The sequence below is a fragment of the Dyella silvatica genome, from assembly GCF_026283955.1.
In the GTDB taxonomy this organism is placed as follows: domain Bacteria; phylum Pseudomonadota; class Gammaproteobacteria; order Xanthomonadales; family Rhodanobacteraceae; genus Dyella_C; species Dyella_C silvatica.
Genome location: NZ_JAPDPE010000019.1, coordinates 1 through 51,454 on the forward strand (window position 1 = coordinate 1; position 51,454 = coordinate 51,454).

The window sequence follows — 51,454 nt, forward strand, 5'->3', positions numbered from 1 at the left end:
GCATGCGGAACTGCTCGTCGCGCGGGTTGGGCAAATCCGAAAGAAACAGTGTGTCTGTGACTGCCGCCGTTTTTACTCGCTTGCCCGAAGCTGCCGGCTTACTCATGAATGGTCCACTTCTTCAACGCTGTCTGCCGTCTCACCGTCGTTAACAACCACGCCTTCGCGCAACTCGCGATATACCTGCCCCAGCGCTTGCACGTCTTCGGCGGAAAACAGCAGCTTCAGCACCGGGGATATTTCGTAACGCCCTTCGCTGCCGCGCAGCACCGTCAAAATGTGACTGTCGCGCATTTTCACGATGGCCGCCGCCACTCGCTTCATAAAACCGGCGCGGTCGGTGGAGAGGTTTTTCTCATATACGGACAACTCATCACTCAGCGCCTCTTCTTCCACCACCGCACGGCGACCCTGCGCGTCGGCCTCGGCCAGATGCTGGCGCAGGTGCAAGAGCAAGACCGAATCGATAAAGGTCAGCGACTGCGTGCGCAGCAGCGTGGGCGTATCCAGCTCGCCGGTATCGGCCTGCCGGGTAAATGCGACGCTGGCATCGCGGTCAATCACCAGTTCCAGGAACAGCTCCGCGAGGCGCATACGAATCGCGGCCTCGTTGCGCACCAGGGCCGGCCATAGCTGAGTGTGACGCTGCGCATCGATACTCGGGCCGGCCAGGAGCTGGCACAGCGCACGGCGTGCATCGAGCGGCAGCGTACCGCTGTCACCGGAAAACAATTCGGTAGCTGAATCGATGGACGATTCCATCGCCCCGGTCGCAAACGCCTGCTCTTCCATGCCCTCGTCTTCGTCGGCGCAGCCGTCGGTATCTGGCACGTGATCAGACCAGTTCATGGCTTTTTTCCTTTACGAACCACACCAAGGGAATGCGTGCGTGACGTTGTACGCCATCGCCGCCCCGCCACTGCACAGTTTCCAGACGATCATCGGCGATGACGCCGTGACGCACACCTAATGAGAGATAGCCAATCACGCTGCCCAGGCCCTGCATCGCCGGTCGCTGCATCAGCACTTCGCCGATGGACCATTGCGCCCGCTCTGCCAGCAGGTCGCGCAGATCGCGCTTCAAGCCGCGAAAATCGATTTCCGACTGCGCCACCAGATCGCCGACGCTTTCCAGCGAAATGGTGGCGGCATCGCCACGCAACACACGCCCATCGACCCGGCTGTGGCGCGGATCATGCAGCCGCCACTGCGACAGCGAACGCGCCCGGCTGCTGGTCAAGGCCAGCGTATAACCCACCGGTTGGGTCGCGCGCACGGCATCGCGCAGCTGCAAGGCCTCGCCTTGCGCCTGCTTCAGCAACTGATTCAGGCGTCGCTGTTCGAGATAGCCACGGCTTTGCACAAAGCCGCGCAAGCTGCGGGCAAAACTCTGCAACACGTCGTGCACCTGGCCGCCCCGGTCCAGCATCACACGGGTGAAGCTGCGCAGAAAGGCGCGCTCCTGCCGACTCAGCTTGCGGGCGAAGCCGCGCGCAAGTACGGCATCGAGTGCCGTATCCAGTTGGGCGCTTTGCTCGGCATCGTTGAGTAGATTCCAGAAGGCGGTAAAACTGCGCCCGGCATCGCTTTCGCCGATGACATCGACGCCCTGGAACAACGCATCCAATACGTCGCCACGCTGGCCTTCGTCATCGATGATGCGCTCGCGGAAATCGCGATTGAGGCGTTCGAAGTCGTCACGAACGCGGCGAAAGTCCTCGGCCAGGTCGTCGGCCAAGCCAATGATTTCGCGCGTGCGCTCCAGCGCGCGCTTCGACGCCAGGGTGACCACCTTGCCAGTGCTGAGCCGGGTGATTTCCTCGTCGATACGCTCACGCTCCAGCTGCAACGCAGCGATCCGCGCGGCGGGATTGGATTCGGTCTGCTCGGCCAGTTGCATCAATTGCTGGATCACCAGCGATAGCCGGCTCTCGGTAGCGGCATGGCGCTGGGCTTCCAGGCCAGCGACAAAGCGGATCGCCTGGGCGGCCTGGGTCGATAGCTCGTATTCCTCTTCGCTGGCGCCCTCGGGCAGGCGGCGCTCCAGATACCCTTGCGACAACCATTCGGCCACATAGGCCTGGGCCTGTCGCAGCAAGCGCGCGGGCTGCGCGGCATTGAGCAGATCCAGTTCGTGCTGCAGCCGCTCATGCAGGACCGACGCCGGCAATCGCCGCGTCTCATCCATCAGCAAGGTCTGCAAGACACCGATCATCTCGGGCGCGTGGTCTGCCGCGAGCAGTCTCCACAAGGCCTGCTCGCGCAGGCGCGCATACGTAGCAATACGAACAGCTGCCTTCATGGCGCGATCAATCAGTCCTGCCGACTCTAGGGGGCGCGATTGTAACGGGTCGGCCTGACCCGCGTACGTTATTGCGCCCGGCGCGGCGGGCGTGGCTGTCGTTTTCGGCCTAGGAGCTTCAGTGACGAGTGTTTGTGTCCCCGAACACAAATGACGTGACTCGGATCAGATCGCTCAGGTGGCGTTAATAATTCGGCGATCCGCGACGATAGAAAGTTACGAAGTTCATCGCAATTAACCTCCCGCGCCGCCGTTGAATCGCAATTAATCCGTTTGCAATCACTTATATCTCACATATATCGCAATTAATTACGATATATGTGACTAAGCAAAAACCGCGCCGAAGATTTTCCCATCATTATTTCTTACCGCCCCGATAACCATTGTGTAACATTTCTGTGTGCCGTAACGTCGATATCTCAGTTTCATCGGCAACAATCTGCCGACGACTAGTAAGTTCATTCGTCAGTACTGGGGAGTATTTGCGGTGATACAAGCGCCTTCCGTCGTTACGGAGCCGTAACGGCGCGGTGAACTGGGGATTAGGTCTTTTAAACACAGATGCAGCTTTTGCTGCGCGTCGGTCATGGATGGCGACCCCCTCCATGCACGATCCATTTGAGGGAGGGCTGGGTTAATGACGTTTCAAAATCGCAAGTCTCAAAATCGCATGCCGATGAACCATCGCAAGATGGCATTTGCCATCACCTTTGCACTTGGCATGGGATGCGGCGGCGTGGCCATGGCGCAAAGCACTGTAGGTACGGTTTACGGTACGGCCGACGCAGGCGCGCAGGTCGAAGTGCTTAACCTGGGTAGCGGCCAGACCCGTACGATTCCTGTCGGCAGCGACGGCAAGTTCAATGTAAACGCGCTGCAACCCGGCAACTACCGCATTAACGTCACCGCCAAGGGCCAGACCACCAGCCGCGAAGTCCGCGTCGTCGCCGGCCAGGGCTTTAACCTCGACCTTGCCACTGCCACCGCCGCCAACGCTGCCGCCGCCAAAGAGCTAGGCACGATCAACGTCGCGGCCAATGCGCTACCGGCGATCGATATTTCTTCGGTGCAGTCCACCACGGTGCTGACCTCCGAGCAGATGAAAAGTCTGCCGATTGCCCGTAACCAGACCTCGGTCGCCTTGCTCGCACCCGGCGCCTCCAAGGGCGACAGCGCGTTTGGCAACCTGGCCTCGATCGGCGGCGCATCCGTCGCCGAGAACAGCTACTACGTCAACGGCTTCAACGTCACCAACCTCTATCAAAGCTTGACCTACGCCCAGGTGCCGTTCGAGGCGATCGATCAGCAGGAAGTACAAAGCGGCGGCTACGGTGCCGAATACGGCAACTCCACCGGCGGCGTGATCTCGGTACTGACCAAGCGCGGTACCAATGAGTGGAAGGGTGGCGTCGACTACACCTGGAACCCGGCCTCGCTGCAAGCCAGCCAGCCGAACGTTTATCTCAAGAACGGCACGCTGTATCAAAACAACACCGGCAATCGCAATTGGAGCGTCGGTAACATCGCCAACGCCGGCCCTGCCGGCGGTGGCGGCGGTAATGCCACCGACTTCGGCACCCGCTGGAACGCCTGGTTGGGCGGCCCGCTGATCAAAGATAAATTGTTTATCTTCATGTTGGCAGGCGGCACTCGCACCACCGATCAAAATTACGGGCTAGTGCAGAACGCGGGCACGGGTGGCTATAACCACGACAAGAGCACCCAGCCGAACTACATGGTGAAGCTGGACTGGAACATCAACGACAGCAATATCCTTGAATTCACGGGCTTCAATGATTCCCGTAAAAACACCACGACCGTTTCCGACTTCAATTACGACGCGCACGGCAATCCGTACCACTACAATTATCTCGGCCAGGTCTACACCAAGAATGGCGGCAATACCGACATCCTGAAGTACACCAACTACGTCACCGATAATTTCACCATCACGGCGCAGTACGGCAAAAGCGTCAATAACCGCAATTTCGTGGCGACCACAGCCAATGGCACGGTCGAGACGTATAACGGTGATATCCATAACGCAGCGAACAGCCCTGGCTGTCCAGCGATTGCCGACAATCGTTCGGTGGTAACCAGCGGCCAGGTGGTCTCATATCCATCGTGCAGCTTTGCCGGCACGCTTGGCTTGGCCAACGCGCAGGACTCCAACAAGTCCGGCCGTATCGATTTTGAATACAAGCTGGGTGATCACGACCTCACCGCCGGCTGGTCGCACACCAAGTTCACTGCGATCAATGGCCAGGCCTCTGAGGGCGGCGCACTTTATACGTACAGCTCGATCCCGAACACCACGATCGACCCCAATACGGGTGCCACCATTACCGTCCTGGGCCATAACCCGACCGCCGCACCGGCTGACAACATCGTTCAACAGCAGATTTTCGCCACCGGCGGCAAGCTTGGCGTCACGCAGAAGTCTTACTACGTGCAGGACCGCTGGCAGGTCACGCATGACTTGATGGTACGTATTGGTGTCCGCAATGACGGCTTCAACAATACCAATGCCTCGGGCCAAAGCTATATCAATCAGGTTCACAGCTGGCAGCCTCGCCTTGGCTTCTCGTGGGACGTGCACGGTGACTCCTCGCTCAAGGTCTACGGCAGTGCTGGCGACTACTCGCTGCCGCTGACCGCCGAGGTGGCCTTGCGTGGCGCATCGTCGTCGATCTTCAGCACGCAGAACTTCAGCTATACCGGCGTCAATCCCGTCACCGGCGCACCGATCGGGCTTGGTCCGCTACCGCCGGCCTTTGCGGCTGCCTTCCCATCTCAAGTCGGCCTGAACTACTTCAACGGCGAAACCGGCTCGACGCCCAACCCGCATGCCTCGGCGGCAACCAATCTGCGCCCGTTCAAGCAGCGTGAGTTCATCCTCGGCGCACAGCAGCAAGTGGCTGACTGGACCTTCGGCGTCAAAGGCACCTATCGCAAAGTCATCAACGGCACCGACGACTCTTGCGATGTGCGTCCGATCTACGCTTATGCCAATGCGACGTACGGCACCAATCTGCCAACCAATCAGTTGGGACCGGTAAGCTCGAATATTCCGGGCGGCTGCTTTATTTTCAATCCTGGCAGCGGCGTCACCTTGAACTTCCCGCTGGATGCCAGCGGCAAGACCTACCCGATCAAGCTGAGTGCGGCACAGATCGGCGAGCCGGCGTACAAGCGTGACTACGAGGCACTGGAACTCACCGCTGAGCGCGCCTTCGATAATCGCTTCTACGTCAAGGCCTCGTATGTGTGGGCGAGAGAATGGGGCAACACCGAAGGTCTGGTGAACTCCAACAATAAGCAGAGCGATACCGGCACCTCGTTCCTGTTCGACTATCCGGAACTGATGCAGGGTACCAACGGCTACCTGCCCAATGATCACCGCAACACCTTCAAGCTGTATGGCGCATGGCAGATCACGCCAGAGTGGCTGGTGGGTGCCAACGGTATCTTCCAGACCGGCGGTCCGGTGGACTGCTATGGTTTGAACCCGGTGAACAACAACATCGTCGGCGGCTACGGCAATACCTACTTGTACTGCAACGGCCGGGTCGTTACCCAGGGTTCGGCCGGCCGTACGCCGAACTATTGGAGCCTCGACTTGAACGCGGCCTACAAGCCGTCGTGGGCCAAAGGCGTGACCTTGCAGGCCAACGTGTTCAACGTGTTCAACCGACACTCCGTCACGTCGGTGAACCAGCAAGGCCAGGATCAGAACGGTGCTTCACTGGCCGGCAGCAGCTACCAGATTCCGACCAGCTTCCAGACCCCGCGTTACGTGCAGCTCAGTGCCGAGTACGATTTCTCGCTCTGATAGTTAGCTTAGCTAGACAAAAACGCCACCGCGTAACTCCGCGGTGGCGTTTTTTTGGCTTGTTGAAAAGCCTTTTTGCTAGATGCCCTCGGCTACAGAAAAAGAGGGCCTGAGGATCACGCCATCAAACAGCGCACTCCTTCTGCACCGCAGCCTGGGCAAGCATCCGTGCGATCGACGCAGCCGCCTCGCGCCCGTCATGCACCGCGCGCACCACCAGATCGGCGCCGCGCATATTGTCGCCACCGGCGAATACCTGGGGATGCTCGGTCTGGAACGGCAGGCGGCCGTTCTGCCCGGCGAGACTGCGACCGCTGCCATCCAAGGTGATCCCATATGCCGCACACCAAGCCGGTGGGCTGGGACGAAACCCGAACGCCTGGATGACCACGTCGGCGCGCAATTCGGTTTCGCTGCCTTGCACATGGCGCAGTTGCGCACGCCCATGTGCCCCTTCAACCAGCTCCGTACTCACCACGCGTACGGCACGCACCTCGCCCTCACCACCAAGGATGGCCAGTGGCTGTCGATGAAACAGAAAGCGCACGCCCTCTTCGCGGCTATAGCCGACTTCGCGGGCAGAGCCTGGCATATTGGCTTCGTCGCGGCGATAGACGCAGGTCACAGAGGCTGCGCCAAGGCGGATCGCCGTGCGATTGCAATCCATGCCGGTGTCGCCACCGCCAAGCACCACCACGTGCTTGCCGGCGAGATTGAGCGCCGACGGCACCGGCGCATCGTCGAGCAAGCGGTCGACATTGGCGATCAGGAAGGGCAATGCATCGTGCACGCCGTCCAGCTCGCGCCCAGGCAATTCACCATCGACAAAGCGATAAGCACCGGTGCCGATAAAGACCGCATCGTAGTCGTCGAGCAAGGTCTCGAAGGCGATATCGCGGCCGATCTCCACACCCAGGCGGAAGCTGACGCCCATGCCTTCGAGCACATCGCGCCGGGTGCGCACTACGCTTTTGTCCAGCTTGAACGGCGGAATGCCGAAGGTCAGCAGGCCGCCGATCTCGCGCTGGCGATCGAACACATCGACGGCGATGCCTGCACGGCGAAGCCGATCCGCGCACGACAAGCCCGCAGGGCCCGCGCCGACCACCGCGACGCGGCGACCGGTTTCGCGCACCTGGGACAGATCCGGTCGCCAGCCTTGGCGGAACGCCTCGTCGGTCACCCAGCGTTCGATGCTGCCGATGGTGACCGCGCCGAAATCGCCTTGCTCTAGCGTGCATGCGCCTTCGCACAACCGATCCTGCGGACAGACGCGGCCGCAGATTTCCGGCAGCGGATTGGTCTCGTGCATCAAGGTCGCCGCTTCAAATAGACGTCCGTCCTGCACCAGCTTCAGCCAGTTGGGGATGTAGTTGTGCACCGGGCATTCCCATTCGCAATAGGGATTGCCGCAGTCGATGCAGCGTTCAGCCTGCCCGGCCGCCGCGTCTGGCGCGAAATCGCCGGAGATTTCTCCATAGCCAAGCACACGGATCGTCACTGGCACGGCGCGTGGCGGATTGCGCGGTATTTCCAGAAAGCGAAAGTCTTTGTTGCTCATGCGGCCCTCCGCAATTCTTCGGCCAGCGCATCCAGGCTTGCCGCCTTCGGCTTGACCAGCCAGAAGCGCTGCAAAATGCCGCGGAAATCACCGATCAACTGGCGTGCCCAGGCACTGCCGGTAAGTTCGCCGTGGCGGGCAATCAAGCCGCGCAGATGTTGCATGTAATGCTCCATGCCCTCGGGTGAAATGCGCACGATGTCGACCAGTTCGTGGTTATAGCAATCGACGAAGGCGCGCTCGAGATCGAGCACATAAGCAAAGCCGCCGGTCATGCCCGCGCCAAAGTTGAGCCCGCAGGAGCCGAGTACCGCGACCACACCGCCGGTCATATATTCGCAGCAGTGATCGCCGGCCCCTTCAATCACCGCCAGCGCACCGGAGTTGCGCACCGCAAAGCGCTCGCCCGCGCGACCTGCGGCAAACAGTTCGCCACCGGTGGCGCCGTAGAGGCAGGTATTGCCGAGAATCGCCGCATCCTGGCTGGCGAACGGCGCATCGGCAGGCGGCCGCACTACGATGCGCCCACCCGCCATGCCTTTGCCGACACCATCGTTCGCCTCGCCCTCCAGCTCGATCTGCACCCCGCCGGCATTCCATGCGCCGAGACTTTGACCGGCACTGCCGCGCAACTGCAGGGTGATCGGCTCGGGCATATCGTTGTCGCCCCAGCGGCGAGCCACATCGCCAGACAGCCGCGCACCGATGGCGCGATCGGTATTGGCGATCTCATAGCGGAACGTACCACCGCAGCCCAGCTCGACCACCGGCTCGAGATCCACCGCGATACGGCCGGCGAGTTGCGCCGGATCGCGCATCGGGTTGCGCGCCATCACGCAGGCGCTATCCACCTCCACGCCCAGACCATCGCTGGCAATCAGCCGCGACAGATCGAGCCCGCGCCGCGCTGAGCTGCCGCTGTCGTGCTGGATCAACAAATCACTGCGCCCAATCAACTCACCAAGGCTGCGCATGCCCAGCCGTGCCAGATGGGCGCGCACATCTTCGGCGACGAAACGGAAGTAGTTCATCACCATCTCGGGCAGGCCGGTGAAGTGCTGTTTGCGCAGCACCTCGTGCTGGGTCGCTACCCCGGTGGCGCAATTATTGAGGTGGCAGATGCGCAGATATTTGCAGCCCAAGGCCACCATCGGACCGGTACCGAAGCCAAAGCTTTCCGCACCGAGCATGGCGGCCTTGATCACATCCAGGCCAGTCTTCAGGCCGCCATCGGTCTGCAGCCGCACGCGGCCACGCAAGCCGTTGCGGCGCAAGGTCTGCTGGGTCTCGGCCAAGCCGAGCTCCCAGGGTGCGCCAGCATATTTGATCGAGCTGAGCGGGCTGGCACCGGTGCCGCCGTCATGGCCGGAGACGGTGATCAGGTCGGCACCGGCCTTGACCACACCTGCGGCGACCGTGCCGACGCCGGCGTGCGATACCAGCTTCACCGAAACCAAGGCGGTCGGATTGACCTCTTTCAAATCGTGAATCAGCTGGGCCAGATCTTCGATGGAATAAATATCGTGATGCGGCGGTGGCGAAATCAGGCCGATGCCCGGCTTGGCATAGCGCAGGCGCGCAATGGTGGCATCGACTTTATGGCCGGGCAGCTGGCCGCCTTCGCCGGGCTTGGCGCCTTGCGCGATCTTGATCTGCAGCACTTCCGCATTGACCAGATACGCAGGCGTGACGCCGAAGCGACCTGAGGCGACCTGCTTGATCTTGGAGGCGCGCTCAGTGCCATAGCGCGCGGGATCTTCGCCACCCTCACCAGAGTTGCTGCGCGCGCCGAGCCGATTCATGGCGATCGCCAAAGCCTCGTGCGCTTCGGGCGACAAGGCGCCCAGCGACATACCGGCCGAATCGAAACGCTGGAGGATCGACGCCACCGATTCCACGTCGTCCAGCGGTATCGCGGCAGCCGCAGGCTGTGGCTGCAATAGATCGCGCAAGGCCGAGGGCGGCCGCGTGTCGACGTGTTGCGCATAGCGCTGATAGTCGGCCGTGTCGCCGGTACGCACCGCCAACTGCAAGCTGGCGATCACGTCGGGGTTGTACATGTGGTATTCGCCGCCGTAGACGAATTTGTACAGGCCACCGGCGTGCAGCGGCTGGGCCTCGTTCCATGCTTCGGCCGCCAGCAGGCGGGCATCGTGTTCGAGTTCGGCGAACCCTGCCCCGCCTACGCGCGACGGTGTACCCGGGAAACACAGCTCGACCACTTCAGGCGCGAGGCCGACGATCTCGAACAGCTGCGCGCCGCGATAGCCCGCCACGGTAGAGATGCCCATCTTGGAAAGAATCTTCAGCAGCCCTTTGCGGATGCCGCGCCGATAGCTGCGGCCGATTTCGCGGGTGGCGCCGTCGCCATGGCGCAGATGACCATCGCGGCCCAACTCGAACAGACTTTGATAGGCCAGCCAGGGATAGATGGCGGTGGCGCCAAAACCGATCAAGCAAGCGAAATGATGCGGGTCACGCGCGGTACCGGTTTCTACCAACAGGTTGCATTGACATCGCAGACCGGTGTCGATCAGGTGCGCGTGAATCGCCCCCACCGCCAGCAAGGCATGCGCCGACAAACTATCGCGGCGCGGATAACGATCGGTGATGAAAACCATCGCCGCACCGTTGCGCACGCCGACCTCGGCTTCGCGACAAAAACGACGCAAGGCCGCCTCCAGCCCTTCGTCCATGGCGTGGCACAGGTCGATCTGCACGGTGGCGTCGACGTACTGCGGCAGCGCCAGGATCTGCCGCAGTTTGCGCTGTGAGCAAATCGGAGAATTGAGCAAGATCTGCCGCGCATTCTCTGCCGACAGTTCAAACAAATTGCCTTCGCAGCCGATCTGCGTCACCAGCGACATCACCAGCCGTTCGCGCAGGGGATCGATCGGCGGATTGGTGACTTGGGCAAAGCCCTGACGGAAGCGGTCGAACAGCGGACGTAGCTGCCGTGACATCGCGGCCATCGGCGTGTCATCGCCCATCGATCCGGTGGCTTCGGCCTCGGTTTCGGCCAGCACCTTGAGCACGCTTTCGCGCTCTTCGCGGCTAAGTCCGTAGAGCTTTTGATAACGATGCAGTTCGTCTGCTGGCAATGGCTCGGCGGCAAGGCTGGGGTCGATCAGATTCGATTCCAGATAAGTCACACCGGCGCGCAGCCAATCGCGAAACGGCGCGCGGCGGCGATTGATGTCGTCGATATCGCGCGAATGCAGCAAACAGGCGTGCTGGAAATCCACGGCGATCATTTCGCCCGGCCCCAGCCGGCCTTTCGCCACCACTCGCGATGACGGCACATCCCACAGGCCTGCCTCCGAAGCGACGATTAAATGATTGTCGTCGGACAAGGCCCAGCGCGCCGGGCGCAGGCCGTTGCGATCCAGGGTGCAGGCCGCATAGCGGCCGTCGCACATGACCAGGCCGGCCGGACCATCCCATGGCTCGCTGTGCACTGCGTAGTATTCGTAGAAAGCGGCGAGATCTTCATCGATGTCTTCGCGGGCCGCGTAGGCCGGCGGCACCAGCACGCGCAGGGCTGTGAGTAGATCGAGACCACCGGCGAGCAAGACTTCTAAGGCGTTATCCAGACTTTCCGAGTCGGAGCCTTGCTGTCGTACCAGCGGACCGATGTCAGAAAGGTCAACCAGCGGCGAGCGCAACACCGCTTCGCGCGCCTGCATCCAGCGGCGATTGGCGCGAATGGTATTGATCTCGCCGTTATGCGCGAGCAGGCGAAACGGCTGCGCCAGGCGCCACTGCGGCGTGGTGTTGGTGGAGTAGCGCTGATGAAACACCACGGCATCGGCAGCCAAGGCCGGATGCTGCAAGTCGGCATAGACTTCGCGCAAACGGCCCGGCGCGGCCATCGCCTTATAAATCGTCGCGTGAACCGAAAGACTGACCACGTAGAAGTGCGAATCGCCGGCCAGCGCGGTCTCGGCGCGGCGGCGCGCGCGAAACAGCGCGCGCTCGAACAACGCATCGTCCATGTCGTTGGCGGCGTTGACGAAAATCTGCCGCACGTCGGGACAGGTGGCAGCGGCCAATGGCCCGCATGCCTGTGTGTTGACCTGCACTTCGCGCCAGCCCGCCACCTGCAGCCCGGCCTCGATCAAATGCTGCTCTAACACCTTGCTGCTGGCCTGGCCACCGGCCGGGTCGAGAAACACCAGCCCCGCAGCGAAGCGCTCGGTCAATCCAATGCCGGCCTCGGCGGCGAGTGCGCGCAACCAGGCATGCGGGCGATGAATCAAGACACCGCAGCCATCGCCGCTGATGCCATCGGCATTCACGCCGCCGCGGTGCGAAAGTTTCGCCAACGCCGCAAACGCGGTATCGACCAAGTGCGTGCTGGCGCGCCCATCGAGCTGCGCGACGAGTCCGAAACCGCAGCTGTCATGCTCGAAAGCTTCGTCGTACAGCAAGGTGTTGGCTGCTGACGTCACTGTTGGCGACATGACCACTGACGTGGTGTTGCCTGGCTTGCCCATCATGCCTCCCCGGCGGATGGTTTGCTGGGCGCGCGTAGCCGCTGACGCCAAGGCACCATCGTCACACGCGAGAGAGTGAGTGCTGACTAAAACACACTTGCTGCGTCGCGTCAAAGCGGTCTGGACGTCCAAACGCATTGGTATCGAACGCAACTATTTTTTTGCACTGACCTCCGCGGGAGGCCTGGTTGCCGGCGGCGCCGGTGCAAGCTCGGCGGGATGGGTCGGAATGCCTGACTAGCGCAAGCTTTCGACACTTCTCTGCCCTCGCATGGAAGGGGACAGAAGTGGAGATAAAAACGGCGCGCCGATCACTCGGCGCGCCGTGAGTTAACGCAACACGGACAAACTTAGAACTTGACCTTCACACCCAGGTTGTAGAACCGGCCGACGAGACCGTTCTGCGCCCAGGTCGGGTTGTAGTTGACCCCGGCGTAGTCCGCCTGATCCAGCGGCGGCTTTTTGTCGAACGCGTTCATGATCGAACCGGTAATGCTGATGTGATCGTTGATCGCATAACTGCCGGTCAGGTCAAAGTAGGTAAACGATCCGACTTTGCAGCTAAGCGGCAGCACCGACAGGCAAGCACCGTTCGACAGCTGATCCAGGGCGACGTTACGCATACCACTGGTGTAGTACAGCGTGCCGGTGACGGTTACCGGACCCCACATGATCGTGTTGGCCCATGAGCCGCGAGTACGCGGGGTACCTGCACCCGACGAAAGCGCGTAGGGGCCATGGGTACCGACAAACTGCTGCCGGGTGCCATCGGGCAGGGTCAGCGCCCAGCTGAAGATCTGGGTGCCACCTAGTTCACTGGTGTAGTGAATATTGTTGGCGAAATCGAAGCGGGCCTGGATATCCACATCGATACCGGTGGTCTTCTGCTCGGCGGCATTGACGAAGGCCGTATCGACTTCAGCCGGACGCGGCAAGGCATTCGGGAAAGCCGGGTCGGGCAGGTCAGCAATGACCTTCACCCCTGGCGGGTTCGGGATACCAGCGAAGTAGTTAGCCAAGGCCGGACCGGTCTGGCCGGGAACAATCACGTTGGTCTTCTTGATGCTGTAGTAGTCGACCGACGCGCTCAGCCAGCTGGTCGGCTGCAACACGATACCCAGGGTGAAGTTGGTCGCCTTTTCCGGCCTGATGTTGGGATTGGCTACGGTAGCCTGGGCCAACGCGTACGGCTGGGTATAGCCGTTGTTATTGTGCGCCGCCAAGAAGGCCGGATCGGTGATCTGCAACGTGGTGAAGCCGGTGCTCGAGCTGGAGCCGTTCTCCGAGAAGCTCGGTGCGCGAATGCCCTTCGAGTACGTACCGCGCAGCGCCACCCAGTCAAACGGCTTGTATTTGAAACCGACCTTGGGCGTGAAGCCATTGCCGATATCGCTGTAGTGGTCAAAGCGACCCGACAGGTCCAGTTCCAACGACTGCAGCAGCGGAGCATTGAACTCGAAGTAGGCGGCCGACACATCACGGCTACCCTTGGTGACCGCATTGCCAAAGCCCTGAGTCACATTACCCGGATTCAGGAAGGGATCGTTCTGCGCTTCATGACGGAACTGAGCACCCAAGGCCATACCCAGTGCGCCGCCCTCCAAATCCCATAGCTGGCGATTGGCGGACAGGTCCAACGAATCCAGATCCGAGGTCGAGGTCTTGCTGTAATCCGGAGCGATCGCCTTGCGCACCGCGTTGCTGTTCAGGCCCGGATAGAGAAAGTTGTAGCTGCCGGTGTTGATCGCGTTGATCAAGGCGGGGTAATTGATCGCACCATAGCGCATGGTGTCGACCCAGGTGTGGTTGATGACAGCCGTGGCATCCCAATTCCATTGGTCGAATGAACCGGTCACCCCGCCAACCATGCGGGCGTTGTGGTTATTCAAATTGGTGCCGCCCGGAATATCGCCGAACGCGTAGTTGATCAGTGCGTACTGACCCGGGAAGGGGTTGTACGGACTGTTCGGCGGCAACGCGATGTTATTCGTGTTAGTCGGGATGCCATTCTGGATTTGCGCCGGTGCCGCGACGACTCTCGTTTTGGCCTCGAAATAACTGGCCGACATATAAGCCGTGGTGGTGTCATTGAGCTTGACGGTGAAGCGGCCATACAAGCCGCCCTGCTCCATCGCCGGCTGCACTTGGCCGTATTGCGATACAAAATTTTCGGAGCAATAGCTGCCGGGATTAGCCGGATCGTTAGTGACCAGATTGCCCTTGGGACCGCAGCCACCCGGGGCCAATACTTGCGATACCCCACCAGGAACCGGCGACACACCGTTGACAAAATTACCGCTGCCACCTGGGGTCAACTGACCCGGAGTCACCGTGCCGTAGATCGAACCGGAGTTCTGACTGGGCTGGCCGCCGATCGAGTTGGGGCCGCCGATCGAACTCAGGTTGTTGGTGTTGAACGGGAAGCCGCGTTGACGCACATTGATCGGGTTGTCCTTCTGATACTGCACGGCAACGTAGGCGTTATAGCGATCGGTCTGCAGATCGCCGCCACCGGCAATCAAGGTCGCCTTGCGCGTGAAACCGCCGCCATGCTGCGAGGTGCCGATATCGGCGGTAGCTTCGACGCCATGATAGTTCGGCTTGAGGATGACGTTGACCACGCCGGCGATCGCATCGGCGCCGTATAGCGATGAAGCGCCGTCTTTCAGCACTTCGATGCGGTCAACGGCAGCCAGCGGAATCGTGTTCAGATCGACGAACGAGCGAATGCCGTCATCGGATATCGCATAGTTGGCGCTACGGTGCCCGTCGATCAGCACCAGGGTGGAGTTGACGGTCAAACCGCGCAAGGCCACACCGGAAGCGCCTGCCGCAAAGCCGGCGGTAAATGAATTAGGAATCGAGCCGCTGTTATCCGCTGAGAGTGTGCGCACCACATCGGCAATCGTGGTGAGGCCGCTGCGCTGAATCTGTGCAGCTGAAATAACCGTCACCGGTGAAGGTGTTTCCACGTCAACGCGCGGAATCGCCGAACCCGTCACCGTAATGGTTTGCAATTGCTTGGCTTGTTGCTCTTGCGGTGCTGGGGACGACTGCGCCGGGGTGCTTTGTGCCAATGTCACACCGGAAATGGGGGCAAGCAAAAGTCCTGCGATGGTCAAAGCAAGTTTGTTGCGCTTCATTGTCTACACCCTCTCTTGGTAGAGCGTTCCATTCGCTCTGTCTGAAGCTCGCCCGGCGTTGGGGGAAGGGATGCATAAGCAAGCAATGGGTGCCGGGGAGTGCGAGCGGAGTCTTCCACGTTAATGCCCGCTTCACAAGTGACTAAAACCTTCACAAGTCGTTGACTTACTTAGCTATATGGCACGCTTTATTGCGATCGCAATTTCTTGCGTGTCGCTTTGACGAAAATGCCTTTATAGACTCATAAATCGCCTTTTATGTAGATCGATTCAGGCGCTCAAATTCGTGCCCCATAAAAATGCACGGGTTAATCAGCCAGGCCATTGCGCGGACGCAGCATTTATTAGTAACTTTTTGCGAATCGGCCTGATATGACAGCTTTAATGACTATAATCTTTTCGTTATTTGGCGGTAGCAAGGCGATAAATCGGGCTTTAAAACCCGCTCCGGCTTAACCAACCCTCAACAAAAAATCAGAACCTGGCGACAGGTCTTGTGAAGTAGTTCACAACGCGATTTATCAGATTTACAAATCCAACTGCGCGCCCAGCATCACACTACGGCCAGGCGCTGGCTCGTAATAACGGCTATTGCTCTCGTTGACGATCACTGAGCCGATGTAACGATGATCGAGCAGGTTATCGACGCGCGCGCTCAGATGCAGTCGCGCTGCCCCCCATGGCAGGCCGTAGCCGGCATCGACGCCCAGCAAAACATAGCCGGCAGCGCGGTTGCTATGGAGGTCATCGACGGACACCGCCCCCACCCCATTGAGCTCGGCACCGTAACGCCAGCCCATGGCGTCGCCACGTTCCAGCCGCAGCGATCCGTATTGCCCTGGCACACCAGGCATCGGCCCGCCGGCGCGCACCCAGGTCGCAGGCATGTTGCAGCCACTGCTCGCACAGCTAAGAAACGGACTACGAAATGTCGCTTGCAGATGGGTCAAACCCAGGGCCAGGCGCCAGCCGTCGCCCAGCACCCCATGCACGGCGACTTCCGCGCCCTGGCGTCGGCTTTGTCCGATATTGCGATAGCTGGAGCGGCCACCGATGTTGCTCGCTACCGCCAGTTCATTGCGGGTGTCGGCGCGAAACCAGGCCGCCTCCAGTGCCCAATCCTGACCGGCCTGCCACTTCGCGCCGAGTTCGCCCTGGCGGCTACGCGCAGGACGCAAGTTGAACGCCAGGCCGGCACCGCCATCGGCCCGATAGCTCAATTCGTTAAAGGTCGGGGTCTCGAAATCGCCACCGATACTGGCGTAAAGGCGCAGCTGGGCGATGGGTCGATATTGCAAACCCAACACCGGTGTCGTCGCGGTATAGCGCACCCCGCCGCTATCGTCGGGATTGGCTGGGGCGACATAGTTATCGCGCACACTGAAGTGCACTTCGCTGTGCCGCAGACCAGCCAGTAACGACCATGACTCGGCGAAATGCCAATACAGCTGTGCGTATTGATCCAGGTTCCATACGCGATCGTCCTCGTCGCGGCGTAAACGGCCGGTGACGCCCAAGCTGCTGCCGACGAAATTCTCATAGCCGCGGCGCTGCTGATCCTGTGCGTCGTAACTGCTGCCGACCACCCATTCCAGCGGCCGGCCCAGCCATTCGCCTCGATGTGTCCAGCGGGCGTCGAGGCCGCCGTAATCGCTGGATAAGTCGACCACACCGCCCGCATTCAGCGGATTGCGCTGCGCCAATACCGGTATCGCCAACACCTGCTGCACGCCGCGCTGGCCGTAGTAGCCCATGACCCGAAGCTGATCGGCCTCGCTCAGCGCTTGCTCGTATACCGCGCCGCCCTGGCTTTGGTGCACGCTTTTGCGCGTATTGAATTGACCCGCCGCCGTGGTCGCCTGACGCGGATCCTGCTGATATTGCGCGCGGGTCAGGCCGAGTGGGTCTTGCGCACCCGGCAACGCCAGCGTGTTCAATACCAGGGTCAAATGACGCCCATCGCCCAGCTCGAAGCCCAATTTGGCATTCGCCGATTCGCGCTGGGCACGGCTATGCGCCCGATAGCCGCTGGTCTGAAAGTGCGACAGCGCGAGGTTGTAGTCCATCGCCCCCGCGATGCCGCGGGTGGATGCGCCGATCCGGTAGCTATTGTGGCTGCCCGCATAGACACCTATACGTGTCTGTGCGGGCTCGCTGCCATCGGCACTCCATAGCTGCACCACACCACCGGACGAGTTGCCATACAACGCCGAGAACGGTCCACGCAGCACCTCGACCCGTTCGGCCGCGTCCAGGCTGAAATGTGCTAGCTGACCTTGGCCATCCGGCATCGTCGCCGGAATGCCATCGGCATACATCCGCACACCGCGCACCCCGAAGGTGGAGCGCGCACCGAATCCGCGTATCGACAACTGCTCGTCTTGTGCGTAGTTCTGCCGATCGCGCGCCAGCACTCCTGGCCCCCCTACCAAGGCCTCGGACAAGTTCACCCCCGGCTTACCGGCATCGGCGGCCGCCACACTCACCACGCTAAGCGATGCGGGCAGCTCAAACGGCGGAATATCCAATCGCACCGCGTTGACTCGCACCGGCGGCAACGATGCCGTCGGCAAGGGGGTATCCGCCCATAGCGGGGCCGCCATCCATCCACCGATGACCATCGCTGCCGCCCTGAACATGGGTCTGCCCAAAATGGGTTCCTTGCCGGTCGTTTGTTCCAGTAGATCGGGATACTAGCGTGGGCTATTGGCAATGCATGCTCGCCGCCACCGTTCGGCTCAGTGATAATCCGACGATGCCAAGTCCAATCGTCCCCCGCGTTCTCAGCTACAGCCTTGCCGCCATCCTGGCCTTGCTGCTCACCGCCAGCCCGGCCATGGCCCGGCAAGACGGCAAGAGCAAGACCGAACAAGCCGATGCCCAGAAGAAACTGGCCGAGGTCCGCAGCAAGATGGAGGCGCTGGCCAAAGAGCAGGCCGAAACAGCAGCCAAGCGCGACAGTGAAAACGCCGAGCTGGCCAAACGCGCCAATGCCGTCGCCAGTGCGGCACGCGCGGTACGTGAAACCGAAACAGCGATCACCGCCAAACAGCACGATCTGGAGCAATTGCAGCAACAGCGCACCGAGCTGAAGCACGCGCTGGACGGCCAGCGCTCCGCCATCGCCGAATTGCTGCGCGCCACCTACACCCTTGGCCGCGGCTCCGATCTGCGCCTGCTGCTTGGCGATGAGGATATTGGCCGCATCGCCCGCGCCCTGGCCTATTCCAAGTATTTCCAGGAAGACCGTGTCCAGCGCGTGCAGAAGCTGATGGGCGACCTGGCCAAGCTGCAAGAGCTGGAAACCTCGATCGAAGCCGAGAAACAGGCTTTGCAAGACACCCGCACCCAGCGCGAGCAGCAGGCCAAAGTGCTGGCGCAACAGCGTGCCGAGCAACAAAAACTGGCCGCCGAGACGGACGCCCAATACAAAGACCAGGGCCAGCGACTGGCCGCATTGAAGCAAAACGCGCAATCGTTGAACGACCTGGTCGCCAAGCTGCAAAAAGCTATCGACGATGCCGCCCGCGAGGCGGAGCGCGCGGCTCGCGCCAACCCCAGCACCCCCAGCGTCACGCCCGGCAAAGGCGGCGCCAACATCCGCGGCAACCTGCCCTGGCCGGCCAGCGGCGTAGTCAATACATATAGCAATGGCGTGCTGATCAAGGCACCCGGCGGCAGCGAAGTGCGCGCGGTAGCCCGCGGCAAGGTGATCTATGCCGCCTTTCTGCGCGGCTATGGCCTGCTGCTTATCCTCAACCACGGCAACGGCTGGATGAGCATGTACGGCAACAATGAAACCCTGCTGCACGGCGTCGGCGACCAGATCGAGGCCAGCGAGCCGATCGGCACCGCCAGCGCCCCCACCGGGGTCAACACCGGCGTGTATTTTGAGTTACGCCAAAATAACAAACCGGTCGAACCGCGCAGCTGGCTGAACCGGCAGCGTTGATGACAACGACACCTCGCCCGCCAATGAATTTCGGCGCCTTGGCGTGGTCTTAATGAGCTTGGCGTAAGCTCACGCCACGCCTACTCGATTTCTCGGAGTTCTTCTGCATGCGGTTTTCCACCTATAGCCCGATCGCCGCCAGCCTCGCCACCCTGCTGCTGGTCGCACCGCTGGCCCAGGCGCAGACCGCACCCGCTGCCGCCGCTAGCGTCGCCGCCCCGGCGCACGCCGCATCCGCGCTGGCCACCGACCCGGTCGACCTGGACGACATCCGCAATTTCAGCCGCGTCTACGAGATCGTACGCCAGGCCTATGTGGAAAAAGTCGACAACAAGACCCTGATGAAAACGGCGATCAGCGGCATGCTCAGCGGTCTCGACCCGCATAGCGAATACCTCGACAAAGAAGGCCTGGCCGAATTGAGCGAGGACACTACCGGCCAGTACAGCGGCCTTGGCATCGAGGTACTGCCGGTCGACGGCAGCCTGCGCATCATCGCCCCGATCGACGACACCCCCGCCGCGCGCGCCGGCATCAAGCCTGGCGACACCATCATCAAAATCGACGGCAAGCCGGTCAGCTCCGAAAACGTCGACGACATGTTCAAGCAACTGCGTGGCGAAGAAGGCAGCAAGGTCACCCTGACCATCCTGCACGAGAAAAGCGACAAGCCGGTCGACCTGCCGCTGGTCCGCGAAAAAATCTCCGTCACCAGCGTCAAGGTACGCAGTCTCGAACCCAGCTACGCCTATGTGCGCATCAGCCAATTCCAGGACGACACCACCCCCGACCTGGAGAAAAAACTCGGCGAATTGATCAAGAAGAACGGCGCGCAAAAAGGCATCGTGCTTGACCTTCGCTCCAACCCCGGCGGCCTGCTCACCGCCGCCGTCGGCGTCAGCGACGCCTTTCTCGACAGCGGCACCATCGTCACCACCCGTGGCCGCCTGCAAGACGCCAACCTCAACTTCGCCGCCCATCCCGGCGACCTGATCAACGGCGCGCCCATGGTGGTGCTGGTCGACAACGGCACCGCATCCGCCGCCGAGATCGTCGCCGGCGCGCTCAAAGACAACCATCGCGCCCTGATCATCGGCCGCCGCACCTTCGGCAAAGGCGTGGTGCAAACCGTGCTGCCGCTAGACGCCGATCACGCGGTGAAAATCACCACCGCGCGTTACTACACCCCCAGCGGCACCTCGATCCAGGCCGAAGGCATCAAGCCGGATATCGCCCTCGCCGACCTCGCCGTGAACAAGGCCGATAGCGCCCCTGTGCTGATTGGTTCCGAGGCCGATTTGCACAATCATCTCTCTAACGAGGATGGCAAGACGGACAAGGACATCAACAACGATGGCAGCGCTGAGAATGCCAAGTTGGCTACGCAGGATTACGCGTTGTCGCAGGCGTTGAATGTGTTGAAGGGGATGGCGTTGAATCGTGCTGTGGCGCCGGCTGGTGCTGCGGGCTCGCGTTGATTTGTTTGGCGGGTTGGTCGCGAGGCGTGAGCTTTTGCTTGTAGGTTGTGGTGCGGCGATTGGGTCGCCTGCGGCGGGCTTTCGAACCCCTGCCGGGGTCCGAGTCACTTTTCTTTGCGTGGCCAAAGAAAAGTAACCCAAAGAAAGGCCAACCCCGCTTGTCGCCCTACGGGTGCGTGAGGGCTGGCCGGGCTTTTCGACAGGGCTTCCTGCCCTGGCGAAAAGGCATCGACGTCCATGTCGATGCCCCTGCGGGCCTGATCGTCCAACCCTCACCGACGCACAGGGGCCCCTAACGTCAAGGGCAAAAGCGAGAGCAAAGGCAACAGCAACAGCCTGGGCGTCGCCCCCTCACGAAACAGTATCCCTCACCACTCGGCGACTGCTTGCAGTCGCTCCCGAGTGCGCGCAGGACGCGCGCTGCTCTTGGGACCCCTATACCGCGGTGAGGCTGGGGCGACAGGCCCGCAGGGGCATCGACACGGATGTCGATGCCTTTTCGCCAGGGCAGGAGCCCTGTCGAAAAGCCCGACCTAGCCTCACGCACTCGTAGGGCAGGATGCCCGCAGAGCGCGGCATGGGGGTGGCCTTTCTTTGGGTTACTTTTCTTTGGCCACGCAAAGAAAAGTGACTCGGACCCCGGCAGGGGTTCGAAAGCCCGCCGCAGGCGACCCAATCGCCCCACCACAACCTACAAGCAAAAACCCAAGCTCACCACGAACCCGCGCCGCCGCCACATAAAAGCGAAACCCCACCAGAAACAACCCAGCCCGCGATCCCCCAACACCTACAGCAAACTAAATACCAATCTCAGGCGCCAACACCGCCAACCGCGCCGCCAGCGCCGCGTCACTATCCCGGTCAAGCAAACGAAACCCCGAAAAATCAAACGCCGGCGCCACCAGGCAAGTACACAGCGCATGCCCGCCCAACGGCCGCGCAGCCTGCCAGGCATACGCCGGCACCACGCACATCGACTCAGCATCGTCGATACCGCGCGCACCCAGCCGATGCCGCCGCAATTGATCGGTATCCGCGTGATAAATCAGCAACTCCAGCGGTTCGCCTTCGACGAAATGCCAAGCCTCTTCGGCGTCCACGCTATGCCAGGCACTGAACTCACCGGCAGCGAGCAGGAAATGGATGGCGCTCAACGGCGCGCGCGGCGCGCCGGATGGTTGTGGTGCGGGGTAGATGCGCCGGTAGTGGCCGCCTTCAGGATGCGCTTGCAACGCCAGGTGATCGATCAACACCTGCGCTGGCGTCGTCGTGCTCACCCGGTCAACCTGCGGCGGCCGCATCACTCGGCTTCACCAGCCAACGCACCGCCAGTACACCCAGCTCGTAAAGCAGGCACATGGGTATGGCCAACATAATCATCGAAGTGATGTCGGGCGGGGTGATGAAGGCGGCGATGGCGAAGGCGCCGACGACCGCATAGCGGCGACCACTGCGCAGTTGCTCCACATTGACGACACCGATCGCGGCAAGAATCACCACCGCCACCGGCACCTCAAAACACAGGCCGAAGGCAAAGAACATCAGCATGACGAAGTCGAGATAATGGGTGATGTCCGTCATCATCTCCACACCCTGAGGCGTCACCGCGACCAGGAAGCGGAACGCCGCCGGCAGCACCAGAAAGTAAGCAAAGGCGCAGCCGATATAGAACAACAACACCGCCGCGACCAACAACGGCCGGGCCAGACGTTTTTCGTGCTTATACAAACCCGGACTGACAAAGGCCCATAGCTGATACAGGATCACCGGCATGCTGATGAATAAGGCGGTGTAGAACGCCAACTTCAGCGGAGTTACAAAGGGGCTGGCCACTTCGGTGGCGATCAGATGCGCACCTTGCGGCAAGCGCGCCACTAGGGGCGCCGCCAGCTCGGCGTAGAGCCGGTTTGCGAACGGCATCAGTGCCGCCAGCACGACCACGATGGCAATCACCGCCTTGAGCAGGCGCGAGCGCAGTTCGATCAGATGCGAGAACAAGCCCTCCTGCAATTCTTCATGCAGGTCGTCGGATTCGAGGCGGCGTGGCTCGGAAGGGTCGTGCTCAGGTGCCGCCATGCGGAACGTCCTTGGGCAGTTCGCCGTTCACAGGTGCAGCGGCAACTGCGTCGGCAGGCGTAGTGGCGGGAGTGGTTTCAGTAGCGATGGCGGCGGTATCGCTGGCTGCTGCGGGTGCGGGTGCCGCTGGCGAGACGATCGAGGCTGCCTCGGCAAAGGGCTCGCGAACCCGGTTGACGGTGGCATTGAGATTGGCTTGCGCCGCCTCGGCCTGGGCGGCGGCTTCGCGCGCGTGGCGTTTGATCTCTTCCACTTGCAGCTCGCGCTCGACCTCGGCGCGCACGTTGTCCCAACCGTTACGCGCCCGTCGCAGCAAGGCACCTGCGGTGCGTGCCACGCCGGGGAGTTTTTCTGGGCCGAGTACGATCAGCGCGACAAGCGCGAGCAGCACCAGCTTGCCGAAGCTGATCTCGATCATGGTCTAAAGCGTGTCCTGCGCTTATTTCGATTCGCTGGAATCGTGTTGATTCTGCGTGGTCTGGTTGGGTGCCGACTGATTCTGCGTGGTATGCGGGGCCGCTACCGGATCGGCCTGCAAGCGCTCGCCGTCCTTGGGTTTGTCGCCTTCGCCGCCATCCAGGCCTTTCTTGAAATCCCGCACGGCACCGCCGAGATCCGAGCCGATATTGCGCAATTTCTTGGTGCCGAAAATCAGCACGACCACGACCAGAAGAATAATGAGATGGGTAATGCTCATGACTTATCTCGAAAGCGGAAAAAGGGTGGAGGGTGCGGCAAGCGAAAGCATCGGCGGGTGCCTATGCCCGTTTGCCGATGCCGCACGGATCCAGATCAGCGCTGAGTGTACTCTTCCAGGCGGTCGCGAAAGTCGACAACCGCACTCGGCACGTTGCTCACGCCACCTTCGAAAATGCGCCGTGGCGTGACGCCCGCCCCATAAATTGCCACATTGGCGTCATAGTCGATGCGTAGGGCCGAACCATCCAGGGCGACACCGGCGAACAATCCGCGCGAACGCGAGTAGGAGTAAATCTCTGCCTTGAGCTGGCTATCGGTCGCCGCGGTGGCGGTACGGCCGACCGGACCGGCGGCGGCCGAAGCGTCGGCACCGAGGGTAAATTTGCCGTTGACGATCGAATCCACGCCACGCTGGGTACGAAACACCAGAATCACGTCGGTGGACGACACGCCGATCTGAAAACCGACGCTACCGCCGGTCATGGTAATGAAGCTGGGGTTGGACCAGGTGCCATCCGGATTTTTCACCGAAACCAGACCTTCGCCACGGCGACCGCCAAAAATAAAGCCGGCCTTGACCATATCGGGGATCACCGCGATCGCATGCGCTTCCTTGAGCAAATCGGTGGGAATCGATTTGTCCGGCGCGTCCATGATCTGTTTCAGCACCCGCACGGCGTTCTGCGCGCGAACCAGCGGCGGATCTTCGGCATGTACAGCCATCGCTGGCAACAACAGCAAAGCAATCAATAACCAACGACGCAGCGATACTTGAAACATGGATAGCTCCTGTCTTGACCCAAACACGATGACCGGGACGCCAGCATGGCCTTGAGCTGCCCTGCCGCGGCCACTTGCTGCGACAACCGGCGCCTACGGCATCCCGAATGGCTTGTGGCAGACTCCTCGACCAACCTCGCCCATGCAGTCGCCACGCCATACCGCCAGCACTATACCGGCCTGGCAGGTCATTCCTATGAATCTAGCCGTTAACAAACCGCCGATGCAGCAACCAGCCGTTCAGGCGGGCATCTTGCTGGTCAACCTGGGTACCCCCGATGCACCGACCGCCAAAGCGGTACGGCCGTACCTGGCGCAATTCCTCGGCGATCCGCGGGTGATCGAATACCCGCGCCGCTGGCAGCGCTGGCTGTGGAAGCTGGTATTGCACGGCGTCATCTTGCGCCTTCGTCCGGCGCGCTCGGCGCATGCCTACGGCGCGATCTGGACTAAGCAAGGCTCGCCCTTGCGAACCGGCAGCGAGGCATTGGCTCGCGCTGTACAAAACGTCGTCAATGAGCGGGCGCCCGGACCGGTCCAGGTCGCGCTGGCGATGCGCTACGGCGAGCCCTCGGTCAAACGGCAAATCAAGCAATTACAAGACGACGGTGTACGGCGGCTACTCGTGTTGCCGCTGTATCCGCAATATTCGGCCACCTCCACCGGTTCGGTGATCGACGCCGTCGCCGATGCCTTCAAGGCCTTGCGCTGGCCGCCGGAGCTGCGCATCGTCAATGACTATCACGATGACCCCGGCCACATCGACGCGCTCGCCCGCAGCATCGAGACATACTGGGCCACGCATGGGCGCGGCGATAGATTGCTGCTGTCGTTCCACGGCATTCCCGAACGCTATGTGCGCGCCGGCGACCCGTATTTCGATCAATGCCAAGCCACCGCCAGCCTGTTGCGCGAACGGCTGCAACTGGATCCGTCGCAGTTGCTCGTCAGCTTTCAGTCACGTGTGGGCCGTGAGCGCTGGCTACACCCCTATACCGATGCCACGGTGCGCGAACTCGCTGCCGCCGGCGTGAAAAAGCTCGATGTCGCCTGCCCCGGTTTTGCCGTGGACTGCCTCGAGACACTGGAAGAGATCGCCATGCAGAACCGAGATTTCTTTCTCGCTGCCGGCGGTGAGACCTTGCGTTATATCCCCGCGCTCAACGACAGCCCCGAGCAGCTGGAAAGCCTGACCGCGTTGATCCTGCAGCACGCGCAAGGCTGGCCCGAGTTTGCCGCCGCCCTACCCACCGTCGCCGATGGACTTGCAAAGCATGGGCATGATCGCGCCGACTGAATTATCCATTTCGCTGCCATCGCTGACGCTACGCGCGCAGGCCTGGGGTGACCCCGCCTTGCCGCCACTGCTCGCGTTGCATGGCTGGCTGGATAACGCTGGCAGCTACGCACTGCTGGCACCGTTGCTGGCCGAACGCTGGCGAGTGATTGCGCTGGAGCTGCCCGGGCACGGTCATTCCGATCATCTGCCGGCCGGGGTTCACTATCACTTCATCGATTACGTACGTGCCGCCCTGGCTGCTGCCGATGCACTCCGTTTGCAGCGCTTTGCGCTGCTCGGTCACTCGCTCGGCGCCGGCATCGCCGCCCTGCTCGCGGCGGCGGCGCCAGCCCGGATCGAAAGCTTGCATGTGATCGAAGGGCTAGGCCCGATCGGCGACGATGGTTCGCATACCTTGCAGCGTTTTCGCGATGCGCTCATGCCGCAGTCAAGCACCAAACGGCCGCTGCGGCTGTTTCGCGATGTTGAACAAGCGATCAGCGCACGGACCATCGCCAGCGGGCTGCGCCCCGAACTGGCACGCCCGATTGTCGAACGCGGCCTGTTTGAAACCAGCCTGCCGGCAGATGATCAATCACCGGCAAGCAGCGGCTGGAACTGGCGTAGCGATCCACGGCTTACCCGCTCGACGCCGCTGCGCATCGCCGAAAACCAAATCCACGCGCTGCTTCGCGGTATCCAGGCACCCACCAGCCTGCTGCTGGCGCAGCCCACCACGCCCTACCTGCCCAGCCATCCGATGCAGCTGCGCGCGGCCTGTGTCGCCCATATCAAGGTGAGCCATATGCAAGGCTGCCACCACCTGCATCTGGAACATCCGCAGGCCGTAGCCGATTGGCTGTGCCAGCCCAGCCTGTAAGGCCTCGCTGAAAACCGCCCGGAGGGAAAACCCGCCGGGCGATGCAGCCTTTTCAGATCGATCGCCCGGCGTTGCCACATTCAGACCAAAGCTCAGGGCTTGGCCAGTCCCAGCGTATCCAGGCCCTGCTCGAAAACGACATCGACCGGAATCTTCGCCGTCTGCAGCCGCTTCAAATCACCGGCGAGCTCGGCATCGATGCTGCCCATGCTGTCGGTGAGTTGCTTGGCGGCGGCGTAGTCGCCATTGCCCTGGATGGTCAGCAATTTGGCCGACAGCGCATTCATCGCCGCGGTCATCTTGTCGAAATCGACCCGGTAGCGACCCGTGGCCGCGTCGCGGCTGAAAGCGCCCTGCTGCTTGAAGAAGTTGAAACGAACCATGTTCGCCTTGGCGTGTGCATCGCTGGCGCCGAAGCGCACCGAACGCAGAATGCCGGCGAGGAAGGTGACGTAGTTGTCCATCAACTTGGCTTTATCCAGCTCACCCTTCTCGGCCAGCTTGGTGACCATGTACAAGCCGAGAATGTCGGCCTTGCCTTCCTCGAAGCTGGAGGCCTGATCTTTCAAGGCCGTGCGCACCATGCCCTTGTCGTTCAAGGTGTTCTTGATGCCCAGGCCGTGCGCCACTTCGTGAAACATGGTGTTTTCGAAGAACGCGTCAAAGGTCAGATGCGATTGCTGGTCGTCGGCAATCAGCTCCTTGGCGATCGGCAACATGATCTTGTCGAACTTCGCCTGCATCACGTTTTCCAGCTGCAGGCGGCGGGTGCCTTTCTTCAGCTGTACTTCTTCGTCGTTGGGCAGATTGATGGCAATGGTCTTGGCACCGACATTGGCGTTGCCGGCGTAGTACACCGCGAAATAAGCATTGAGGTCGGCATCGGAACCCGGCTTCTCGGCCTTGTACTTGTCGTCTACGGGCAAGCCGCGCTGCAGCTCGGGCAGATACTTCACGAAACGGGCCAGCTTGGCGCTCCATGCCTGGTCTTTTACCAATACATAGCTTTCGTAGCTGGCCTTGTAGCCGAATACCTGGTCTTCATAGGTCTCGATCGGGCCGATCACGATATCGACCGGGTTGTTCTTCATCGCCATCCAGGCAAAGTCGCTGGGGCGATAGTCGTCGCTGAGCAAGGCGTCGGCACGCTGTTTGAGATAGCGCGCAAAGTCCTTGTCGTCGGACAGCTTGGCCGCTTCGCGCAATAGATCCGCCGCTTTTTGCAGATCAGCCTGATAGATCTGGTGATACGGCACGCTGATCAGCTGATTCTCGGCACCACGGCGCAGCACGGTGTACAGCGAGGTTTTGTCTTTCAGCGGCGATTGCTCGAACTCGCTCTTGCTCATGTCGGCCGGATAAAACTGTACGCCAGGTGGACGCGGGCCGATGCCGGCGACAAAGGGCTGATCGTTGTCGAGGCGGTCCCAGGGGCCGTAGTTGATCTCGGCCAGACGACGAGTGCTCTCATCGGGAATACGCTGCATCAAGCCGGCCTTGTCGCCCCAGGATTGCTGCCAGTACAGCGCATTGGTCACATCGGCGGCCTGGATCAACAGCGCCATCATCTGCTTCTGCCTGGCATCGAAGGCAGACAGATCGGCGCTGAGCTTCACTGTGGCGTAGTTGGCCAGGCGCTGCTGCGCCGCTTCGGCATCGGTCGAAGCCGGTGCCGGCGCGGTAGCGGCAGGCGCCGGTGCTGCCGGTGCAGGCGTCGATGCCGGTGCGGGCGGCGCCGCTTCGTGCTGGGATGAATTACAGCCAGCCAACGCGGCGACCAGGCTAAGAACAAGCAGACGGCGATGCATAAGGCGTCCTCGATAAGGGCGAACGGGTAATGGCGAACGCGCATGGTAGCGCGCAGACAGGCCGACACTTTAAGGGCACAGCGGGCCTGGCGTGGCAGAATCCCCTTCTATGCGTACTTATCTGGTCGGCGGCGCGGTCCGCGACAAACTGCTGGGACGGGCACTGGTCGATCGCGATTATGTGGTGGTCGGCGCGCGCCCCGAAGACATGTTCGCCCTGGGCTACAAACCCGTGGGCAAGGATTTCCCGGTATTCCTGCACCCGCAAAGCGGCGAGGAATACGCGCTGGCACGGACCGAACGGAAAACCGGCCATGGCTATCACGGCTTCGATTTCCAGGCCGATGCCACGGTGACGCTGGAGCAGGATCTGGCCCGCCGCGACCTCACCATCAACGCCATCGCCGAGGACGAACACGGAGTGCGGGTCGATCCGTATCACGGTATCCGCGATATCGAGCAGCGGGTCTTGCGCCATGTCTCGCCCGCGTTTGCCGAAGATCCGGTGCGTTTGTTGCGCGTGGCCCGCTTTGCCGCACGCTTCGCACCGCTGGGCTTTACCGTCGCCGACGAGACGATGAAGCTGATGCGCGGCATGGTGGCGGCCGGCGAAGTCGATCACCTGGTCGCCGAACGGGTCTGGACCGAAACACGCAAGGCGCTTACCGAGCCACAGCCCTCGGCGTTCTTGCGCGTGCTACGCCAAGCCGGAGCCCTGGCGGTGCTGTTTCCAGAGATCGACGCGCTCTACGGCATACCGCAACGCGCCGAATTCCACCCCGAAGTCGACACCGGCGTGCACATCGAAATGGTGCTGGACATGGCGGCGCGGCTGGCCCCGCGCGACGACCTGGTTGGCTTTTGCGCGCTCACCCATGATCTTGGCAAGGCACTCACGCCGATCCAGGAGCTGCCGCGGCATCTCGGCCACGAGCATCTTGGCGTCGCCCCGCTGCACGAGCTGGCCGCACGCTTGAAAGTTCCCGCCGAGCATGCCGCGCTGGCCGAACTGGTGTGTCGAGAGCACTTGAACGCCCATCGCGCCTTCGAACTCAAGCCGTCCACCGTACTCAAGCTACTCAGCTCCCTGGATGCGCTGCGCCGCCCGGAACGCCTGGATACCTTCTTGCTGGCTTGCGAGGCGGACAAACGCGGCCGGCTTGGCCACGCCGACGACGATTACCCCCAGGCCGCCTATCTGCGCGCGGCACGCGGCACGGCCGCCGCGGTGACCGCAGCGCCTTTTGTGGCCCAGGGTTTACAAGGGCCGGCGATCGGCGCCGCGATGGAAAAAGCTAGGATCCAGGCCATTGCTGGGATAAAACCGGGGCGTTCCTAAGATTCGCAGTGTATAAAGATACGATCCATCGTTGTTACTGTATAACACCAAACGCTTTGCTCACTTAGCTTGGAGCCGCCTGTGCCATCCACCTTCGCCTCGACCTCACCGCTACGCCAGCGCTTTCGTCCGCTTTGGTGGCTGGGTATCAGCTACGTATTGATTGGCGCGATCACCCGCATCGTGCTGTTGTGCATGAGCGGTACCGACAATGTGCCGCTGAACCCGTTGTCGTGGGCTTACGCCTTTGGCGTGGGCCTGGGCTACGACCTGATGACCTTTGTCTACGTCGCCTGGCCGATGGTGCTGTTCTTGTGGCTGGCGCCGCGCCGCTTTTATGTGTCGCGCGCGGGTCAATGGCTGCTTTATCTGTTGAGCCTGATCCTGCTGTTTGGCTTGCTGTTCGTGGCGATTTCCGAACTGGTGTTCTGGGAAGAGTTCAGCACCCGCTTCAACTTTATTGCGGTGGACTATCTGGTCTACACCACCGAGGTCATCGGCAATATCCGCGAGTCGTATCCGATCGGTTTGTGGCTCGGCATGCTGGCCGTGGTCACCCTGATCATCGTGGCACTCACCCGCCGCGGCCTGCGCACCAACGACAAGGGTTCGCGCTTTTGGCAGCGCGGCAAAGTGGTGCTGGTGTGGCTGGTCATCACGGTGGTCACTGTCGCCGCCTTCAAGGGCACGCTGAAGGACCGTACCGCCAACGCCTACGTCAACGAGCTGTCCGGCAATGGCATTTACGAATTCTTCGCCGCCTTCCGCAGCAACCACCTCGATTACGCGCGCTTCTATAAAACCCTGCCCGATGATCAGGCTTTCCAGAACGTGCGCGCCCTGATCAAGACGCCCGAAGCCACTTTTATCAGCGACAACCCGCGTGACCTCACCCGGGAAATTCGCCATGCCGGCCCGGAAAAGCATCTCAATGTGGTGCTGGTCAGCATCGAAAGCATGTCTGCCGACTTCTTGCAGACCTTCAAGGGCACCCACGGCAACATCACGCCGCGGCTGGATGCGCTGGTCGATAAAAGCATGTTCTTCGACAACCTTTATGCCAACGGCACGCGCACCGTGCGCGGGCTCGAAGCGTTGGCGTTGTCAGTGCCGCCGACTCCGGGCGATTCGCTGGTCAAGGCGCATAACAACGAAAACCTGTTCTCGCTGGCCGACATCTTCAACGACCGTGGCTATCAGTCGGACTTTGTCTATGGCGGCTACGGCTACTTCGACAATATGAATTACTTCTTCGGCCAGAACGGCTATCGCGCGGTGGACCGCAACAACATCGCCAAGGGCGAGACCATCCACAGCGAGAATGTCTGGGGCGTCGCCGACGAGGACCTCTACACCCTCGCACTGAAGCAGATGGACGAAAGCCATGCCGCCGGCAAGCCGTTCTTCCTGCACATCATGACCACCTCCAACCACCGGCCATTCACCTTCCCCGCCAATCGCGTGCCGCAAGCCAATGGCACCCGCGCAGGTGCGGTGGCCTACACCGACTGGGCGGTGGTCGATTTCATCGAGCGGGCACGCAGCAAGCCGTACTTCGACGACACCATCTTCGTCATTACCGCCGACCATTGCGCCTCCAGCGCAGGCCGTAGCAGCGTGCCGATCAACCGTTATCACATCCCGCTGTGGATCTACGCGCCGAAACATATCCAGCCGCAGCGCGTAGAACGCCAGATGGGCCAGATCGATATCGCCCCGACCATTCTCGGCCTGCTCAACTTCAGCTACCGCAGCCGCTTCTTCGGCGCCGACCTGTTTCAACTGGAGCCTGGCCGCGAACACGCCTTCCCCGCCACCTACGAAAAACTCGGCTACCTGCGCAACGACGTGCTGACCGTGCTCGAACCCCAACGCCGGCTGGAGCAGGTACACCCCGATTTCGACAGCGGCGATGCCACGGCCATCCATCCGGTCGACCAAAAACAGGTCGATGACGCCGTCTCCTATTACCAAGTCGCCGCCAGCCTGTTCAAAAGCGGCCAGCTGCTACGCCGTAAAGAAGACAGCACCCCGGTCAAGCCGCTCGATTCGCCTGCCGCAGAAACTCCGGCCGCTCCAGCACCAGCCAGCAGCGTACATTGACCGCACACCGGCGACGGGCCTTGTGTCCGTCGCCGGTTATTTGGCTTGCGATCACCTGTGGCACCAGGTAGAAACCCTGCCTCACGCCTTATCTCGTCAGGGATGATCTACATGCCGCTGTCGCAACGCCCTTCTATGCGTTTGTTCGGCAGCCTGTTGTTGATCTGGCTACTGCTGAACCTGCCGGTGCTGCTGGGTCTACGCGCCTTGCCATGGGATGCCATCAACCAGTTTTATCCCACGGTTTATTTCAACGCCAGCAGCTTGCGCCATGGCCTGGCGCCATGGTGGAACCCGTCTATCTACTCGGGCTATCCGCAGCTTGCCGATCCGCAAGGCATGCTGTTCTCCCCGCTGTTGATGGGCTGGATGCTGTTGCGCTCCAACCCGAGTGCCGCCTGGTTCGCCTGGGGCGTATTGCTGCATCTGCTCATGGGTGGAGCCGCCATGCTGGCGGGCTTGCGGCGTAGCGGCGCGAATGCTTTCGGCGCGCTGGTCGGCGCGGTCGTTTTCATGGCGGGCGGGGTTGCCGCTGCCAGGCTCGAACATACCCCGATCGTGCTGGCCTACGCCTATGCGCCTGTCGCGTGGCTGGCGCTGCGCTATTTCATGGCGTCGCCGAACTGGCGCCGTGGCTTGTGCTTTGGATTGGCCTCTGGCGCGCTGATCACCCAGCTGGTGCAACTCACTTGCTTGCTGGTGTTGATGATCGTGCTGTATGCCATCGTCGCGACCATCGCGCATTGGCGTCGCTACAGCGCAGCGGATCGTTGGCAGTGGTGCGCAGGCATGGGGGTAGCCTTGCTGGTCGCCCTGGCCATGGGCCTGCCGCAACTGCTGCTGAGCTGGGCCTATATAAATCTTTCCAATCGCGCGGTACTGCCGCTTGATGCCGCGGCGGCGGGATCACTGGATAGCCGCGCCCTGCTAAGCCTTTTTGATCCCAATGTCTGGCACGCCTTGCGCGGTCAATACAACGGGCCGGCGAGCCGGGTGGAAGGCTATCTCTATCTTGGCGCGGTGCCGAGCTTGCTGTTGGTCGGCATCGGCATAGCCTGGAAGCAGCCACAGCAGCGGCGTCAGCTGATCTTCTTCGGTGTCGTCGCCGTGTTTGCCTCTCTCTATATGTTCGGCGTGAATACGCCGTTCTACGGCTGGCTGTATTCATGGCTCCCAGGCATGCAGCAGTTTCGCCGCCCGTCAGATGCGGCCTACCTGCTCAATATGGCCTTTGCCGTCTTTATCGGACTGGCCGCCTCGCATGTCGATCTACATGCTCGCCGCCGCGTGCTGTGGCTGCTGGCTATGGCCGCTGTTTGGCTGGGGCTGTCCAGCCTACATATGCGCGATGTGGGCATACGCTGGCAATCGGCGACCATTCTTGCCGTGGTATTGGCATGCATCGCGCTATGGCACGTCGGGCGATTCCCGACCACGGCGCGTCACCACATGCTTTGGCTGCTGGTACTGCTGCTGGCCGATTACCGTTGCTTCAATCTCAATGGCAGCTTCAATCAGGCTCGCGACCAAGCACACAGCTTCATGCGCGACGAGGCGGTGAACCGCCTTGCGCAGCAACTGAAGCCAACCCCAGGCGCGCTGCCTCAGCGCATCGAAACCATCGATGCGGGCGTGTATTGGGACAACTTGGTGGTATTGCGCGGCTTATCGTCGACGCAGGGATATAACCCGCTGCGTTACGCCCTCTACGATCAGTGGTATGGCGCGCGCGACAATGGCAGCCTGCCGCGAGTGAATACAGCCTTTAATCCGGCAGCCGATAGTGCGCTGAGTGCGTTGCTAAGCGTCGGGTATCTGGTCAGAGGCCTGAAAGAGCATGCCGCCGCCTGGTCGCCGCCGCGCGGTTACCAACTTAGCTTTGCCAGCCAGCAGGTTGAGGTATGGCGTAACACGCAGGCCTATCCGCGGCTACTGACCCCGACCACCGCTCGCCTGCAGAATGACGCATCGCCCGTATCGGCGGAGGATTTTTCCGCGACCGATTTCCGCGAAACCGTCTGGTTGACGCCACGTGACGACCAGGATCGCCTGGCGGCCGAAACCAGCATGCTCCACTGTGGTCATCGCCTTCGACTGCTGGACAGCCGTGCCACGCCGACCCAGCTCACCGTGCGCACCCTGGCCAGCGAAGGTCCGGGCTGGCTGGTGCTTAGCGAACTGGACTTTCCCGGCTGGAAGGCCACATCCGACGGCCTGACGCTACCGATTCACCGAGCGAATGGCATGTTCCGCGCCGTTTGCGTCCCTGCTGGCGAACACACCATGCAGTTCACCTTTCATCCATGGGCGATGGTCGCCCAGGCGTGGCAACGGGCACAGCACTGAATCAGGCCATCAAAGCCGCCCGCCCTGATCGGCCGCCAACAATTCCGCCGCCAGCGGCACCGCGTCCAAACCACGCGCAAACAACATCGCCTGAAAACGCTCGCCCATCTGATCGGGCAAGGTCAGCCGCTTCACTTGCTGCGCCAGCCGATACCGCGACAGCTCATCCGGTGCCTGCTCATAAGCCTGCTCAAAAGCTCGCTGCAAATCGGCGGCAATCAAGAACTGCGCCTGCGGCAGGTAAGCAAGCACCCCAAAGCCGCCGCTGTTGCCCGCCTCGGCCAGCGCGGTGAAATCCACCGACGCGGTGAGATCGTTCAAGCCCGGCAGATACAACGGATCGCTATGCGCCCGATGACGGTAATGCGCCATCAAGGTGCCGTCGCGGCGGTCAGGCAAATAGAACTCGCGACGCACATAACCGTAGTCGACAAACAACATCAGCCCCGCGCTGAGCGAGCCGGCCACCGCCTGGATCCAGTACGGCAACTGCGGCAGGATCTCCGAACGATAGCCATCGGCGAAATCGCGACCCAGATCACGCTCGACATGGCGTACCGCGCCGGCCACCAAGGCATCGGCCGGGCGATCCACGCGCATCAAGCGGCCCTCGCCATCCAGCGCGACGTATTCCTCATACACCTCGCCATCGCGCAGGGTGAAGCGTGTGGTCGGCAGCGCATCGATCACTTCGTTGGCGAACAGCACGCCGCGCCAATCTTCTTCCGGTGGCCGATCCAGCCATTGCACTCGTGCATACAGCTCGGCAGGGAGCGCTGCCGCAAGATGTTCGCGCTGGCGCTCACGCAGGTCAGCGCTGGGCTCCAGGATCAAATACCGTCGCGGCAAAGTCTGCGCCGCAGCCATCGCACGCAGCGCCGCCTCGGCAAAGACGCCGCTGCCGCCACCCAGCTCCAGAAAATCGGCAGCGCCGCCCAGCATCGCCAACACCGGCTGGACGGCATTGACCACGCAACGCGCAAACAACTCGCCCAACTCCGGCGCGGTGACGAAGTCGCCCGCCTCGCCGAACTTGGTGGTGCCGGCGCTGTAATAGCCCAGGCCCGGCGTGTACAGACAACGCTCCATGTATTGCGCAAACGGCATGGGCCCTTGCGCCGCCATCTGCTCTCGCAGTTGCGACAGCAGCCGGTCGGAGTGCGCGCGCTCGTCGGCGCTCGGTTCAGGGAGTCTGGATTGCATGGTGAAGAGCTACCGGCTTACGACAGAAAAAATAACGGTTGGGGTACTCCCCATGGTTCACGCTGATGAGCCACGCCTACTCGCGCGGCTGGCGCAACAGCCGCACTACCGCCTCGCGCGCTTCCTCGACCCCGGTGCTGGCGGGCGACGAAAAGATCTGCGCGGTCGCGTGCAAACCCTCGGGGAAACTTTTGCGCATGGCCAGCAACGCTTGTGTCGCCTGGCCGCGCGACAGCTTGTCGGCCTTGGTCATCAAGAGGTGGCAGGGCAAATGGGTGGAAAAGCAGAAGTCCAGCATCATCCGGTCGAACTCCTTCAACGGATGACGGATATCGGCGATCAGCACCACCCCGCGCAGGCTGCGCCGCTGATGCAGGTAGGCATCGATTTCCTGTTTCCAGTGATCGCGCAGCTCGGGTGGCACCTTGGCATAGCCGTAACCGGGCAAGTCGATCAGCCGAGCATCGAGTGGCGGTTGACCCTCGCCTTGCGTCAGCGGCGGCAGCGAGAAGGCGACCATTTGCTGGGTGCGACCGGGGGTCTTGGAGGTGCGCGCCAGCCCGCGATGGCTGGTCAGTGTGTTCAAGGCGCTGGATTTACCGGCATTGGAGCGACCCGCAAAGGCCACTTCAGCGCCGCTATCGGCGGGTAATTGGTTGATTCGGTGAGCGGCCAGTACGAACTGGGCGCCTTGGAGCGGATTAGCTGACATAGATAATGGTTTGACCGGCTACGGTGGCGCGGGGATAATTCCGAGGTTTCTGCCAGTTACGGGCACCACAACGCGGTGCGCCGTGCAGCCATAGCAGTATTTCTGGAGACAAGTGTATGAGTTTTCGGCCCGCCGGTTTTCGGCCCGCTGTTTTTGGCTACGCCGTAGCCCTCGCCTTCGCGCTCACCGTTAGCGTGGTTTCGGCGCAGGATGCCAAGCCGGCTGCGCCTGCCAGCGCGGCGCCGCCGGCTGCTGCCGCCAGTGCTGAGCATGCTGCCGCTCCCACCGCCGAGGCCAGCGCCACGGCAAAACCGGGCGATGCCGCCGCCGGTGCCGGCAAGGCCGCCGCGTGCGGTGCCTGCCATGGCATGGACGGCAACTCCAGCGATGCGCAGTACCCGAAGTTGGCCGGCCAGCACGAGTCGTACATCGTGCGCCAGCTCACCGACTTCAAAAGCGGCAAGCGCTCCAACCCGATCATGATGGGTATGTCGGCCGCGCTGAGCGAGCAAGACATGCACGACATCGGCGCCTACTTCGCCAGCAAGGCCTCTTTGCCGGGCGTGGCCGATGAAGCCCTGGTCGAACAGGGCCAGACGCTTTATCGCCAGGGCGATACCGCCCGCGGCATCCCGGCCTGCATGGCCTGCCACAGCATCGACGGCCGCGGTAACCCGGGCGCGATGTACCCGCAGCTGACCAGTCAGCATGCGCAGTACATCGAAGCCACCCTGAAGGCCTGGCACGACGGCACCAGCTGGGGTGACGATGCTCACGCCAAGATCATGCCGGGCATCGCGCAAAAGCTTGAAGCCAAAGACATCGCCGCCGTAGCCAGCTATATCGAAGGCTTGCACGCGACAGAAAGCGGCAACGCCGCACCCGCTACCCCCTGATCGATGACGCCGGCCCTGGGCCGGCGACATCATTTTGGGCTTGCTGTTTTTGAAGCCTGGCTGTTTTCCAGCACATTTGCCTGAGGTATCCCATGCTGAAGCGTCTACCGTTCCTGTGTGCCGCGCTGTTCACGCTCGCCGCCTGCAACCACAGCAGTGATAACGGCAGCTCTGCCGCAACGCAGCCGCCCGCAGCCAGCACCGCACCAGCCGTACCGGCTGCCGCCAGCACGGCGGCCCCTGCACCGGCAGCCTCGACGCCGGCACCGGCCAGCACCGCCGCAGTAACACCGGTCCCAGCCACCCCGGCTCCGGCCGAAACACCGCATGCCCCGGCAGCCGCCTTCGTCGACAACGGCAAATGGGTGGCCGGCAAGCAGTACGAAGTCATTGAACCGGCGCAGTCCAAGCTGACCTCGAGCAACAAGATCGAGGTGGTGGAAGTGTTCTCGTATGGCTGCCCCGCCTGTAATCAGTTCCATGCGACCGCCAACGATCTCGCCAAGAGCTTGCCTGCGAACGCGGTCATGGCTTATCTGCCGGTGTCGTTCAACCCGGCCGAGAACTTCCCGATGTTCCAGCGCGCCTTTTACGCCGCCGAGGCGCTGGGCGTTGCCGACAAAGCCAACGACGCGATGTATGACGCGGTCTGGAAAACCAGCGAATTGACCTCGTACAAACCCGGTGGCCAAAGCCTCAAGCCCGCCTCGGCCCTGCCGACCCTCGATGACGCCGCCAAGGTCTATGCCAAGTTCGGCGCGGATCCGAAAGAGTTCGCCGCCGTGGCCAACTCCTTCGCCGTCAACACCAAGATCAAGCGGGCCGACGACCTGGTAAAGGCCTATGGCGTGCAGCAGACACCGACCATGATCGTCAACGGCAAGTATCGCTTTACCGTCGGCAGCGCCGGTGGTTACGGCGAAGCGATCGAATTGGCCAACTGGCTGGTCGCCAAGGAAGCCGCAGGCAAGTAAGCGCTTTGCCACAGAAGGCCGGCAAGCTGAACTTGCCGGCCGCATAGTGATCTCAAGCGACTTCATCGACCTGAACGACACAGCGGCGCCAGCGCCGCGCCCACGGAGAGATATTCATGTTCAAGCGTTTCGCTAGCCTGCGCCTGCTCAGCCTGCTTGGCGGCTTGCTGCTGACCACCGCCTGCAGTGCATCCAATACGTCCAATGCCAACAGTGCGACGCCGTATACCGAGGGCAAGGAATACGTGACCTTGCCAGACCCCGCACAGCGCTATAGCGCCGACGGCAAAGTGGAAGTGGTCGAGGTGTTCTCCTACGGCTGCATTCACTGCGCGCATTTCGCCCCCATGGCCGAAGCGATGAGCAAGCAGTTGCCAGCCGGGGTCGAGTTCAAGCTGCTACCCGCCGCCTTCAACGACGATTGGGCGCTGTACGCCCGTGCTTACTATGCCGCCAAGAAACTCGGCGTCAGCCAGCAGAACCACCTTGAGCTGTTCAAGGCCAAGTTCGACGATCACTACCCGCTGTCTTCGCTGGAAGAGCTGGCCGATTTCTACGCCAAGAAGGGCGTGAATCGCGACGAGTTCCTGCGCATCGCCACCTCCGCCGAGGTCACCGCGCAGATCAACAGCGATGTCGCGTTGATCAAGCGCTGGAAAATTACCGGTACCCCGACCATCGTGGTCGACGGCAAATACCGCAGTGACACCGTGCAATCGCTGGATGAATTGGCCGCATTGGCGCAATGGCTGGCAAAGCGCGAGTTGAGCGGCAAGTAAGCAGCTCTCACCGTAAAGCCGGCGAGCTAAGCCGGCTTTACGCTCGCCTCGGTCACGCTTTGTCGGTTGCCCCAACCTGCCAAGGCCGTAGCGACAAGCCCCCTTCCCCGCTACCGTATCGACGATGACCCGCGCCGCCCCTGCCCAACCGGCTACCCCTGAGCGACGCTTGCGTCTGCTCAGTTGCAACATTCTGGCGGGCGCCAGCGTGCAGCGTTACAGCGAATACCTGACCCGCAGCATCAACGCGGTGCTGCCCGGCCGCAGCAAGCTCGACAACCTCGACCGGCTGGCTGAAGTGCTGCCGCAGTTCGACCTGATCGGCCTGCAGGAGGCCGATGCCGGCAGCTTGCGCTCGGGCTTTCTCAACCAAACCCGCTATCTGGCGGAAACCTCGGGCATGCCGTTCTGGAGTCACCAGCCGAACCGGCCCATGGCGCGGCTGGCGCACTCGGCCAATGGCTTGATCAGCCGGCTGGAACCTATCGAGGTGCTGGACTATCCATTGCCCAGCCGTATTCCCGGGCGCGGCGCCATGCTGGCGCGCTTCGGCGAGAAAGCCGATGCCTTGGCCGTGATGATCGCCCATCTATCCTTGAGCGCACCGGCACGCGCGCGCCAACTTGGGTTTATTGCCGAGGTGCTGCAGGATTATCCGCACGCGGTGCTGATGGGCGATCTGAACACCGATGCACACAGTGCCGAGATGCGCCATTTGTTTGCGAAATGCACGCTGCAGCCACCGCCGCACCCGATCCTGACCTTTCCCAGCTGGAAGCCACGACGCGCGCTGGATCACATTCTCACCTCTTCAGCGATCCATCTCGACAAGCTCTGGGTGCTGCCGCAGGCCTTTTCCGATCACCTGCCACTGGCGGCGGAAATTCGCCTGCCTGGCCATATCGCTCCGCGCGCGCATAGACTTCGCCGATGAAGCCGAACTTGTTGAAACTCTCCCTGCCCTGGTTGCTGCTGGCCGTGACTGCCGCACTGGCGATGGCCGTGCGCTATAACTTTATCGAGCCACCGGCCTTTGCTCATCTATGCGAAGGCGGCAGCAACGATCCGGCCTGGTGCGGTTTGCGCCAAGCCATCGTGCTGGGCTTCATCAGCTATGGTTACGGTTACGCCGCCCTCGCCACCGCCGCGCTGGCACTGCTATGGAAGCAGCCCTTCGTAGCGTGGCTAAGCGCGGCCCTCGGCTTCTTGGCCTTGCTGCTTTATTGCTACGAAGCCGGGGCCTTGGCGCTGTTGATCGGAAGCCTGCGCTTATTGCGCTGGCAGGCAAACCGCTTCAGCGCCGGCGCGCCGAAGCACGCCTAACGCCAGCCTTAGAGCCGGTTCACGGTCTCAGCGCCACGCTACTCGCGTTGCGGCTGCCGACCAGGATCGGCAACGCAATCATCAGGTTGAAACCCAGCCATTGCCAGGTGATCGGATTGAGCCCGACCTCCTGCACCACCACGATGGCAGCCAGCACCGGCAACCAGAACGCCATGAACAACTCTTCCAGCGAAGGCTTGACGGCGTCTGCGCGCCCGGCCAACCAACCTACCAGCGCGTAGCCGATGCAAGGCAAGGCAAACAGGCCCAGCGGAAAGTCGCGATAGCGACCGTCGAAAACCTGCAGCAGGCCGAACAGCGCCAGCACGAACAACCAACTGAAACGCAGCCAGCCCGCAGGTGCCTGCTCGCGTGGCGCACCGGCCAATCGCCCGGCCAGCCAACGCGCCAGCACGAGGGCCGTCACCAGGCCGAACACACAGGCAGCGATCGACACCGCCCATTCCAGCTGGTTGCGGCAGGCGTAGACCATTTGCCGCGCCTGCCATGCCAACGCCGTACCGCTGGCAAACCCCGCCAGCTTCAGCGCGGCCCATCCACGCACGCCACGCCACGGGCGGCGCCACCATCCAAGCAGAGCGAACAGCAAGGCACCGGCCGCACCCGCCAGCCAGCCCAGTGTCCAGCGCGGCTCTTCGACCACCGGTCCCTGCATCGGGAATTTCGGCTTCGCATCCACATCGAAAATGCCCCAGTAGCCACCGACCGTGCCCTCCTGCGCCCGCTTCCAAGGCTGATCGAAGGCCTCGATCACGTTGTAAGGCATGTTGACGCTGGCGGCGTAGCGCAGAAATTCGCGGATATAACGCGCCTCGTTGACCACGCTGGCATTCGCGTCACGACGCGACCGCCCCTCGCTGGGCCAGCCCGTTTCGCCAATCATCACTTCACGACCGGGGAATTTATGCCTGATCCGCGCATAGACATCGGCGACGTGTTGCACGGCATGTTCCGGTGGCACCGGCTCGTCCTCCCAGTACGGCAGGATATGGATCGTGAGGTAATCCACGGCGTCGACCATCTGCGGATAACGCAGCCAGAATTCCCATACATCGGCATAGGTCACCGGCACCGTCGCCGGCACGGCGGCGCGCACTTCGCGGATATAAGCGATCAACGATTTAGACGACAACTCACCGCGCAGCAGCACTTCATTGCCGACAATCACCCCACGCAGGACCTCTGGATGCGCCTGCGCGGTGGCGATGCCATGTTTGATCTCGCGCGCATTGGCCACCGGATCACGCCCCAGCCAAATGCCCATCAACACTTTCATGCCGTAGCGCCCGGCGATCGCCGGCACCACATTCAGGCCTTGCCCCTGCGAATACGTGCGCACGCAATCGAAGCGCTGCGACAACGCGCGCAGGTCAGCATCGATACGCTCCGGACTGATCATGAAGTTCGGGTCATAAGGTGTTTCGCCCGGTAGACGAAACGGCGCGTAGGAAACACAGGCAATACGCCCCGAAGGCGCCTCCGGCATCTGCACCGGCCGGCCGATCTGCCACCACCAACCCGCACCCAGGCAAGCGATCAGGCCGAGAACCAACCACGCCGGCCAGAGCGCGCGGGATGAAGGCGAAGGCTGTGGCTGCATGAGTTTCCTAGAGTTCTGCGCCAGTTATTAGCGTGGCAGGGATTGGTCAGTTTAACGGGGAACGGGGAACGGGGAACGGGGAACGGGGAACGGGGAACGGGGAACGGGGAACGGGGAACGGGGAACGGGGAAAAGCCTAAAAAGCAGAAGCGGAAAAGCAAGGGCTAAAACAAAAATCAAAAAAGATCGAAAAGAACGCCGCGCCGCAATCACCACGCAACCTTCACGTCCCCGTTCCCTATTCCCCGTTCCCCGCTCTTAATCCCATTCCCTTTTCCCTAATCTTCAGTCCACTACACTCGGGCGGATTGCCACAAGGACCGTCCATGCCCCATCACTATTTATCGCGGCCGCGCCGCACACCGCGCCTGCTTGTGATCGTGACGAGCTGGTTGCTGGCCAGCAGTGCCGTTATGGCCGCCGACCCGACGGCGGCACAACGCGAGGCGTTCAAACAGGCCTATGCCACCGCCACCACGCAAGGCGGCGAGAGCTGGCGCGAGCAGGCCAAGGGACTGACCGATTACCCGCTCTACCCTTATCTGGAAGCCGCCGCGCTCAGCCACGATCTGCGCCAGCTGGAGAGCGCTCCGGTGTCAGATTATCTGCGCCGCTATCCCGACCTGATCCCGGCCAGCGACCTGCGCCGCGACTACTTGCTTGAACTGGCGCGGCGCAAAGACTGGGATGGTTTTCTCGCGCTGTATCAGCCCGGCCTCGGCGATGCGCTCAGTTGCAACGCCTTGCAGGCGCGGTTGAGCAAGGGCGAAAAGCTGGATTTCGATAAGGACCTGTCATCGCTATGGGCCAAGACCAGCTTGCCCAGCGCATGCGATCCCGTGCTTGATGCCGCACACAATCAAGGGCTGCTCAGCAGCACGCGCTTGTGGGAGCGCATCGACCGCGCCGCCGATGCCAATCAAGGCGGCACCATCGTCTCGTTAGCCGCTTGGTTGCCTGCCGATGAAGTCATCGCCGGACAACGTATCGGCATGGCCTTGCGCGACCCCGCCGGCGCCGTCACCGTGGCGCCGAAATGGCCGGATACGCCACGCCATCGCCAGGCGGCGATGCTTGCGCTGGAGCGCTTGGCCCGCCGCCAATCGGTAACCGCCGACCTGGCTTGGCAAAAACTGCAAAGCCACTTCACCTTCAGCCCGGCCCAACGCGGTCGCATCATGAACGCCCTGGCGGTGTTCCATGCCACCGATTTCAACGAAACCGCGCTGGCCCGACTGACTGAACTGCCGGCGTCGGCACAGACCGATGTCAGCCGTGAATGGCGAGTTCGCGTGGCGCTGTCGCAGCAAGACTGGAAAAGCGTACTGACCGCCGTCGACGCCATGCCAGAGACCCAGAAACAAGACGGGGAATGGCGCTGGTTTCGGGCACGTGCGCTGACCGCGCTGAACCGCGATGCCGAGGCGCGCCAAGTGCTTGCCTCGTTGGCGCAGGAGTCCAGCTATTTCGGTTTCATGGCCGCCGATCGCCTGAATATCGGCTACACGATTTGCCCGCTGCCGTTCTCCAGCGACCTGCAACGCGAGCGCTCCCTGTTGGCCAACCGCGGGCTGCAACGTGCTTTTGAGTTGTATGCGATCGATATGCAGAAAATGGCCCGGCGCGAATGGACCCAGGCGCTGAACAACGCTGACCCCGCGACGTTGCGGCAGGCCGTCGATATCGCCTATCGCCGTGGCTGGTATGACCGCGCCGTGTTCGTGCTCAACAGCGGCGATGCCTTACGCGATTACGAGCGCCGCTTTCCGCTCGCCGGCCAGGATGGCCTGGTGCCACAGGCCGGCCAGGCCGGCATCGACCCCGCCTGGGCGTACGCCATCCTGCGCGCCGAAAGTGCGTGGATGAGCGATGCCCGCTCCGGCGCTGATGCGCGCGGCCTGATGCAATTGTTGCCGAGCACGGCGGTGTTGGTGGCCAAGCGCCATGGCATCGCCTGGGGCGGCGGCGACACGCTTTACGATCCGCAGGTCAATATCGCCTTGGGCACGCGTTATCTGGCGCAGATGGCGGCGCGTTTCAATGGTGCGCCGTGGCTGGCAAGCGCGGCCTACAACGCCGGGCCGGGGCGGGTCGATCAGTGGCTGGCGGCGCGCGGTTCGCTGCAGGAGCCTGATCTTTTTACGGCAACGATTCCGTTCAAGGAGACGCGTGAATATGTCGCGCGGGTGATGGCTTTCAGCGTCATCTACGATTGGCGCATGAACGGTCGTGCGGTGACGTTATCCGAACGCATGCCGCCTATTGGTCAGATGTATAGCCTTCCAAATGGAAGAACGCCGCGGCGGGATGTGACTTGTCCGGTGAGTGCGGTGGTGGGGCCGGCTGAGGCGGGTTCTAGTGGGTTGGCGGTGCCTAGTAGTACGCGTTAAGGGTGGTGTTTTTGTTGTATGAGTCGCTGGTGGTGGGGCTTGTTTGTGGTGATGTTGCGATCTGACTGCCTGCTGTGGGCCTTCGCTTTTATGCGATGAAGTCGCGATCTGGTCGCCTGCGGCGGGGTTTCGAACCCCTGCCGGGGTCCGAGTCACTTTTCTTTGCGTGGCCAAAGAAAAGTAACCCAAAGAAAGGCCATCCCCGCTTGTCGCCCTTCGGGTGCGTGAGGGCTGGCCGGGCTTTTCGACAGGGCTCCTGCCCTGGCGAAAAGGACTCGGCGTCCCTGCCGAGTCCCCTGCGGGCCTTGTCGTCCAACCCTCACCGACGCACAGGGGCCCCGAAGGTCAAAAGCGAGAGCAATGGCAACATCAAGAGCAGCGTGCGGTGTTCGCGTTGATTCTCGGCCCTGCCGCTTTGGCCCCTCCCCCTACTTGTAGTGGGAGGCTGGGTGGGGGTGAGGGCTTGCGGCTAGATTCAACCCCTCCCCAGCCCTCCCCTGCTAGCAGGGGAGGGAGCAAACTGCGTTGGTGGGGCACGCCAGGGGTTTTGACCCGTAGATTTCCCCGGTGGCGTACCATGTCGGGCCAATTCTCCCTTGCACCGCCATGACCATCCTGCTGTCTACCCTCAATGCCCGTTATGCCCATGCCTCGCTGGGCTTGCGTTATTTGATGGCCAATGCGGGCGAATTGCGGGAGCAGATGGAGTTGCACGAGTTCGTGATCGGCACGAAAACCACCGAAATTGTCGAAAAACTGCTGGCGCGTCGTTCAACCGATGGCATCACCATTCTCGGCTTTGGTGTGTATATCTGGAATGTCGAGGAAACGACCCGCGTGGTGGCGCTGATCAAGCGGATCGCGCCGGAGATCGTGATCGTGCTGGGCGGGCCGGAGGTTTCTTATGAATCGGCGGGGCAGCCCATCGTCGAGGCGGCCGACTATGTGATTACCGGCTGGGGCGATGTGACGTTTCCGGAGCTATGCCGCAGCATTCTCGGCGGCTCGGCGCCCGCGCAGAAAATGCATGCAGGGCGGCAACCGCCGATGGCCGAGATTGCGCTGCCTTATAACGAGTATTCGGCAACGGATCTCGCCCAGCGCACGCTATACGTGGAGGCTTCGCGCGGCTGTCCGTTCAAATGGAGTCGTTGCATGCGCGCGGTGCGCGATTGTTCAAGTTTGTTGACCGCACGTTCAATCTCAATATCAAAAGCAGTCTGCGCATCCTGCAGTTCTTTCTCGACAAGCTCGAGGCGGCGCCGAACGATCCGGTGTTCGCCCATTTCGAATTGGTGCCCGATCACCTGCCGGAGGCGTTGAAGGAAAGCATCGTCAAGTTTCCGCCCGGCAGTTTGCAGTTCGAGATCGGTATCCAAAGCTTCAACCCGGAGGTGCAAACCCTGGTCAGCCGGCGACAGAACGATGCCAAGGCCGAGGAAAACATTCGCTGGCTGATGACTCACTCCAGCGCGCATCTGCATGTGGATTTGATCGCCGGCCTGCCGGGCGAAGACGTAGCGAGCTTTGCGCGTGGTTTCGACCGCCTGGTTGGGCTGGGGCCGCATGAGATTCAATTCGGCATACTCAAGCGCCTGCGCGGCACGCCGATTATTCGCCACACCGAAACCTACAAGCTGGTCTTTGACCCGTATCCGCCGTACACGATTCTCGCCACCGACCGCATCGACTTTGCCGAAATGCAGCGACTGGTGCGTTTTTCCCGCTACTGGGATCTGGTCGCCAACTCGGGCCGGTTTGGCCACACCTTGCCGATGATTCTGGGCGACTCGCCGTTTGCCCGCTTTATGCGTTTTGCCGACTGGCTGTATGGCGAGACCGATGCCACGCATCGCATCGCGCTGCACCGACTGGCCGGGCTGGTCAGCCAATGGCTATGCCTGGATGGCTACGACGAAGCCACGGTCACCGCGGTCGTCGCCCGTGACTATGCCGGCCAGGGTCGGCGCACCCCGGAGGAAAAAGCCGCGGTGCGTGAACAATATCTCGCCGCGCCGCAGCGCCAGGCACGGCATATGGAAACCTGACTGCAACGCCTGAACGCGGTCGATCAGGCAAGCGTAAGCACGACCTTACCGATCGCCTCGCGGCTTTCCAGGAACGCATGCGCCTTGGCCCCATCGCTCAAGGCAAAGCGCCCGGCAATCCGCGGCAGCAAGCTTCCGGCACGAATCTGCTCAAACAACGCAGCCGCACGCTCGCGGCGGATCTGCGCGCTGGTCAGCACATTCCACAGATCGCCACCGGTCAGGGTCAGGGAGCGGTCCATCAACAACCGCGGATCGACCGGATCGGGATCGCCCGCCGCCATGCCATAAAACACCACGGTGCCGCCGATGCGCGCGCTGGCGAGGCTATCGCCCAGGGTGCGTCCTACCGAGTCGTACACCACATCCGCGCCACGCCCCTGGGTCAGCGTGCGCACATTGTCGACAAGATTGTCGTAGCCGACGGCGGTATCCGCGCCCGCCGCCATCGCCGCCGCACACTTGGCTGCCCTCGAAGCCACCCCTATGACACGCGCCCCGGCAGCTTTCGCCATCTGCGTCAGCAGCAAGCCGACCCCGCCTGCCGCCGCGTGGACGACCACCGTATCGCCCGCACGAATCGGATAGCTGTCGGCAAGCAGGTACTGCGCGGTAAGACCCTGCAGCAGCACCGCTGCCGCCGTTTCGACCTCGATATCCGCAGGTAGCGCGATCAGCTTGTCGACATCGACCGCCACCAGCTCGGCATTGGCATACGGCATATCGGCAAAACCGACGCGCGTACCCACCGGGAACAAGGCATCGCCAGCGGCCGCGGTCTCGATGACACCCGCACCCTCATAGCCGAGGATCCAAGGCGCCTGCCCGCTGAGATGGTAGGTGCCGTTGCGCCGATAGACGTCCGCGAAATTCAAGCCGACGGCACGCATGCGCACTAGCGCTTGCCCAGGCCCGGGCACCGGATCGGCCACCACATCCCAGCGCAAGACATCGGCACTGCCGAATCGATCGAATATCAAAGCATGCATGGGCAACTCCGAAAGCAATATGCGGCCTGTTGCCGAAAGCGCATTTTACTCACTCATGGCAGAGTATCGAAGGTTACGGTTTCGATGACTTGTCCGGTACAGCAGGAAACGGCGCCCGGCCACGCAGCGGATCCAGCAATGACGACAAACCGTTGTGATCGAGCTCCAGCATCAAGGCCAGCAATCGCCCAAGCTCGCCGGATGGAAATCCCTTGCGCGCAAACCAGGCCAGATAGTTACCTGGCAAATCGGCGATCAGACGGCCTTCGTATTTGCCATACGGCATCTGGCGGGTGACCAGGAGCTTTAAGTCTTCGGGCTGCATGGTAAGAGACGGGTGAAGTGAGCGAGGTCGCTCACTTTGTCATGCCACATGGCGTTCGTCATCTTTGCCGCTGGTAAGCCGCCAGCGCCTGCTGGCGCGATGCGCCAAGATCCACCATCGGCGCCGGATAGCCGCAGGCTTCAAGCACCGCCGGGTCTTTCCAAGGCTCATGCAGTAACGACAGCGGCAACCCGGCCAATTCGGGCAACCAGCGTTTCAGGTACACGCCGTCGGGGTCGAACTTTTTCGCCTGCGTCAGCGGATTGAAGACACGGAAGTACGGCGCGGCATCCGCGCCGCAGCCAGCCACCCATTGCCAGCCCATGGTGTTGTTCGCCAGATCGGCATCGACCAGCGTGTCCCAAAACCAGCGCGCGCCGTGTGACCAGTGCTGACGCAGATTTTTCGTCAGAAAGCTGGCGACGATCATGCGCACGCGGTTGTGCATCCAGCCGGTGTGCCATAGCTCGCGCATACCCGCATCGACCAGGGGAATGCCGGTACGGCCCTGCTGCCAACGCTTGAGCAGCGCCACATCCGGCGGCGCCCAGGCAAAACCATTGAAACGCGGATTGAAGTTGTCCGTGGGCGTCTGTGGAAAGTGATACAGCAGATGATGCGCGAACTCACGCCAGCCCAACTCACGCAGGTAAGGCTCGATATCGGGTCGCCGCCGCGCATCCACACGCTGCGCATGCTCATGCAATGCAAAGTGGATTTGCCGCGGCGAGATCTCGCCGAAATGCAGGTGCGGCGAAAGCCTCGATGTGCCATGCCGTGCAGGCAGGTCGCGGGCATGCGCATAGTCGTTGATGGCATCGTCGCAGAACAGTTCCAGCATCTCTTGCGCGCCCTGCTCGCCAGGCTGCCAGGTTTCGGCCAGGCCGCCATCCCAGTGGATCGACGGCAACAACCCCAGCGCCGACAGCGGCAGACTGCCGGGTAGTTCCAGCCAGCCCGGCACGTGAGGTTCCGGCAAGGGAGGCACGACCTCCAATCGCTGCCGCAGATTGCGCCAGTACGGCGTGAACACTCGATACGGCTCGCCTTGCTGGGTGCTGATATGCCAGGGCTCTGACCACAAAGTAGCTGCATGACTATGCGCTTCGACGCCCCTCTCGCGCAGGGCGCTTTTGATCTGCGTATCGCACGCCATCGTCGCCGGCTCGTATCGGCGGTTCCAGTACACCGCCTGCGCACCGCTTTGCTTGAGCAGATCGAGCAGCACCTGCCAGGTATCGCCCTGGCGCAGGTGCAGGCAGCCCTTCTCGGCTTGCAATCGTGCATCCAATGCTGCCAGCGCATGGTGCAGCCACCAGCGACTGGCGGCACCCGCCGGCCACGCGCCATCGTCTTGAACCGAATGAATGAATACCGGCAACACGCGCGCATGCGCCGCACAGGCAGCCGACCACGCCGGGTTGTCGGCAAGACGCAGATCGCGCCGGAATAAAACCAAGGCAGTCGTCATGACGGAGATCGCATCGAGGCCGGGAGAAGTGAAGTGTTCGTGACGAGCTTAAGCTCCCACGTCGGATGTCGATATCCTTCGGTGGTCCCACGGCATAATGCACCACACATCAGCCACCAGCCAGGTGCGCTGCGATAAGCCCCAAGCCGCTGCTTTCCTTTAAGCATTCGTTCCGATGGAGCACCACGTCATGACGATGACCGATACCGATCGCGTACTCAACTTCTGGCACAGCGTCGAGTTCTTCAATGCCTACGATCTTGAGAAGCCCTTGGAGTCGGCCCGGCAATATCGGACCGCGGCTCTGGTCAATCACGACAATCTTCACGATGGCACCTGGGAAACCTACGCCTCGCGTCGCCGCGTGCTGTATCTGGTGCCCTTTGACGTTGCGCAGGTATCGCATATCGTCGAGGCCTATATCGACGGGCCATCCAGCGACGACAAGACCCGCGCTCGCGATGGCGAAATGGCCGCCGCTGGCTTGACCTGCTTTGCCAAGCTCAGCGTGAATCCAAAAGGCGAGCCGGACTTCAACGGACTAAGCCTTTCCGCGCTGCCCTGGGCACTGGGGAAATTGGCTGGCAAAGACATGGATGCACTTTGCGCCGAAGCATTCGAAGCCAGTGTCGCGAAACTCAAACACGGCCTGCTAGACGAATTCTCCCAGCAAGAGGAGAAGATTCTCGGCCCGGCGTTTCTGCTACGCATGTGCGAATTGCTGCAGGCCTGGGCGTCGTTCTCACCGCAGGGGGCCGGGCTGGCCTATCTGGATATCTACGCCGCGGAAAAATCACGCAGCTCGTCGAAAGAAGGCAGCTCTACCCCTGACGAGACGGAAACCGATGACGGCGATGAGCGTACCGATGCCAACGATGTTCCTATTCTCAACAGTTTCTATGTGCATGATCTGGCGCAGGCCAAGCGCGCGCTGAAATCCTCCGCCAAGCCTCGCGCACTGGCGGCCTATCTGGCTGGTGTCGATCAGGCCAAGCTCGATCTCGACAGTGAAGCGGGCCAGCGCGAAGTATTGGAAACGCTACGTCCCCGACATGGCATCTCCGGGCGCTGGCCCTCAGACCCGAAGCATGTGCAGTCATTGATGCAGCAGTTCGCGCTCAACAAGATGCAGGCCATGAGCAGCGGCGACATCCTGGCGGTCAATGGCCCTCCGGGCACCGGCAAAACCACCTTGCTTCGCGACCTGATCGCACACCTGATCGTGCAGCGTGCCGATGCGTTATCGAAGCTGCACGATGCCAAGCAAGGTCTCAGCGGCGAGATTAACGCCGTTTTCGGATCGAATACCCACAAAATCCCTTTGCTGTCTCCCGCATTGACTGGTTTTGAAATCGTCGTCGCCTCCACCAATAACGGCGCCGTGGAGAACCTGTCCCTTGAACTGCCTCAACTCGAAGGTATCGATGCACAACGCGTCGATACGCTGCATTACTTCAAAGAGGTGGCGACCAAGTACGCCGGCTCGCGTGGTGACAAAGCGTGGGTACAGCCCAGTCCCGTCTGGGGGCTGGTGTCCGCGGCGCTAGGTAAAAAAGCCAATCGCACGCGTTTCAGCGATGTTTTCTCCAATCGCGCGAGGACACCCTCGGACAAGCCGGGAAGCTACCTCGACAAAGACAAGGTCGATCAAGGCAGTTGGGATAACGTCGGCGCGATGACGTTTTGGCGTTACAAGTCAGAGAAGAAGTCGGCGCGCAGCTTCCAGGCCGCGAAACAGAGGTACCTCCAGGCACGGCTGGCTTATGAAAAGGAACGCGGCCAACTGGAGGTATTGGATCAGGTATATACGGATCTGCGGCAACGCTGGGCACAGGTAAAAAACCTTTGGCCTGCCGCGCCGCAACTGGATACGACAGACATCGCGCCCCTTGCCGAAGGCATGGAGCGCCTGGTCCAACGCCTGCAAGACAACACGCGCTCGTTCGAGCGCCAGTTGGGGCCGGCATGGCTCCGTTGGCTGGTCATGTGGTTCCGCAAGGGTCTCTATCAGCAATGGTGCGATAGCTGTGATGCGCTCGCTTTTGTGCGTGCCTTCGCCAACGACTTGACCGACTTGCGCCGTTTGATCGGCGCGTGTGGTGTCTATTTGTGGGATGGCACACCGCTCGATTCCCAAGCCAATCAACAGCACGCTTTCTGGCAGGGCAAGCGATTCAACGACACGCGTAGCGAACTTTTTGCCGCGGCAATGGCGCTGCACGAAGCCTTCTTCCTGGAAGCCGCCACAGCAGACGTCGTGATGGCGCTTTCGCGCATGCTGTCCAGGCCGCCCTTGCCACCCGCCCGGCATGCACTCTGGCGCTGGTTCTTCATGCTTACCCCGGTGGTGTCGAGCACCTTCGCGTCGATCCGCGCCCAGTTCGCCGGATTGGAATCGGAGGCACTTGGCTGGCTGGTCATCGACGAGGCGGGCCAGGCGCCACCACAAGCGGCGGTGGGCGCCATCATGCGGGCCGCGCGCGTGGTCATCGTCGGGGATCCGCTGCAGATCGAGCCGGTTGTGACGCAATCCACCCGCTTGCTCAACAAGCTGGGCACTTATTGGCTCGGCTCGGCTTGCCCTCGCTATGCGGTCGACAACCATTCCGTACAGACACTGGCCGACCGTGCCTACGCATTTGGCGTACG

35 protein-coding genes are annotated in these 51,454 nt (G+C 61.8%); 17 read left to right on the forward strand and 18 right to left on the reverse strand.

What is annotated here, in order from left to right; genetic code table 11:
* Positions 1-102 precede the first annotated feature (102 nt).
* Positions 103-849: a DUF4194 domain-containing protein gene (locus OUZ52_RS05890; protein WP_266157424.1), complete on the reverse strand. Its 747-nt coding sequence runs from the start codon at positions 847-849 to the stop codon at positions 103-105.
* Positions 836-2,302 (reverse strand): DUF3375 domain-containing protein, encoded by a 1,467-nt coding sequence (locus tag OUZ52_RS05895; RefSeq protein ID WP_266157426.1) that lies wholly within the window; start codon positions 2,300-2,302, stop codon positions 836-838. Before OUZ52_RS05895 ends, OUZ52_RS05890 begins: the two co-directional genes overlap by 14 nt.
* Before the next feature lie 742 nt (positions 2,303-3,044).
* Here OUZ52_RS05895 and OUZ52_RS05900 point away from each other — a divergent pair.
* A complete protein-coding gene (locus OUZ52_RS05900; RefSeq protein ID WP_266157428.1) occupies positions 3,045-6,134 on the forward strand; it encodes a TonB-dependent receptor in 3,090 nt (1,029 codons plus the stop codon).
* Positions 6,135-6,258: 124 nt separating this feature from the next.
* On the opposite strand, the gene OUZ52_RS05905 is transcribed toward OUZ52_RS05900, so the two are convergent.
* The 4 genes from OUZ52_RS05905 to OUZ52_RS05920 form a co-directional block, all read right to left on the reverse strand.
* Positions 6,259-7,695, reverse strand: a complete 1,437-nt coding sequence (locus tag OUZ52_RS05905) for an FAD-dependent oxidoreductase (protein ID WP_266157429.1) — start codon at positions 7,693-7,695, stop codon at positions 6,259-6,261.
* Positions 7,692-12,158 carry a glutamate synthase large subunit gene (gltB, locus tag OUZ52_RS05910; protein ID WP_266157462.1) on the reverse strand — a complete coding sequence of 1,489 codons (4,467 nt, stop codon included), beginning with the start codon at positions 12,156-12,158 and terminating at the stop codon, positions 7,692-7,694. The genes OUZ52_RS05905 and gltB overlap by 4 nt, the downstream gene beginning before the upstream one ends.
* A 383-nt stretch (positions 12,159-12,541) precedes the next feature.
* Positions 12,542-15,334: a TonB-dependent receptor gene (locus OUZ52_RS05915; RefSeq protein WP_266157430.1), complete on the reverse strand. Its 2,793-nt coding sequence runs from the start codon at positions 15,332-15,334 to the stop codon at positions 12,542-12,544.
* Between the two features lie 527 nt (positions 15,335-15,861).
* Positions 15,862-17,973: a TonB-dependent receptor family protein gene (locus tag OUZ52_RS05920; RefSeq protein ID WP_425493800.1), complete on the reverse strand. Its 2,112-nt coding sequence runs from the start codon at positions 17,971-17,973 to the stop codon at positions 15,862-15,864.
* A 116-nt stretch (positions 17,974-18,089) separates the two neighbouring features.
* On the opposite strand from OUZ52_RS05920, the gene OUZ52_RS05925 reads away from it, so the two are divergent.
* Complete coding sequence (locus OUZ52_RS05925) at positions 18,090-19,286, forward strand: murein hydrolase activator EnvC family protein (protein ID WP_266157432.1); 1,197 nt, start codon at positions 18,090-18,092, stop codon at positions 19,284-19,286.
* Between the two features lie 107 nt (positions 19,287-19,393).
* Complete coding sequence (locus tag OUZ52_RS05930) at positions 19,394-20,764, forward strand: S41 family peptidase (protein WP_266157433.1); 1,371 nt, start codon at positions 19,394-19,396, stop codon at positions 20,762-20,764.
* Between the two features lie 797 nt (positions 20,765-21,561).
* On the opposite strand, the gene OUZ52_RS05935 is transcribed toward OUZ52_RS05930, so the two are convergent.
* From OUZ52_RS05935 to OUZ52_RS05955, 5 genes are all read right to left on the reverse strand, one after another.
* Positions 21,562-22,041: a cupin domain-containing protein gene (locus OUZ52_RS05935; protein ID WP_266157434.1), complete on the reverse strand. Its 480-nt coding sequence runs from the start codon at positions 22,039-22,041 to the stop codon at positions 21,562-21,564.
* 4 nt (positions 22,042-22,045) lie between these two features.
* On the reverse strand, positions 22,046-22,840 hold the full coding sequence (tatC, locus tag OUZ52_RS05940; protein ID WP_266157436.1) for a twin-arginine translocase subunit TatC: 795 nt from the start codon (positions 22,838-22,840) through the stop codon (positions 22,046-22,048).
* Positions 22,827-23,258 carry a Sec-independent protein translocase protein TatB gene (tatB, locus tag OUZ52_RS05945; protein WP_266157438.1) on the reverse strand — a complete coding sequence of 144 codons (432 nt, stop codon included), beginning with the start codon at positions 23,256-23,258 and terminating at the stop codon, positions 22,827-22,829. Before tatB ends, tatC begins: the two co-directional genes overlap by 14 nt.
* A 21-nt stretch (positions 23,259-23,279) precedes the next feature.
* Entirely contained in the window at positions 23,280-23,537 is a 258-nt protein-coding gene (gene tatA, locus OUZ52_RS05950; RefSeq protein ID WP_266157439.1) for a Sec-independent protein translocase subunit TatA, read from the reverse strand.
* Positions 23,538-23,632: 95 nt separating this feature from the next.
* Positions 23,633-24,319 (reverse strand): lipid-binding SYLF domain-containing protein, encoded by a 687-nt coding sequence (locus tag OUZ52_RS05955; RefSeq protein ID WP_266157440.1) that lies wholly within the window; start codon positions 24,317-24,319, stop codon positions 23,633-23,635.
* 196 nt (positions 24,320-24,515) lie between these two features.
* Between OUZ52_RS05955 and hemH the strand changes: the two genes are divergently transcribed.
* Both hemH and OUZ52_RS05965 read left to right on the forward strand, forming a co-directional pair.
* A complete protein-coding gene (hemH, locus tag OUZ52_RS05960; RefSeq protein WP_266157441.1) occupies positions 24,516-25,616 on the forward strand; it encodes a ferrochelatase in 1,101 nt (366 codons plus the stop codon).
* The gene (locus tag OUZ52_RS05965) at positions 25,600-26,478 is read left to right on the forward strand and encodes an alpha/beta hydrolase (RefSeq protein ID WP_266157442.1); all 879 of its coding nucleotides are present in this window, start codon (positions 25,600-25,602) and stop codon (positions 26,476-26,478) included. Before hemH ends, OUZ52_RS05965 begins: the two co-directional genes overlap by 17 nt.
* A 92-nt stretch (positions 26,479-26,570) precedes the next feature.
* Here OUZ52_RS05965 and OUZ52_RS05970 read toward each other — a convergent pair whose 3' ends face one another.
* Positions 26,571-28,286 (reverse strand): dipeptidyl-peptidase 3 family protein, encoded by a 1,716-nt coding sequence (locus OUZ52_RS05970; protein WP_266157443.1) that lies wholly within the window; start codon positions 28,284-28,286, stop codon positions 26,571-26,573.
* A gap of 109 nt (positions 28,287-28,395) precedes the next feature.
* Here OUZ52_RS05970 and OUZ52_RS05975 point away from each other — a divergent pair, with 109 nt between their 5' ends.
* From OUZ52_RS05975 to OUZ52_RS05985, 3 genes are all read left to right on the forward strand, one after another.
* Positions 28,396-29,625 carry a multifunctional CCA addition/repair protein gene (locus OUZ52_RS05975; RefSeq protein WP_266157444.1) on the forward strand — a complete coding sequence of 410 codons (1,230 nt, stop codon included), beginning with the start codon at positions 28,396-28,398 and terminating at the stop codon, positions 29,623-29,625.
* An 81-nt stretch (positions 29,626-29,706) separates the two neighbouring features.
* Positions 29,707-31,728: an LTA synthase family protein gene (locus OUZ52_RS05980; protein WP_266157445.1), complete on the forward strand. Its 2,022-nt coding sequence runs from the start codon at positions 29,707-29,709 to the stop codon at positions 31,726-31,728.
* Positions 31,729-31,839: 111 nt separating this feature from the next.
* Entirely contained in the window at positions 31,840-34,074 is a 2,235-nt protein-coding gene (locus tag OUZ52_RS05985) for a glycosyltransferase family protein (protein ID WP_266157446.1), read from the forward strand.
* A 9-nt stretch (positions 34,075-34,083) separates the two neighbouring features.
* On the opposite strand, the gene OUZ52_RS05990 is transcribed toward OUZ52_RS05985, so the two are convergent.
* Together OUZ52_RS05990 and yihA are read right to left on the reverse strand one after the other, a co-directional pair.
* On the reverse strand, positions 34,084-35,277 hold the full coding sequence (locus tag OUZ52_RS05990) for a class I SAM-dependent methyltransferase (protein WP_266157447.1): 1,194 nt from the start codon (positions 35,275-35,277) through the stop codon (positions 34,084-34,086).
* Positions 35,278-35,353: 76 nt separating this feature from the next.
* Positions 35,354-35,989 (reverse strand): ribosome biogenesis GTP-binding protein YihA/YsxC, encoded by a 636-nt coding sequence (yihA, locus tag OUZ52_RS05995; protein WP_266157448.1) that lies wholly within the window; start codon positions 35,987-35,989, stop codon positions 35,354-35,356.
* 116 nt (positions 35,990-36,105) lie between these two features.
* Between yihA and OUZ52_RS06000 the strand changes: the two genes are divergently transcribed.
* The 5 genes from OUZ52_RS06000 to OUZ52_RS06020 all read left to right on the forward strand — a co-directional run bounded on the left by OUZ52_RS06000 (position 36,106) and on the right by OUZ52_RS06020 (position 39,961).
* Positions 36,106-36,885 (forward strand): c-type cytochrome, encoded by a 780-nt coding sequence (locus OUZ52_RS06000; RefSeq protein ID WP_266157449.1) that lies wholly within the window; start codon positions 36,106-36,108, stop codon positions 36,883-36,885.
* Positions 36,886-36,977: 92 nt separating this feature from the next.
* Positions 36,978-37,859, forward strand: coding sequence for a thiol:disulfide interchange protein DsbA/DsbL (locus OUZ52_RS06005; protein WP_266157450.1), 882 nt, complete (start codon positions 36,978-36,980; stop codon positions 37,857-37,859).
* A 116-nt stretch (positions 37,860-37,975) separates the two neighbouring features.
* Complete coding sequence (locus tag OUZ52_RS06010; RefSeq protein WP_266157451.1) at positions 37,976-38,638, forward strand: thiol:disulfide interchange protein DsbA/DsbL; 663 nt, start codon at positions 37,976-37,978, stop codon at positions 38,636-38,638.
* A gap of 124 nt (positions 38,639-38,762) precedes the next feature.
* A complete protein-coding gene (locus OUZ52_RS06015; protein ID WP_266157452.1) occupies positions 38,763-39,572 on the forward strand; it encodes an endonuclease/exonuclease/phosphatase family protein in 810 nt (269 codons plus the stop codon).
* A complete protein-coding gene (locus OUZ52_RS06020) occupies positions 39,569-39,961 on the forward strand; it encodes a hypothetical protein (protein ID WP_266157453.1) in 393 nt (130 codons plus the stop codon). The genes OUZ52_RS06015 and OUZ52_RS06020 overlap by 4 nt, the downstream gene beginning before the upstream one ends.
* Before the next feature lie 19 nt (positions 39,962-39,980).
* Here OUZ52_RS06020 and OUZ52_RS06025 read toward each other — a convergent pair whose 3' ends face one another.
* A complete protein-coding gene (locus tag OUZ52_RS06025; protein ID WP_266157454.1) occupies positions 39,981-41,582 on the reverse strand; it encodes a glycoside hydrolase family 17 protein in 1,602 nt (533 codons plus the stop codon).
* A 326-nt stretch (positions 41,583-41,908) separates the two neighbouring features.
* On the opposite strand from OUZ52_RS06025, the gene OUZ52_RS06030 reads away from it, so the two are divergent.
* From OUZ52_RS06030 to OUZ52_RS06040, 3 genes are all read left to right on the forward strand, one after another.
* Positions 41,909-43,972 carry a transglycosylase SLT domain-containing protein gene (locus tag OUZ52_RS06030; protein ID WP_266157455.1) on the forward strand — a complete coding sequence of 688 codons (2,064 nt, stop codon included), beginning with the start codon at positions 41,909-41,911 and terminating at the stop codon, positions 43,970-43,972.
* A 606-nt stretch (positions 43,973-44,578) separates the two neighbouring features.
* Positions 44,579-45,295, forward strand: coding sequence for a B12-binding domain-containing radical SAM protein (locus OUZ52_RS06035; RefSeq protein WP_266157456.1), 717 nt, complete (start codon positions 44,579-44,581; stop codon positions 45,293-45,295).
* Positions 45,296-45,429: 134 nt separating this feature from the next.
* Entirely contained in the window at positions 45,430-46,020 is a 591-nt protein-coding gene (locus OUZ52_RS06040; protein ID WP_266157463.1) for a DUF4080 domain-containing protein, read from the forward strand.
* A 23-nt stretch (positions 46,021-46,043) separates the two neighbouring features.
* On the opposite strand, the gene OUZ52_RS06045 is transcribed toward OUZ52_RS06040, so the two are convergent.
* The 3 genes from OUZ52_RS06045 to OUZ52_RS06055 form a co-directional block, all read right to left on the reverse strand.
* Entirely contained in the window at positions 46,044-47,009 is a 966-nt protein-coding gene (locus OUZ52_RS06045) for a quinone oxidoreductase family protein (protein WP_266157457.1), read from the reverse strand.
* A gap of 73 nt (positions 47,010-47,082) precedes the next feature.
* On the reverse strand, positions 47,083-47,334 hold the full coding sequence (locus tag OUZ52_RS06050; protein ID WP_266157458.1) for a DUF3820 family protein: 252 nt from the start codon (positions 47,332-47,334) through the stop codon (positions 47,083-47,085).
* 58 nt (positions 47,335-47,392) lie between these two features.
* Entirely contained in the window at positions 47,393-48,805 is a 1,413-nt protein-coding gene (locus OUZ52_RS06055) for a cryptochrome/photolyase family protein (protein ID WP_266157459.1), read from the reverse strand.
* Between the two features lie 190 nt (positions 48,806-48,995).
* On the opposite strand from OUZ52_RS06055, the gene OUZ52_RS06060 reads away from it, so the two are divergent.
* Positions 48,996-51,454: AAA domain-containing protein (locus OUZ52_RS06060; protein WP_266157461.1), on the forward strand; the 2,459-nt coding region annotated here is incomplete at its 3' end.

Coding starts and splice junctions, on each gene's coding strand:
- OUZ52_RS05970 (WP_266157443.1), bottom strand. CDS start 28,286: ATGCATCGCCGTCTGCTTGTTCTTAGCCTGGTCGCCGCGTTGGCTGGC.
- OUZ52_RS06025 (WP_266157454.1), bottom strand. CDS start 41,582: ATGCAGCCACAGCCTTCGCCTTCATCCCGCGCGCTCTGGCCGGCGTGG.
- OUZ52_RS06035 (WP_266157456.1), top strand. CDS start 44,579: ATGACCATCCTGCTGTCTACCCTCAATGCCCGTTATGCCCATGCCTCG.
- OUZ52_RS06000 (WP_266157449.1), top strand. CDS start 36,106: ATGAGTTTTCGGCCCGCCGGTTTTCGGCCCGCTGTTTTTGGCTACGCC.
- OUZ52_RS05965 (WP_266157442.1), top strand. CDS start 25,600: ATGATCGCGCCGACTGAATTATCCATTTCGCTGCCATCGCTGACGCTA.
- OUZ52_RS05955 (WP_266157440.1), bottom strand. CDS start 24,319: ATGTTTCAAGTATCGCTGCGTCGTTGGTTATTGATTGCTTTGCTGTTG.
- yihA (WP_266157448.1), bottom strand. CDS start 35,989: ATGTCAGCTAATCCGCTCCAAGGCGCCCAGTTCGTACTGGCCGCTCAC.
- gltB (WP_266157462.1), bottom strand. CDS start 12,158: ATGTCGCCAACAGTGACGTCAGCAGCCAACACCTTGCTGTACGACGAA.
- tatA (WP_266157439.1), bottom strand. CDS start 23,537: ATGAGCATTACCCATCTCATTATTCTTCTGGTCGTGGTCGTGCTGATT.
- OUZ52_RS06030 (WP_266157455.1), top strand. CDS start 41,909: ATGCCCCATCACTATTTATCGCGGCCGCGCCGCACACCGCGCCTGCTT.
- OUZ52_RS05985 (WP_266157446.1), top strand. CDS start 31,840: ATGCCGCTGTCGCAACGCCCTTCTATGCGTTTGTTCGGCAGCCTGTTG.
- OUZ52_RS06045 (WP_266157457.1), bottom strand. CDS start 47,009: ATGCATGCTTTGATATTCGATCGATTCGGCAGTGCCGATGTCTTGCGC.
- OUZ52_RS06020 (WP_266157453.1), top strand. CDS start 39,569: ATGAAGCCGAACTTGTTGAAACTCTCCCTGCCCTGGTTGCTGCTGGCC.
- OUZ52_RS06050 (WP_266157458.1), bottom strand. CDS start 47,334: ATGCAGCCCGAAGACTTAAAGCTCCTGGTCACCCGCCAGATGCCGTAT.
- OUZ52_RS05890 (WP_266157424.1), bottom strand. CDS start 849: ATGAACTGGTCTGATCACGTGCCAGATACCGACGGCTGCGCCGACGAA.
- OUZ52_RS05990 (WP_266157447.1), bottom strand. CDS start 35,277: ATGCAATCCAGACTCCCTGAACCGAGCGCCGACGAGCGCGCGCACTCC.
- OUZ52_RS05975 (WP_266157444.1), top strand. CDS start 28,396: ATGCGTACTTATCTGGTCGGCGGCGCGGTCCGCGACAAACTGCTGGGA.
- OUZ52_RS06010 (WP_266157451.1), top strand. CDS start 37,976: ATGTTCAAGCGTTTCGCTAGCCTGCGCCTGCTCAGCCTGCTTGGCGGC.
- OUZ52_RS06055 (WP_266157459.1), bottom strand. CDS start 48,805: ATGACGACTGCCTTGGTTTTATTCCGGCGCGATCTGCGTCTTGCCGAC.
- tatB (WP_266157438.1), bottom strand. CDS start 23,258: ATGATCGAGATCAGCTTCGGCAAGCTGGTGCTGCTCGCGCTTGTCGCG.
- OUZ52_RS05905 (WP_266157429.1), bottom strand. CDS start 7,695: ATGAGCAACAAAGACTTTCGCTTTCTGGAAATACCGCGCAATCCGCCA.
- OUZ52_RS05925 (WP_266157432.1), top strand. CDS start 18,090: ATGCCAAGTCCAATCGTCCCCCGCGTTCTCAGCTACAGCCTTGCCGCC.
- OUZ52_RS05920 (WP_425493800.1), bottom strand. CDS start 17,973: ATGTTCAGGGCGGCAGCGATGGTCATCGGTGGATGGATGGCGGCCCCG.
- OUZ52_RS06015 (WP_266157452.1), top strand. CDS start 38,763: ATGACCCGCGCCGCCCCTGCCCAACCGGCTACCCCTGAGCGACGCTTG.
- tatC (WP_266157436.1), bottom strand. CDS start 22,840: ATGGCGGCACCTGAGCACGACCCTTCCGAGCCACGCCGCCTCGAATCC.
- OUZ52_RS05895 (WP_266157426.1), bottom strand. CDS start 2,302: ATGAAGGCAGCTGTTCGTATTGCTACGTATGCGCGCCTGCGCGAGCAG.
- OUZ52_RS06040 (WP_266157463.1), top strand. CDS start 45,430: ATGACTCACTCCAGCGCGCATCTGCATGTGGATTTGATCGCCGGCCTG.
- OUZ52_RS05915 (WP_266157430.1), bottom strand. CDS start 15,334: ATGAAGCGCAACAAACTTGCTTTGACCATCGCAGGACTTTTGCTTGCC.
- OUZ52_RS05900 (WP_266157428.1), top strand. CDS start 3,045: ATGGCGCAAAGCACTGTAGGTACGGTTTACGGTACGGCCGACGCAGGC.
- OUZ52_RS06005 (WP_266157450.1), top strand. CDS start 36,978: ATGCTGAAGCGTCTACCGTTCCTGTGTGCCGCGCTGTTCACGCTCGCC.
- hemH (WP_266157441.1), top strand. CDS start 24,516: ATGAATCTAGCCGTTAACAAACCGCCGATGCAGCAACCAGCCGTTCAG.
- OUZ52_RS05930 (WP_266157433.1), top strand. CDS start 19,394: ATGCGGTTTTCCACCTATAGCCCGATCGCCGCCAGCCTCGCCACCCTG.